Source organism: Haladaptatus marinus (assembly GCF_051194195.1).
In genome coordinates this window covers 1-56822 of sequence record NZ_JBLZNK010000010.1, presented here as the reverse complement: position 1 = coordinate 56822, position 56822 = coordinate 1, and the positions used below count along the sequence as shown (strand labels likewise).

55 protein-coding genes and 2 pseudogenes (1 of these 57 running past the window's edge) are annotated in these 56822 nt (G+C 56.9%); 29 read left to right on the top strand and 28 right to left on the bottom strand.

All coding sequences use genetic code 11. The annotated features are described in order from the left end of the window. The 4 genes from glmS to ACN2TU_RS26365 form a co-directional block, all read right to left on the bottom strand. Positions 1-1533 carry the 5' portion of a glutamine--fructose-6-phosphate transaminase (isomerizing) gene (gene glmS / locus ACN2TU_RS26380; RefSeq protein WP_435159769.1) on the bottom strand. 282 nt of this gene lie to the left of the window's left edge, so only the first 1533 of its 1815 coding nucleotides appear in the window; it begins with the start codon at positions 1531-1533; its stop codon lies beyond the left edge, outside the window. Then, positions 1534-1656, bottom strand: coding sequence for a hypothetical protein (locus ACN2TU_RS26375; protein ID WP_435159768.1), 123 nt, complete (start codon positions 1654-1656; stop codon positions 1534-1536). It lies immediately after the preceding gene. A gap of 245 nt (positions 1657-1901) precedes the next feature. Further along, the gene (locus tag ACN2TU_RS26370; RefSeq protein ID WP_435159767.1) at positions 1902-3275 is read right to left on the bottom strand and encodes a helix-turn-helix transcriptional regulator; all 1374 of its coding nucleotides are present in this window, start codon (positions 3273-3275) and stop codon (positions 1902-1904) included. Between the two features lie 322 nt (positions 3276-3597). Then, positions 3598-4170, bottom strand: coding sequence for a DUF7344 domain-containing protein (locus tag ACN2TU_RS26365; RefSeq protein ID WP_435159766.1), 573 nt, complete (start codon positions 4168-4170; stop codon positions 3598-3600). Positions 4171-4665: 495 nt separating this feature from the next. Here ACN2TU_RS26365 and ACN2TU_RS26360 point away from each other — a divergent pair, with 495 nt between their 5' ends. From ACN2TU_RS26360 to ACN2TU_RS26340, 5 genes are read left to right on the top strand one after another with little or no spacing between them, the layout of a single operon-like run. After that, positions 4666-6036, top strand: a complete 1371-nt coding sequence (locus tag ACN2TU_RS26360; protein ID WP_435159765.1) for a nucleotide sugar dehydrogenase — start codon at positions 4666-4668, stop codon at positions 6034-6036. Position 6037: 1 nt separating this feature from the next. Beyond that, on the top strand, positions 6038-6994 hold the full coding sequence (locus tag ACN2TU_RS26355; RefSeq protein WP_435159764.1) for a glycosyltransferase family 2 protein: 957 nt from the start codon (positions 6038-6040) through the stop codon (positions 6992-6994). Further along, positions 6991-8052: a DUF354 domain-containing protein gene (locus tag ACN2TU_RS26350; RefSeq protein ID WP_435159763.1), complete on the top strand. Its 1062-nt coding sequence runs from the start codon at positions 6991-6993 to the stop codon at positions 8050-8052. The genes ACN2TU_RS26355 and ACN2TU_RS26350 overlap by 4 nt, the downstream gene beginning before the upstream one ends. Before the next feature lie 42 nt (positions 8053-8094). Continuing rightward, on the top strand, positions 8095-10080 hold the full coding sequence (locus tag ACN2TU_RS26345) for a hypothetical protein (protein ID WP_435159762.1): 1986 nt from the start codon (positions 8095-8097) through the stop codon (positions 10078-10080). A gap of 32 nt (positions 10081-10112) precedes the next feature. Continuing rightward, a complete protein-coding gene (locus ACN2TU_RS26340; RefSeq protein ID WP_435159761.1) occupies positions 10113-11030 on the top strand; it encodes an NAD-dependent epimerase/dehydratase family protein in 918 nt (305 codons plus the stop codon). 178 nt (positions 11031-11208) lie between these two features. Here the strand turns inward: ACN2TU_RS26340 and ACN2TU_RS26335 are convergent, their stop codons facing one another. From ACN2TU_RS26335 to ACN2TU_RS26325, 3 genes are all read right to left on the bottom strand, one after another. Continuing rightward, a complete protein-coding gene (locus tag ACN2TU_RS26335; RefSeq protein ID WP_435159760.1) occupies positions 11209-12489 on the bottom strand; it encodes a DUF1616 domain-containing protein in 1281 nt (426 codons plus the stop codon). A gap of 45 nt (positions 12490-12534) precedes the next feature. Then, positions 12535-14253, bottom strand: a complete 1719-nt coding sequence (locus tag ACN2TU_RS26330) for an asparagine synthase-related protein (protein WP_435159759.1) — start codon at positions 14251-14253, stop codon at positions 12535-12537. Between the two features lie 267 nt (positions 14254-14520). Beyond that, the gene (locus ACN2TU_RS26325; RefSeq protein WP_435159758.1) at positions 14521-14670 is read right to left on the bottom strand and encodes a hypothetical protein; all 150 of its coding nucleotides are present in this window, start codon (positions 14668-14670) and stop codon (positions 14521-14523) included. A 307-nt stretch (positions 14671-14977) separates the two neighbouring features. Between ACN2TU_RS26325 and ACN2TU_RS26320 the strand changes: the two genes are divergently transcribed. Further along, complete coding sequence (locus ACN2TU_RS26320) at positions 14978-15784, top strand: FkbM family methyltransferase (protein ID WP_435159757.1); 807 nt, start codon at positions 14978-14980, stop codon at positions 15782-15784. Between the two features lie 43 nt (positions 15785-15827). Here ACN2TU_RS26320 and ACN2TU_RS26315 read toward each other — a convergent pair whose 3' ends face one another. Then, positions 15828-17369 (bottom strand): hypothetical protein, encoded by a 1542-nt coding sequence (locus ACN2TU_RS26315; RefSeq protein WP_435159756.1) that lies wholly within the window; start codon positions 17367-17369, stop codon positions 15828-15830. Positions 17370-17555: 186 nt separating this feature from the next. Here ACN2TU_RS26315 and ACN2TU_RS26310 point away from each other — a divergent pair, with 186 nt between their 5' ends. Beyond that, on the top strand, positions 17556-18869 hold the full coding sequence (locus tag ACN2TU_RS26310; protein ID WP_435159755.1) for a polysaccharide deacetylase family protein: 1314 nt from the start codon (positions 17556-17558) through the stop codon (positions 18867-18869). Positions 18870-18957: 88 nt separating this feature from the next. Here ACN2TU_RS26310 and ACN2TU_RS26305 read toward each other — a convergent pair whose 3' ends face one another. The 4 genes from ACN2TU_RS26305 to ACN2TU_RS26290 all read right to left on the bottom strand — a co-directional run bounded on the left by ACN2TU_RS26305 (position 18958) and on the right by ACN2TU_RS26290 (position 25281). Then, positions 18958-19767, bottom strand: a complete 810-nt coding sequence (locus tag ACN2TU_RS26305) for an FkbM family methyltransferase (protein ID WP_435159754.1) — start codon at positions 19765-19767, stop codon at positions 18958-18960. A gap of 152 nt (positions 19768-19919) precedes the next feature. Beyond that, on the bottom strand, positions 19920-22073 hold the full coding sequence (locus ACN2TU_RS26300) for an oligosaccharide flippase family protein (RefSeq protein WP_435159753.1): 2154 nt from the start codon (positions 22071-22073) through the stop codon (positions 19920-19922). Positions 22074-22209: 136 nt separating this feature from the next. Beyond that, on the bottom strand, positions 22210-23652 hold the full coding sequence (locus ACN2TU_RS26295) for a hypothetical protein (RefSeq protein WP_435159752.1): 1443 nt from the start codon (positions 23650-23652) through the stop codon (positions 22210-22212). Between the two features lie 378 nt (positions 23653-24030). Next, a complete protein-coding gene (locus ACN2TU_RS26290) occupies positions 24031-25281 on the bottom strand; it encodes a glycosyltransferase (protein WP_435159751.1) in 1251 nt (416 codons plus the stop codon). 262 nt (positions 25282-25543) lie between these two features. Between ACN2TU_RS26290 and ACN2TU_RS26285 the strand changes: the two genes are divergently transcribed. The 8 genes and pseudogenes from ACN2TU_RS26285 (at position 25544) to ACN2TU_RS26250 (ending at position 30529) form a co-directional block, all read left to right on the top strand. After that, a complete protein-coding gene (locus ACN2TU_RS26285) occupies positions 25544-26242 on the top strand; it encodes a DUF4129 domain-containing protein (protein WP_435159750.1) in 699 nt (232 codons plus the stop codon). After that, a pseudogene (locus ACN2TU_RS26280) lies at positions 26239-26736 on the top strand (DUF7269 family protein). Before ACN2TU_RS26285 ends, ACN2TU_RS26280 begins: the two are co-directional and overlap by 4 nt. Then, positions 26648-27058: a DUF7519 family protein gene (locus ACN2TU_RS26275; protein WP_435159786.1), complete on the top strand. Its 411-nt coding sequence runs from the start codon at positions 26648-26650 to the stop codon at positions 27056-27058. The pseudogene ACN2TU_RS26280 and the gene ACN2TU_RS26275 overlap by 89 nt, the downstream one beginning before the upstream one ends. Before the next feature lie 45 nt (positions 27059-27103). Further along, positions 27104-28018 (top strand): glycosyltransferase family 2 protein, encoded by a 915-nt coding sequence (locus ACN2TU_RS26270; protein ID WP_435159749.1) that lies wholly within the window; start codon positions 27104-27106, stop codon positions 28016-28018. Next, a complete protein-coding gene (locus tag ACN2TU_RS26265) occupies positions 28015-28200 on the top strand; it encodes a hypothetical protein (protein WP_435159748.1) in 186 nt (61 codons plus the stop codon). The genes ACN2TU_RS26270 and ACN2TU_RS26265 overlap by 4 nt, the downstream gene beginning before the upstream one ends. 181 nt (positions 28201-28381) lie before the next feature. Next, the gene (locus ACN2TU_RS26260) at positions 28382-28969 is read left to right on the top strand and encodes a DUF7344 domain-containing protein (RefSeq protein ID WP_435159747.1); all 588 of its coding nucleotides are present in this window, start codon (positions 28382-28384) and stop codon (positions 28967-28969) included. A 125-nt stretch (positions 28970-29094) separates the two neighbouring features. Beyond that, positions 29095-30171 carry a helix-turn-helix transcriptional regulator gene (locus ACN2TU_RS26255; RefSeq protein WP_435159746.1) on the top strand — a complete coding sequence of 359 codons (1077 nt, stop codon included), beginning with the start codon at positions 29095-29097 and terminating at the stop codon, positions 30169-30171. Between the two features lie 145 nt (positions 30172-30316). After that, the gene (locus ACN2TU_RS26250) at positions 30317-30529 is read left to right on the top strand and encodes a DUF7563 family protein (RefSeq protein ID WP_435159745.1); all 213 of its coding nucleotides are present in this window, start codon (positions 30317-30319) and stop codon (positions 30527-30529) included. A 70-nt stretch (positions 30530-30599) separates the two neighbouring features. Here ACN2TU_RS26250 and glmU read toward each other — a convergent pair whose 3' ends face one another. Together glmU and ACN2TU_RS26240 are read right to left on the bottom strand one after the other, a co-directional pair. Continuing rightward, the gene (gene glmU, locus ACN2TU_RS26245) at positions 30600-31781 is read right to left on the bottom strand and encodes a bifunctional sugar-1-phosphate nucleotidylyltransferase/acetyltransferase (protein WP_435159744.1); all 1182 of its coding nucleotides are present in this window, start codon (positions 31779-31781) and stop codon (positions 30600-30602) included. A gap of 52 nt (positions 31782-31833) precedes the next feature. Beyond that, positions 31834-32202, bottom strand: a complete 369-nt coding sequence (locus ACN2TU_RS26240) for a hypothetical protein (protein ID WP_435159743.1) — start codon at positions 32200-32202, stop codon at positions 31834-31836. 238 nt (positions 32203-32440) lie between these two features. Here ACN2TU_RS26240 and ACN2TU_RS26235 point away from each other — a divergent pair, with 238 nt between their 5' ends. Then, positions 32441-32740 (top strand): hypothetical protein, encoded by a 300-nt coding sequence (locus ACN2TU_RS26235; RefSeq protein WP_435159742.1) that lies wholly within the window; start codon positions 32441-32443, stop codon positions 32738-32740. Positions 32741-32779: 39 nt separating this feature from the next. Here the strand turns inward: ACN2TU_RS26235 and ACN2TU_RS26230 are convergent, their stop codons facing one another. Together ACN2TU_RS26230 and ACN2TU_RS26225 are read right to left on the bottom strand one after the other, a co-directional pair. Further along, on the bottom strand, positions 32780-33076 hold the full coding sequence (locus ACN2TU_RS26230; RefSeq protein WP_435159741.1) for a hypothetical protein: 297 nt from the start codon (positions 33074-33076) through the stop codon (positions 32780-32782). Positions 33077-33276: 200 nt separating this feature from the next. After that, positions 33277-33774 (bottom strand): PH domain-containing protein, encoded by a 498-nt coding sequence (locus tag ACN2TU_RS26225; protein WP_435159740.1) that lies wholly within the window; start codon positions 33772-33774, stop codon positions 33277-33279. A 105-nt stretch (positions 33775-33879) separates the two neighbouring features. On the opposite strand from ACN2TU_RS26225, the gene ACN2TU_RS26220 reads away from it, so the two are divergent. Both ACN2TU_RS26220 and ACN2TU_RS26215 read left to right on the top strand, forming a co-directional pair. Beyond that, complete coding sequence (locus ACN2TU_RS26220) at positions 33880-35556, top strand: NAD+ synthase (RefSeq protein WP_435159739.1); 1677 nt, start codon at positions 33880-33882, stop codon at positions 35554-35556. Between the two features lie 153 nt (positions 35557-35709). Continuing rightward, the gene (locus ACN2TU_RS26215; protein WP_435159738.1) at positions 35710-35910 is read left to right on the top strand and encodes a hypothetical protein; all 201 of its coding nucleotides are present in this window, start codon (positions 35710-35712) and stop codon (positions 35908-35910) included. Between the two features lie 30 nt (positions 35911-35940). Here the strand turns inward: ACN2TU_RS26215 and ACN2TU_RS26210 are convergent, their stop codons facing one another. The 3 genes from ACN2TU_RS26210 to dgoD all read right to left on the bottom strand — a co-directional run bounded on the left by ACN2TU_RS26210 (position 35941) and on the right by dgoD (position 39419). Next, on the bottom strand, positions 35941-37407 hold the full coding sequence (locus ACN2TU_RS26210) for a glycyl aminopeptidase (protein ID WP_435159737.1): 1467 nt from the start codon (positions 37405-37407) through the stop codon (positions 35941-35943). 87 nt (positions 37408-37494) lie between these two features. Beyond that, complete coding sequence (locus ACN2TU_RS26205; RefSeq protein WP_435159735.1) at positions 37495-38268, bottom strand: SDR family NAD(P)-dependent oxidoreductase; 774 nt, start codon at positions 38266-38268, stop codon at positions 37495-37497. Positions 38269-38270: 2 nt separating this feature from the next. Beyond that, positions 38271-39419: a galactonate dehydratase gene (dgoD, locus tag ACN2TU_RS26200; RefSeq protein WP_435159733.1), complete on the bottom strand. Its 1149-nt coding sequence runs from the start codon at positions 39417-39419 to the stop codon at positions 38271-38273. Positions 39420-39529: 110 nt separating this feature from the next. Here dgoD and hisS point away from each other — a divergent pair, with 110 nt between their 5' ends. The 4 genes from hisS to ACN2TU_RS26180 all read left to right on the top strand — a co-directional run bounded on the left by hisS (position 39530) and on the right by ACN2TU_RS26180 (position 42322). Beyond that, positions 39530-40828 (top strand): histidine--tRNA ligase, encoded by a 1299-nt coding sequence (gene hisS / locus ACN2TU_RS26195; RefSeq protein WP_435159731.1) that lies wholly within the window; start codon positions 39530-39532, stop codon positions 40826-40828. 108 nt (positions 40829-40936) lie between these two features. Then, positions 40937-41602: a thiaminase II gene (gene tenA, locus ACN2TU_RS26190; protein ID WP_435159729.1), complete on the top strand. Its 666-nt coding sequence runs from the start codon at positions 40937-40939 to the stop codon at positions 41600-41602. A 257-nt stretch (positions 41603-41859) separates the two neighbouring features. Then, positions 41860-42063: a hypothetical protein gene (locus ACN2TU_RS26185; RefSeq protein WP_435159727.1), complete on the top strand. Its 204-nt coding sequence runs from the start codon at positions 41860-41862 to the stop codon at positions 42061-42063. Beyond that, the gene (locus ACN2TU_RS26180) at positions 42056-42322 is read left to right on the top strand and encodes a DUF7563 family protein (protein ID WP_435159725.1); all 267 of its coding nucleotides are present in this window, start codon (positions 42056-42058) and stop codon (positions 42320-42322) included. The genes ACN2TU_RS26185 and ACN2TU_RS26180 overlap by 8 nt, the downstream gene beginning before the upstream one ends. Positions 42323-42569: 247 nt before the next feature. On the opposite strand, the gene ACN2TU_RS26175 is transcribed toward ACN2TU_RS26180, so the two are convergent. The 3 genes and pseudogenes from ACN2TU_RS26175 to ACN2TU_RS26165 all read right to left on the bottom strand — a co-directional run bounded on the left by ACN2TU_RS26175 (position 42570) and on the right by ACN2TU_RS26165 (position 46188). Next, positions 42570-43991, bottom strand: a complete 1422-nt coding sequence (locus ACN2TU_RS26175; protein WP_435159724.1) for a sensor histidine kinase — start codon at positions 43989-43991, stop codon at positions 42570-42572. Positions 43992-44017: 26 nt separating this feature from the next. Continuing rightward, positions 44018-45482: pseudogene (locus tag ACN2TU_RS26170) on the bottom strand (ATPase domain-containing protein). A gap of 82 nt (positions 45483-45564) precedes the next feature. Next, complete coding sequence (locus ACN2TU_RS26165) at positions 45565-46188, bottom strand: response regulator transcription factor (protein WP_435159722.1); 624 nt, start codon at positions 46186-46188, stop codon at positions 45565-45567. 248 nt (positions 46189-46436) lie between these two features. Here ACN2TU_RS26165 and ACN2TU_RS26160 point away from each other — a divergent pair, with 248 nt between their 5' ends. Continuing rightward, positions 46437-47084 carry a helix-turn-helix domain-containing protein gene (locus ACN2TU_RS26160; protein WP_435159720.1) on the top strand — a complete coding sequence of 216 codons (648 nt, stop codon included), beginning with the start codon at positions 46437-46439 and terminating at the stop codon, positions 47082-47084. A 441-nt stretch (positions 47085-47525) separates the two neighbouring features. Beyond that, positions 47526-48608, top strand: a complete 1083-nt coding sequence (locus ACN2TU_RS26155) for a helix-turn-helix transcriptional regulator (RefSeq protein WP_435159718.1) — start codon at positions 47526-47528, stop codon at positions 48606-48608. 6 nt (positions 48609-48614) lie between these two features. On the opposite strand, the gene ACN2TU_RS26150 is transcribed toward ACN2TU_RS26155, so the two are convergent. Both ACN2TU_RS26150 and ACN2TU_RS26145 read right to left on the bottom strand, forming a co-directional pair. Next, on the bottom strand, positions 48615-48947 hold the full coding sequence (locus ACN2TU_RS26150) for a helix-turn-helix domain-containing protein (protein ID WP_435159716.1): 333 nt from the start codon (positions 48945-48947) through the stop codon (positions 48615-48617). Next, positions 48944-49354, bottom strand: coding sequence for a hypothetical protein (locus ACN2TU_RS26145; protein ID WP_435159714.1), 411 nt, complete (start codon positions 49352-49354; stop codon positions 48944-48946). Before ACN2TU_RS26145 ends, ACN2TU_RS26150 begins: the two co-directional genes overlap by 4 nt. A gap of 708 nt (positions 49355-50062) precedes the next feature. On the opposite strand from ACN2TU_RS26145, the gene ACN2TU_RS26140 reads away from it, so the two are divergent. Further along, on the top strand, positions 50063-50656 hold the full coding sequence (locus ACN2TU_RS26140) for a DUF7344 domain-containing protein (protein WP_435159713.1): 594 nt from the start codon (positions 50063-50065) through the stop codon (positions 50654-50656). 54 nt (positions 50657-50710) lie between these two features. Here the strand turns inward: ACN2TU_RS26140 and ACN2TU_RS26135 are convergent, their stop codons facing one another. Further along, a complete protein-coding gene (locus tag ACN2TU_RS26135) occupies positions 50711-50944 on the bottom strand; it encodes a UPF0058 family protein (RefSeq protein ID WP_435159712.1) in 234 nt (77 codons plus the stop codon). Positions 50945-51168: 224 nt separating this feature from the next. On the opposite strand from ACN2TU_RS26135, the gene ACN2TU_RS26130 reads away from it, so the two are divergent. After that, complete coding sequence (locus ACN2TU_RS26130) at positions 51169-51468, top strand: PadR family transcriptional regulator (protein ID WP_435159710.1); 300 nt, start codon at positions 51169-51171, stop codon at positions 51466-51468. Between the two features lie 599 nt (positions 51469-52067). On the opposite strand, the gene ACN2TU_RS26125 is transcribed toward ACN2TU_RS26130, so the two are convergent. After that, positions 52068-52532, bottom strand: coding sequence for a DUF7344 domain-containing protein (locus ACN2TU_RS26125; protein WP_435159708.1), 465 nt, complete (start codon positions 52530-52532; stop codon positions 52068-52070). A 233-nt stretch (positions 52533-52765) separates the two neighbouring features. On the opposite strand from ACN2TU_RS26125, the gene ACN2TU_RS26120 reads away from it, so the two are divergent. The 3 genes from ACN2TU_RS26120 to ACN2TU_RS26110 all read left to right on the top strand — a co-directional run bounded on the left by ACN2TU_RS26120 (position 52766) and on the right by ACN2TU_RS26110 (position 55345). Next, on the top strand, positions 52766-53155 hold the full coding sequence (locus tag ACN2TU_RS26120) for a hypothetical protein (protein WP_435159707.1): 390 nt from the start codon (positions 52766-52768) through the stop codon (positions 53153-53155). 156 nt (positions 53156-53311) lie between these two features. Further along, complete coding sequence (locus ACN2TU_RS26115) at positions 53312-54268, top strand: transcription initiation factor IIB (protein ID WP_435159705.1); 957 nt, start codon at positions 53312-53314, stop codon at positions 54266-54268. A gap of 720 nt (positions 54269-54988) precedes the next feature. Next, positions 54989-55345: a PadR family transcriptional regulator gene (locus ACN2TU_RS26110; protein WP_435159704.1), complete on the top strand. Its 357-nt coding sequence runs from the start codon at positions 54989-54991 to the stop codon at positions 55343-55345. A 115-nt stretch (positions 55346-55460) separates the two neighbouring features. Here ACN2TU_RS26110 and ACN2TU_RS26105 read toward each other — a convergent pair whose 3' ends face one another. Together ACN2TU_RS26105 and ACN2TU_RS26100 are read right to left on the bottom strand one after the other, a co-directional pair. Then, positions 55461-55904 (bottom strand): DUF8160 family protein, encoded by a 444-nt coding sequence (locus ACN2TU_RS26105; protein WP_435159702.1) that lies wholly within the window; start codon positions 55902-55904, stop codon positions 55461-55463. Continuing rightward, the gene (locus tag ACN2TU_RS26100; RefSeq protein ID WP_435159700.1) at positions 55901-56692 is read right to left on the bottom strand and encodes a ParA family protein; all 792 of its coding nucleotides are present in this window, start codon (positions 56690-56692) and stop codon (positions 55901-55903) included. Before ACN2TU_RS26100 ends, ACN2TU_RS26105 begins: the two co-directional genes overlap by 4 nt. Positions 56693-56822: the final 130 nt, after the last annotated feature.

Here is a 56822-nt window from a genome sequence, read left to right as displayed (position 1 = left end):
ATCTGGCGTTACGAGCGCCAGCGGACCGTGTTTCAGTTCGCCGGAAGCGAACCCTTCTGCGTGTTCGTAGGTGATCTCTTTGAACTTCAGTGCGCCTTCCTTCGCGACGGCGTTGTTCAGCCCTCTGCCGATGAAGAAGAACGACTGGCTTCCGGTGTATCGGCTGGCGATTCGTTTCGCCTCCGTGGACTCGAGCACCTTCTCGACGTTCTGCGGCAGCGCTTCCAGCTCACGGAGGAGTTCTCCTTTGTCCTCCGGCGGGGTTGCGGTCTCGATGTCCTCCGCGAGACGGATAGCGAGCATGGAGAGTGTCACTGCCTGCGAAGAGAATGTCTTCGTCGCGGCGACACCGATTTCCGGTCCGGCCCGAATGAACAGTGCGTCGTCGACTTCGCGGGCCGCCGTCGAACCCATTACGTTCGTTACCGTAACGGCGCGAGCGCCCCGCGATTTGGCTTGTCTGAGCGCGCCGAGCGTGTCCGCCGTCTCACCGCTCTGCGTGACGGCGATAACGAGCGTGTTCTCCGACACTGGGCCGGGATTGGAATCGACGTACTCGCTGGCGCGGAACGCCTGTGCTCGAATTCCTGCTCGGTTGAGCAGTTGTTGGCCGTAGAGGGCGGCGTGGTACGAAGTTCCACAGGCGACGAAGTGAACGTCGTCGATACCACTGAACGTCCCCGCTGGGAAGTCTTCGAGGTTGATTTCGCCGTCCTGCACGCGACCTTCGATGGTGTTGGCGAGGGCGTTCGGTTGGGTGTTGATCTCCTTGAGCATGTAATGCTCGTAGCCACCCTTTCCGGCGTCTTCGGGGTCCCAGTCGATGTGCTCGACGTCGCGGTTGATCATGTTTCCATCGAGGTCAGTCATCGTGACGCCGTTCGGTTCGAGGATGGCGACATCGCCATCTTCGAAGTATACCACTCTGTCGGTGTGGTCAAGGAAGGCTGGCACGTCGCTCGCGAGGTAGTACTCGTCGTTATCCAGACCGAGGATGAGCGGCGAACCTTGCCGCGCCGCGTAGATAGAGTGGACGCCATCCACCATCGCGGCGACTGCATAGCTTCCTTCCAGTTCGCGGATGGTCTTTCGGAACGCGTCCTCGATAGTGGCCTCTTCTTCGAGATGGTGTTCGAAGAGGTGTGGAATAACCTCGGTGTCGGTATCACTCGTAAACTCGTGGCCCTTCGATTCGAGCCATTCCTTGAGTTCGACGTAGTTCTCGATGATACCGTTGTGAACGACGGCGACGTTCTCGGTCTCACTCGTGTGGGGATGCGCGTTCTCGTCGGTCGGTGGGCCGTGGGTGCTCCAGCGAGTGTGACCGATGCCGACGTTCCCCTTTGGAACGTTCCCGACGATGGTGTCTTTCAGCTCCGAAATCTGGCCGGAGCGCTTGTAGACCGAGATTCCGGAGCCATTCTGCACTGCGACTCCGGCCGAGTCGTAGCCTCGGTACTCCAAGTTTTCGAGTCCCGTGACGAGTTTCGTGATAGCATCACCGTCGCCGATACGGGCGATGATTCCACACATCTACGTCTCCTCCGTTTGAACTGCGGACTGCTCGTACTGTGCCTTTGGGACGGTTCGCCTCGCTGCGAAGCGAGCCGTTCCGGAACGAGCCGTCGCACGTTCGTTGACAGTTGGGTGGTTCATATGGGTGTGTCCTATAGCCACGCCGCCTCGATTGCCGAGACGACGGCTGGCTCTTATCACCGACATTTCACCCTAACCCCATTACTATAGACTGATTAAGGGGGGAGCTTAGCAGGGCTGTAAACCAAATGCGTGACCTCTCAGCACTGTTTCATTGTGTTTAAATGTATTTCAAGCATCAAAAAGACGATTCGGTGTCGCACTGAATTTAAGAAAAACCGGATCTCTACCTGTTTCTATTCTTTTCATTCCGACGAACTGCCCATATTTCCGGGTTCTTGTCCATAGAGGATAACGATGTTCTTTCGACCGATGTTTATTTTGCTGACTTGCTGTTTGTCTTCCATTTTGGAGAGTAGTCGACTCACTTTCGACTTCGACCACCCGGTTTTTTGGATGATTTCGCCCTGTGGAAGTCGGCCGCCGTTCTCGCGCAGCAGTTCGAGGACGCGGTCTGCATCGGTCACCACCTCATTGGTTTGTGTCAATTTCGGCTTCTGCTCCTGTCGGTCGGTGCTGTCGAGCAGTTCCGATACCCAGTTCGTCCCGTTGCGCTGGAACAGCACTGCACCGCCGATGAGCAGACTTAGCAGGACGATATACAACCCACCCGCGATGACCGGACTCTTCGGATTCGTCCCGAACTGGTGTTCAAACCCGTCGTCGAGACCGTCATCGTCGGTGTCGCTGTCGTGTGGGTTCGTTCCGACTTCGATTTCTTTCGCGTCGTTCAAACCGTCACCGTCTGTATCCGCTTTCGTTGGGTCGGTTTCGTGTTCTTTTTCCTCTCCATCGTCGAGTCCGTCCCCATCGGTATCGGATTCCGTCGGGTCGGTTTTCGCGCCGAGTTCGTCGGCGTCGTTGATGCCGTCACCGTCGGTGTCGTTGTTGGTCGGGTCAGTTTTCGGGTCGCCGTTTAACTCTGCAACGTCGGTTAGGCCGTCGTCGTCAGTATCCACGGCGCTCGCATTCGTTCTGAGTTCTTGTTCCCTTCCATCGTCCAATCCGTCGGCGTCCGTGTCTGGTCGGTTCGGATTCGTCCCTGCGTTTCTCTCCTCGGCATCCCGGAGTCCGTCGGCGTCGGTGTCGGGGTTCGTGGCGTTCGTCTCGTAATCCACGACTTCAGCGCGGTCTTTGAGCCCGTCCTTGTCAGTGTCCTCACTGGTGACGTTCGTTCCGAGTTCGACTTCCTCTTGATTCGTCAGCTGGTCTCCGTCTTCGTCCCCCGATTTTACCATCGCATAGACGGGAACCGACTTCTCTGAGAGAACCGAACCGCCGTTTTCGACGCTAATGATGGCGGTTTGCTGTCCGTTCACGTTTTGCGGTACGCCACCGAAACTGAAATTGACACGTTGTACCGTGTTTGGCGAGAGCGATACGTCTCGACATGCGACCGTGTTCGTCGTGTTGTTGCTGGGTGCTTTGAAGTTCGTGCAGACCTCGTGGTCACCCGAGCGGTTTCCAGCATAGATGATCACGCTCAAGCTATGTGATTCTGACTGCCAGAGATACGTGACGTTCTCGCCAGTCTCAACGACGCCTGCTCCCTCGTACGTGACGTTTTGAATGACGAGTTGGTTACCCGACGGTGGCGTGGCCACAACCGCGGGCGTCACGGTGGCGAACAGAAGTAAGCACGTGCATACTATTACTGCTATCCTGTTTGTCATGTTCTTTTCGAGGTCGGACTGCCGGTTTTAGAGAGTGAACCGTCCTGTGTTTGGTATCTCAGTGACGAGTATTTTTCCTTTGGGGTTGAATTTCTATTGTATATATCTTTTGGATTTAAACAGGATTGACCGCGATGACTGCGACGAATCAGTTCATCAACTGCACAGATACCCGATATACAACCAATGTTATATTATTGATGCTATGGGATTAGTTGGGAACTAAGACAGTATTCAGTGCCATTTATCAACCCGCTATGCAGCAGAATTACGCGAATCGTTGACCAACAGTCAGTGTCCAAAACATTCCGAGAATGAGGATGCCGAGGGCGCTCTGCGGCACGAGCGCGAAAGGAGCGACGCCCAGGGTCGTTCCTGCAAGAATGGTCGCACCGACACCTGATGCGCCGAGGTAGTATCGCTCCCAGCGGGTCGCTTCGTCTTCGTTTTTGTCTTCCTCGTCAACACTCGACTGCGCCGGTTCGAGGTAGCTGTACAGTGTTTCCGTGTACGAAGTCTTCCGAACCGTCCCGCGACTCTGGTCGTATTCGATAACTCCTTCCTCGTCGAGTTTCGGCAGGTGGGACTGATAGAGTGGAATGTACACGCGCTGGCGCTCGCTGGAGGACAGGGCTTGTACTGTAGTGTTGTTTTCCCACGCGGCGACCTGTTCGGCAATATCGCGCATCGACACTTTCTCGTCCGCATCGTGTAGATATCGCAGGACGTTGCGTCGTCGTTCGTTTTGAAGGAGATGATAAATCTGATCTTCGCTCAAATCTACGGTCGTCTCCGTGGTCGTCTGGGATTGTTCCCCTACCTGTTGTGTCGTCGTGCTCATGTTTTGTGAGTTACGGGGATGGATAATAAAGCAGGAACCTCCTCCCGGATGTTGCAACCAATTTCCCGTATTGTTCTTCCCAGTTTTCTCACCTTTCGTACCGTTGTGCCGAGTTCAACTCTCCGCAGTATGGTGATTTTCCACCCGCATGTATTTTCATACTATATAGAATGTGTACTCCTACCGCTGTTGACAGACACCCGAATACTGTGTAACGACTGTGTCACGTGCGCGTAATAGATATGTTAGATTTCTCCCCATTAGTACGTAGCTCCCGCGTGTGGTTATTTACCACGAAAAAACCCGGCAAAACACGGGTTTTCGGGTGCGAAGGGCTTAGCCACTGTATAATAAAGCCTACAGGGTTTCATGGACTGAAGTGAGGCTCGCGTCCGACCGGACGAAGAGGGCTACACACCTCCGAACACCCTGCTACCGGTCGCTTCGGTGCCGCCAGAACGGCACCGAAGAGCGAACGACGGAGGACCATCACCCATGAACTCGACGATAGGAGACATCGACAGCCAGCCGGAGTATGCCGGAACTGAGGAAAGCGACGTGAAAGACAGTCGAGACGCGACGATTTGTGTTGTCGGTCTTGGTTACGTTGGACTCCCGTTGGCGGTCGGATTCGACCAGGAAGGGTACAACGTCGTCGGCTTCGACATCGACGATGGAAAAGTCGAAACCCTTCGAAGTGGCACCGACACGACGGGCGACCTCGGCGATGACACCATCGCCGGAAGCGAAATCGCGTACACGACCGACCCCGCGGAAATCACCAACGCGGACTACGTGATGATTACGGTTCCGACGCCCGTCGACCAGAACCAGCAACCCAACCTCGACTTCGTCGAGAGCGCCGGGCGAACCGTGGGCGAACACATTTCGCCGGGAACGACGGTCGTCCTCGAATCGACCGTCTACCCGGGTGCGACCCGCGAAGTGCTCGTCCCCGCACTCGAAGCGGCGTCCGGATTGACCTGCGGCGAGGACTTCTACGTCGGCTACTCACCCGAGCGCGCGACGCCGGGCGACCCGGAACACGGACTACGCGACGTGGTCAAAGTCGTCGGCGGCATGAACGACGAGGTTCGCGACGATATCGCAGACCTGTACGAGACGGTCATCGACGCGGGCGTTCACAAGGCCGCGTCGATGGAAGTCGCGGAGGCGAGTAAAGTCGTCGAGAACGTTCAGCGTGACCTGAACATCGCCCTCGTGAACGAGCTGGCGATGGCCTTCGACGGCATGGATATGGACATCGACACGCGCGCGGTGCTCGAAGCCTCGGGCACGAAGTGGAACTTCCACAACTACCGTCCCGGCCTCGTTGGCGGTCACTGCATCCCTGTTGACCCGTACTTCTTCATCCACCGCTCCAAGCAGTCGGGCTACGCACCGAACCTCATCGAACAGAGCCGGAACGTGAACGAGGCGATGCCCGCGCACGTCTCCAACATGATGATAAAGGAACTGAACCGTGCGGGCAAGACGCTCCGCGACAGTCGCGTCCTCGTCCTCGGGCTGACGTACAAGCCAGATGTGGCCGACATCCGCACCTCGAAAGTGGACGGTATCATCCGACAGCTCCACGAGTACGACATCGAGACGATCGGCTACGACCCACACGGGGACAACGACCTGATGCGCGACCAGTTCGACATCTCGGTGCAGGAGGACGAGGAGTTCTCCTTCGAGGGCTTCGACGGCATCATCCTCGCCACGCCCCATCACGAGTTCTACGACCTCGACTTGGAGGCGATTGCGAGCCAGATGAATGAGAGCCCAGCCTTCATCGACGTAACCGGCGCGTTCGACGGTGACAAGGTTTCTTCAGCCGGATTTTCGTATCGGAGGGTGTAGGATGTACGAGGGGCACACGATAGGCGTCGTCGTGCCCGCGTACAACGAAGAAGGGTTCGTCGGCGATGTCCTCGATTCGCTTCCCGACTTCGTAGACCGCGTCTACGCTATAGACGACGCCTCGACCGACGATACATGGGACGAGATTCGCACGCACGCCGCAGTCGAGCGTGCGCCGCGCGCTGGCGTGAGTGACGACACCGACGGCCGGGTCGTCGCTATTCGCCACGAACAGAACCGTGGTGCCGGCGGCGCGATCAAAACCGGCTATCTGGCCGCCCGCGATGACGAAATCGACGTGACGGTCACCATCGATGCAGACGGGCAGATGAACCCTGGGATGATGACGCGCTTCCTCGACCCCATCGTGGCTGGTGAGGCCGATTACACGAAGGGTAACCGACTGTCGAATCCGGACTTTCGAAGCGCGATGCCGCGCTTTCGCCTGCTCGGTAACTGGTTGCTGACCGGGCTGACGAGAGTCGCTAGCGGCTACTGGGACGTAACCGACCCACAGAACGGCTACACCGCCATCTCGCTATCAGCACTGGAAGGCATCGACCTCGAAGGGATGTACGAGTATTACGGCTACTGCAACGACATCCTCGTGAAGCTGAACGTGGCGGGAATGCGGGTCGCAGACGTGGATATGCCCGCGACCTACGGCGAGGAAGAAAGTAGCATCGAGTACGGCGACTACATCCCGAAAGTGTCGCTCATGCTGCTTGGCAACTTCCTTTGGCGACTCGGGTCGCGCTATCGCGCCCACCCACTGGGAATCGCCTACGTGCTCGGTATCCTCGGCGCGCTGGCTGGCGTCGTTCACGGACTCCGAGCGGTCGGCTCCGCCCTCACTGGGTCGGAGAGCGACGACGCACGGAAGTCGCTCACATCACTCACGCTGGGTTTCGTCGGCATCATCGCCGGTATCGTCCTCGACAGGAGGGAAAACCGATGAGATTTTTCGTTACAATTCAGCATCCAGCCCACGTTCACTTCTTCCGCAATACGATTGCGGAACTGGCGGACGATGGCCACGACGTGCACGTCTTCGCTCGTGAAAAGGAGATGGCTGTGGAACTGCTCCAGCGATACGATATCGCACATGAAGTGCTGGCTGGCACCGCGTCCGGACTCTCGCAGTTGGCGCGGGTGCAGGCGACCTACGAGGCACGCCTGCTTCGCAGAGCAGTACAGCTGAAGCCGGACGTAATAACCGCAATCGGCGGCGTCGCGGCGGCACACGTCGCAAAAGTCGTCGGCGCGCGGAGCGTCGTCTTCTACGACACAGAGCATGCGAAACTCATCCAAAACCTCGCGTTCCCGTTCGCTGACTCCGTCTACACGCCCGACTGCTACAAGCGAAGCATCGGGCCGAAGCAGGTACGCTACCCCGGCTATCACGAACTCGCGTATCTGCACCCCGAACGGTTCACACCCGACCCAACCGTCGTTTCCGACCTCGGACTCGACCCCGATGACACGTTCGTCGTCCTCAGACTCATCGAATGGGGCGCGTCCCACGACGTTGGGCAGGGCGGATTCGGCGATGTGCGTGACGTCGTTGAGCAACTCGAGGATGCTGGCGCGGAGGTGCTCATCACCTCCGAACGCTCGCTTCCATCGGAACTCGAATCGCGACGGGCGACAGTCGAACCGCATCGAATGCACGACCTGCTTTCGTACGCCGACCTTTTCGTCGGCGAAGGCGCGACGATGGCTGCCGAGAGCGCCGTCCTTGGCACGCCGGCTATCTACGTCAACACGCTCACGATGGGCTATACGGACGAACTTGACGAGCGGTACGGTCTGCTGTTCAACTATCAAGGCGAGGATCGTCACGCGCTGGCGCTCGACAAAGCGGTCTCGATTCTCGAAGGCGACGAGGATTGGGAGAACCGTCGCGAACGACTGCTGACCGACAAAGTCGACACGACCGATGTAATTTTGCGCGCGGTTACGGGCCGTCCCCGACAAGCGAGCGGACAGGCCCGCAAATCTGGTGCGGAGGTTTAACTAGTATGACGGAATCACGACTCGATAGACGGAGGCGATAGTATGTTTGGACGAGTGTCTGGGTGGCTCCAACAACGACGGTTCGACGTGGATGCCGCGATTATCGGCTTCGTAATCGCGCTGGGACTGTTCCCACTGCGATTTTTCGCCTCCCAGATCTACATTCAGACGATTCCAATCGTCCTCGGACTGGGATGTGGTCTCTATCTCCTCGCGGTTCGGAACGACCACGAGGAGATGGATATGTTCCCGGCCTTTTCGCGGCCGGTGGCGCAGTTACTTCCAAGTATCGTCTTCGTGACGACAGCCGCGATGGTCGCCGTCGCACTGTATTCAGGAGAGCGCTCTCTGCTCTTTCACGCCCTTTCTGGTGTCGCAGGGACGTTCATTTTCCTTCAAATTCTGTTCACCGACGACGACGACTTCCTCCCGAGCCTCCTGCTCACGCAGATACTTGTCCTCGCGTTCGTCATTCGATTCATGGCGGTGTATACCACGCCGTCGTACATCGGTATCGACATCTGGACGCACATGACGCAGTTGGCGCAAGGCGTGCTCAACGAACACTCGTTGGCTGCGATGGACGGGAACAAACACATCGCAGCACCGCTGTACCATCTGCTGGTCGCATCCTCGTCGATGCTGTACGACGTGTCGCTTCGGAACGCGCTGTATCTCTCCGTCGGCGTGGCGATGCCGATGGTAATCCTGTTTGTCTACGGAGCGACGAAACTGTTGATTCCAGTGCGCTGGGCGGTTTTCGCGGCGATGCTGTACTCGATCGGCGACTACGTTATCGAGTGGGGTATCCACGTCATCCCGACGAGTCACGGCCTGCTGTTTTTCCTCGCCATCCTGTACGCACTCCTGCGTATCATGCGGTTGGAGTACAACGCGCGGGACTTCGGTCTCCTCGTGTTCCTCTCCGTGGCCATCATCCTGACACACCAGGTTTCGACGTTCATTATGCTCGTCGTCCTGTTTTCGGGACTGGCCGCGCAGTTCGCCTTGCGACTCAACCTCTTCCGGTCGTCGACGGCACGGAGACCGGGGGTCTACCGCAAGATAGAACCGGTCAACCTTGCGGGACTGTTGGCGTTCGACATCGGCCTCATCACGTTCATGTGGTCGTTCACCCCGTACAACGGGGACTCGTTCCTCGAAACCGTGTTGTCGTACCTCGGGGAGACCTTGCGGTCGAGTGCTGGAATCTTGGAACTCGCCAGCAACAACGCCGCAGGCATCCCGCTCCCGTCGCCGACGTTCACGGAGAAAGTGGCGACGTACATCGACACGATGGGATTCCTCGTGTTGTTCGGGCTCACTATCGTCGGCTGTTTGTACGTCCTGCGGCGCAAGCGCATCTCGCATTCGGTGTTCACCCTGTTGTTCGCCACCGTCGTAATGACCGGATTCACGCTCGGACTGCCGCTGTTCGGTATCCGTAACTTCATCCCGCAACGGTGGTTCGCGTTCCTCTACGCGCCGATGGCCATCCTTGCCGCGATGGGCGTGGCCTACCTCGTCCACAACCTCAACCGGAACGTCGTGGTTGCCGCCTTGCTCGTCGTCGCGCTCATCTATCCGAGCGTGATGGTGATGTCCAGCCACGGAACGCTCGACAGTCCCGTGTTCCCACAAGAACAGGAGCGACTGACCTACACCAATCAGGAGGTGGCAGCCGTCAACACCATCTCGACGATGACCGGGTCGCCGGACTCCTCGAACATCCTTCCGCGACAGGTGCTTCGAACCGACCACCCGTATCAGACGGTGTTCAGCAGAACCGGGGCGTATCCGGCGGACGCGTTCAACATCTCGGTCAACGATGGGCCGACAGACCACCCGATTACCGTCTACCGCACCTACCAGACCACTGGTGCGCCGCAGTACCGCCTCGTTAACGAGACGGAAAATGCGAGCGTCCCCGTCCGCCGAACCGTCCCGAGAAAACAGGTCTGTCGTCCCGATCAGAGCGTGCTCTACACGAACGGTGACGTGACGATGTGTGCCAACCAATCGATATAAACTCTTTTCTCTTGTCAATCGGACGGTAAGTTATGCAAGGACAGCGCGTGCTCGTCACCGATGGTGCCGGTTTTATCGGGTCGAACCTCGCCAACCGCCTCGCCGAAGACAACGATGTCGTAGCGGTGGACGATGGCTATCTGGGGACAGCCGAGAATCTCGATGACGCCGTCGAGTTCCACGACGGAAGCGTTCTCGACGACGACCTCCCGACCGACGTGGATGTCGTGTTCCACCTTGCGGCGCTCTCATCGTACGCGATGCACGAGGAAAACCCAGCGAAGGGTGCCCGGGTCAACGTAGGGGATTTCGTCAACACGGTCGAGCAGGCCCGAAACGACGGCTGTGACACCGTAGTCTACGCTTCGACGTCGTCCATCTACGGCAGTCGAACGGAACCATTGCCCGAGTACATGGATATCAAAGCCCGAACGGGATATGAAGCGTCGAAGCTCGCCCGCGAACGGTACGCCGAATATTTCGCCAACCATTACGATATGAACATGGCTGGAATGCGCTTTTTCTCCGTGTACCAGGGCTACGGCGGTGCGGAAGAGCACAAAGGCGAATTCGACAACATCATCGCGCAGTTCGCCGATGACATCGCGAACGGTCGCTCACCGGAAATCTACGGCGACGGAAAACAGACCCGTGATTTCACGCACGTCTCCGACATCGTCCGTGGATTGGTGCTCGCTGCCGAGAACGAGCTGACGGGCGTCTACAACCTCGGAACGGGTCGAAGCTACGATTTCAACACGATCGTCGAGTACATCAACCGTGAACTGGGAACCGACGTGGAACCCGAATACATCGAGAACCCCATCTCGGAGGACGTGTACGTCCACGACACGAAAGCCGACGTGACCAAGTTCAAGCATGCGACCGGCTGGAAACCCAAAATCAGCTTCAAAGAGGGTGTCCGACGTGTCTGCTCGCAGTACGAGTGAAAACTGAGTTCCGAACCTCGCTCGACATCTTTCGACCTTTCTGTTGCGGGTAACTTTCCGCCTCGACGCGATTGGTGTTTACGACCGGCTCAAATCGTAGCGTCCGGCAGTAGACCGACGAAATCCAGCGACGAACAGTTCCGATATCTGGCTACTGTTCCCGCTTAGTTTGTCCCCATTATGGGAAACCGCCGTCGTCGGTCGTGGTCGTCGTGGTCGTACTACCGGCTTGGGTCGTTTGCGTCGTCCCGGTCGTTGACGTCCCCGATGTGCTGGTCGTCTGCGTCGTACCCGATGGTGTCGAAGTCGTGGTCGTCGTGCTGGTTTCCGGCGGCTGGGTCGTCTGCGTCGTACCCGATGGTGTCGAAGTCGTGGTCGTCGTGCTGGTTTCCGGCGGCTGGGTCGTCTGCTCGCCCTCGTCGCTGTTGTCGTTGCCACCGTTGTCGTTGCCACCGTTGTCGTCGCTGTTGCCGTCTCCGCTTTCGCCTGCACTGTTGTCTCCGTTATCCGAGTTTCCCTCTTGTGGTGGCGGGCTTTGCGATGAAAGCCAAAACCGCATGGAGTGATATGGATTCCCGGATGCATCGCCCTTGTAGAGGAACAGTCGAACCCGAACGTTGTCGCCGGAAATGGACTGGTCGCCTTCGAGTGTCACCTTCTTCGTCCGTCCGGATCGCACCGTTACCTGTTGTTCGTCGAATTTGTTCTGTTCCGTTATGCTCCCGTCCTCGACGCGTTCGAGCACCGCCACGACGGTGTACTTGGTTCGCTCTCCCTCGCGATTGCCGACGTTGACGGTTACTCCGTCACCGAGGTTCGGCTGATATAGCGTGTTCGAGCTGCTGTCGATTTTCTGCCCTTCGACGTAGAACTCGGTGAACTGCTCTCCCTGCGGCGGGTTGAGCATCGCGAAGCCGACCGTGGATGCGACTAGAAGAAAACTGATCACGATGCCGACGTTCAGCACCGTCGTCGTCGTGCTACTCGAATGCCGCCCCGTCGAACCGAACAGGAGCCCCGGTAGACCGGGCGAATACCGTCGTTCTGGAGAAACACGCCATCGACGGGCGAGCGCGATGAGCGTAAAGAACGCGGTGAACGCGAGGATTCCTACCAGAATCGGTCGCAGTCGGATTCCCCACGGCGTGAAGTTTGCAACTGCGGCGACCATGGGAACGACGGCAACGCTCACCGTGACGGCGAGGCCGACTCGTTCAGGGCCACCGACCGCGTACGCAGCACCGTCTTCGTCGTCTCCGAACGCTCGAGCGCCGTTCTGTCCACCTTCCGGAAAGAGTGCTGAGATAAAAACGTATCCTGGCAGAAAGACGACGAGCGGGAGCACGAGCGCGACACGCGTTCGCCCACCGAGTCCAGCATACGCCGCATACCCTCCGATACCGGCCAGTATGAGGGCCAGCACGAGGTCTGCGAACCACCAGCGGCTATTCGTACTCATTGTAATCCAAGTAGCGTGAAACGGGTTTTATTATACGGCTCCTAATCAGTTTTCGGAGCGAATTTCGTCGGCTCCACCGTCCTCAGTCGGCAAATGGAGCACGTCGGTCGGGTTGACCGCGGTTTCCGAACACTGAGCGACCCAGCCGACCATGTCGTTGATGCGGAGTTTGTGCCGCGATGGCAGTTCATGAATCGACTCGTGCTCCGGGAACAGTCGCTGGTCTAAGTTGTACCGGTCGTACACCTGCTGACGGTCGGGCCACGCCGGTTCGAAGTTCTTGACGAACGGGAGCTTTCGCCGTACGAACCGCTCCATTTCCGAGAGGAGCGTGGACATGTACGGTCGGTCGGGTGGCCGGTGACGGAACAACCCTTCGTCCAACTGCCGAATCGCACGGATAAACGTCGCCGTGGTTCGGTACTCCGGCGGCGTCTGAAGGTGCCACTCCAACAACTCCGTATCCGCCGCGATGAACGATTCGAGGTAGTTGTCCGCGAGGTGTGTCCGGAACGGAATCGTCGGCTGGTTGCTGATGCTGAACAGCGAGAGTGCGTTCTGCACGGAGTCAGTGCGACTCCAGCACCGGTCGAACTCATTCGCGATCGCGTCACGGACGAACTCTCCCGCCGCATCCGAATTGTCCGTGTACTGCTCGGCGACGATTCGGCTCTTGTCGGGCAGGTAGCCGAAGTTGTCGAGCGACGCCTCGGTTGGGTCGGGTTCGGTCTCCATCCGCTTCAGCGGCAGCGTCTTGCCGAACAGTTTGAACTCGCTCCGTTTGTGGCCGAAGCCACGCAGGAGGGTGTCGAACAGGAGTCCGTGGTACATCGTATCCACCTCGATGTCGTTGTTGTAGCCTGCGTGGTGGATGTGGATGGATTCCTTGATGCCGTTTGTGTCCCTGACTTTCTGTTCACCGGGCATGATGTAGCGGTCGTTCGTCACCAACGTCGTGTGGTCGACCCCGTACTGTTTGGCCAGTCGTCGAGCGACTTTTACTTCCTGGGCATCGGGCATTCCGACCGTGTAGCAGTGCTCGATTTCGGGGAACTGCGACAACAGCGTCCGCGAGTCGTACCCCGCCGACAGGAGCAGCCCTTTCTTGCCAGGTTGGCGCGAACGCCGCCGAATCGCTCGCTGCATTCGGTCTGCGAGCTCGCTCGCGTAATCCATGTCCTGCTCGTTGTAAACGAACCGGTCGAGTTCGTCGACTTCGTCCGGCGTCAGATAGCCGTCGAAGGACGTGCGATGAAGTTCGTGAAACAGCGTCTTGTTTCCGAGGACGACGCCCATGTGGAGGAACTCGCCGACCGACTGCCTGCGCATCGTCGGATTACTGATCGTTTTAGCGATTTCCGCCGCATCGGAACCGAACACCCGAACACCGGGGTCGTCCGTGTAGAAACACTCCCACGACCGAATCGGGTCGGTGAGAACGACCGTATCGCCCTCGTATTCGATAAACGCGAGATACGACCCGTTGAGCGCCTTGATGGAGTCTTTTCCTTTTTCCGCATACTGTTCAAGCAACCAGCGAGCAGGTTCCGACCAGCCACGCTTGTTGGGGTATGCTTCTCCCCAGATGACACACGAACCGAGCTCTCCGGAATAGGAAGCACTTCGTCCCGGAATTCCTAGTCCGGTGTCTCGAATACCGACCGTTGCAACGTCGCTCGTAACGATATCGTCGAACTCTCTGTCGGAGCGGAACCGCTCGAACTCGTCCCGGTCGCCGAAGACGCCGAATATTTCTTTATTCATCGTTCACACACACCTCACTCGCCACCGATGGGAGGTCGTCCCGTGCCACGGCGGCATCTGGTCGTCCGCCGATTCCGTCTCACATCAGTTGGTCTCGCTCGTGTCACGGTTGGCTCTGTTTCCAGCTATCGTGTCTATGGCGGTTAACTATACACAGTATAACATCAGGAAGATTGTGTTTAGGAACATCTGAAACAGTGCTCGCTTTCCAACAGCACCGGTAATCACCCCGCTTTGCTTCCCTCGGTCGTGTTCTCCGATTTCGTCCTACTGGGACGTTCGTCCGATTACACGCGCTCGTCCAAGCAGGCGTCGTCCGTCTCCCGTCTCACGGTATGTCCGAATCGTCGGGGCCGGGGTTCGCTTGTCTGTTTGGACATGTTTGCCGAGTTTCAGCGTCGATGCGGAGCGCATCATCCGTGTTCCGCGATTTCGAACCGGTTGCGTTTGTCGGCGTTTTCGTGTCGGACAGCGGCCGTCGGGGTTCGAGCGAACGGGTGGATGAGCGTTGCTACTAATCGCTGTTGTAGTTATAAACTATTGACATTTACACCTTTCAGTAACGAACTTCATTTCCCCTATCGACGACCGGTACACTGCGGTCTCGTCCCGGAATTTTATCCTTGCGGGCTTTGTTATGGATCTGCTAAGTCGGTTTCGATTCCCTTGCTCTCGAAGCTTATCCGTGATATATATTTATGGCTCGCCTCCTGAGATTTCTCATATGCTTGATTTGGAGCGCCGGGCCGCTCGAAGCCACCTGTGGAATTTCTGTAAACAGGTCGGTGTCGCGCCAGTGCTCGCGACCATCTACTGGAACGCCAAGCTCGCGCTTCATCTTTGGTCTGCAACTGTGACAGTCGGCGGTCACACCGTCAAGTTCGCCGCAGATACCCGAACTGAGTATCAGCGCGCCACATCACTCGTCGGCGAACGCGCCGTCGTCGAATCGTTGCTCGCCGACGTTAAGGAGTCGGATGTGGTGTACGATATCGGTGCCAATATCGGTACGCACACCTGCTTCGTGGGCAAATCCCTGCGCAGCGGCATGGTCATCGCGTTCGAGCCCATGCCGACAAACGCGGTTCGCCTTCGACACAACCTTTCGGCGAACCTTCCGGCGGATAGGTGGCGTGTCGCCAAACTCGCGCTTTCGAACGAGAACGGCTCTGGAACGCTTGCAGTGGAAAGTCAAAACTACGGCGAGGGAAAACACTCTCTTTCCGCGGACGGCGAGCTCGAAATTGACGTGTCCAGAGGTGAGACGTTGGTTGACGAGAAGACATACCCCGCACCGGATATCCTCAAAATCGACGTCGAGGGCGCAGAACTACGGGTGCTCGAAGGGTTCGGCGAGCGACTTTCTGACGTTCGTATCGTCTACGTAGAACTCCACCACGAGTTGAGCAAGGAGTACGGAACGTCCACCGAGGAAATCGAGGCATATCTTCGCGACCACGGGTTCGATATCGAACGACTCAGCGAACGGTCGGACGCCTACCACATTCGCGCTATCCGGTCGCAGGGCTAATGGGTCGTCGCAATAGCAGGAACCGAGTAAAATCAGGTCGAGATTAGAAGTCGTTGCCCCAACCGTCGTATCCGTCGGAACTACGGTCGTCGATGCCGTTTTCGATGTGGCTCTTCTTGACGTAGATATCTTCTGCGTCGTCCTTGAGCAAGAGACCGACGTTACCACGACGCGACCGAGCGGAGATGCCTTCTATCCACGTTCCGCTGCCACCGTCCTCGATTGGGTGGTCTTCGGAAACGAAGTTGCCTTCGTAAATGAGGACGTTGTTCCCGTAGTTCGACAGCGCACGTCGACCCCATCCACCACCGTGGTCGACGTTTACGCTACGGAACTCGCAGTCATCACGGTTGTTGTGAATGGCACTTCGAGTGCCGTTCGTCGGTGCTTCACCCGTGACGGTAACGTCTTCGAGGTAGACCGGCTGGTCGCCGTCTTTGATTTTGATAGCCGGGCCGCCGCCGCTTTCGTGTTTGACCTGGGTGTGTTTGACGCGGGTCTGTCCCGCGGATGAACGGATGGAAATCGCGGCCGTCGGATTGTCCGTCCGAACCGTGACGGTCGAGTCGATAATGTAACAGTATTCCGCACCGTTCGTGACCCAGATGGCTGGACTTTCCTCGACGTTGGTCTGGAAGTCGACGTTTCGAGCGACGAGAACATTCCCTTCCTCCATGCGGAGCCCTCGCTGACCGATGCCGTGGGGGTCTTGTTGATCGACGATGATGGTCGCGTCTTCGATGTAGCTGCTGTTGCCACCGAGTCGAACGTTCGCACCCGTGCTGTTCTGGAAGCGACCTCCCTCGATTTGGATGGAGCCGGAACCGTTGGCGGCGTAGAGGCCGTTGTCCGGGAAGCTTCCGAGGATGCAGTCACGGAACGTCATCGTTCCTTCGTTGTAATCGTTACAGAGGATTCCCGTCGGTCCACGCCAGAGGGAGTCACTCGGCGTGTCGCCTGACCAATCCGCGCCATTGGGTGCTTCGAATCGTTCGACGAGTCCCTCGCCGTCGGGGTCGGTGATAACGAATCGTCCCGGTCCGAACGTCCCGCTGTCGTGTCGCCCGAGTATTTCGATATCTCGAACGATGAGCCCGTCGTCGACTTCGGCTTCGATGACACGAATACCCGTGTCGTCGGCCGTCTGGTCGACGGTGAAACCTTCGATACGAAGGTCGGTGCCCGGGTCGTATTTTACACCCATTCGGAAAAGACGGTAGTTTCCGTCGCCGTCGTGGTCGAAGTCGTGGTAGTTCGCAGGAACGAGTTCCGCATCGTGGCCGACCATGCCAAAGTTGTTGAAGCCGGTGAAGCGGAACTGCTCGTCCATGTAGTACCGCCCCGGCGGGAAGTAAAGGAGCGTGTCGTCGTCTGCGTGTTCTCGAAGTACGGGTGTGACAGATTCATCCCCATCGTTGTCTGCCCCCACTTCGGTTACGTCGATGACTGTGTCATAGTCGTCTTCGTAATCCGAATGGTTTGCAGCAGCAGAACCCATAACCGCGGACGATGCCGCAATTGCACCAGTTAGCTTGAGATAAGTTCTACGAGTCGTTGCGTTTCGATTTCGCCTGTCTGACGCCATCAAAATTTCCCAACCGACCGAACATATTAATTATCTGCCTTCTAGTTCACTCCCTCCCCGTTTTCCCTCTGTTGGAAACGTTGTAAACGGTCTGTCCTGCGCTATTTTCACACATGTATAATAATTTACATCCGGCTCTTAAGCGCCATATAAGAAAATACCTATGTCTGGTTTGATCAAGTAGCGATGAAACGACAGACACGACGTACGTTCCTGACGACGGTCGGTGCGGCCGGTACTCTCGGTCTCGCTGGTTGTTCGGGTATTATCGACCCCGGTAAGGGTGACACGAAGACTCCCGACGGTACCGATGGCAAGGGAACTACCTCCACGACCACCGACAACGGTGGTGGCGGCAACAACGATGGGGATCAGCAGAGCGGCCCACAGACGTTCGAGAGCTTCGAAAAGCTTGGCCCATGGAGCGCCGTCGACCGACAGGGGACGCTGAAAAAGAGTACGAAACAGAAGTACGAAGGTTCGCAATCGGCCCACGTCGTCGGTAGCAAAAAGACGAAAGAAGGGAAGATCTTCCGTGCGAACTTCGGCAGTCAGCCTGCGGACTTCAGCAACAAGAATATCTCTCTTGCGTTCAAGTGCACTTCGCACGACTACGTGAAGGTCGCCGTCCAGCTGTACGCTCCTGACCGTGGCCACGTCGTGGAGATGAAGCGAACGCTCTACGGACCGAAAGGCAAGTGGGTTCGCGTCAACCTCGGTGTGACGAGCGCTCAGCGGCAAAAGAGCGTTGACCTCTCGAAGGTGTATCAGATGCGCATCATCGGCCGTCCGAACGACCCCAACACGAGCAAGCCGATCGAGTTCTACGTGGACGACCTGAAAACCGTGCCCGCACCCAAGAAGGGAATGGTGATGCTCACCTTCGACGACGGGCTGAAATCACAGTACACGAAGGCGTACAAGATGATGAAGGAGTACGGCTTCCCCGGCGTCGACGCCATCATCACCGACGCCGTCTACGACGACGGATTCCTCACGCAGGGTCAGATGCGCAAGATGGCCGAGGACGGATGGGACATGGTCGCCCACCCGAACACGCAGAAGACGCCGATGGATCAGCGGTCGGCGAAAGAGCAGGAAAAGCTCATGACAGACGCCAAAAGCTGGCTCAAGCAGTACGGGTACGAGGGCCACAAGTACATGGCCGTCCCGAAGAACGTCGTCGGGCCGAACACGTTCGAACTCGCCCAGAAACACTTCGACGCGACGCTATCGTTCGGTGCATCGCCGAACGCGCTTCCGGTCATCAAGAAGGATACCATCGTCTCGCGGATGTACGGCGATAGCGATATGAAGTTGACTAAGCGGTCGATCGACTACGCGGCGAAGTACAAGCAGTTGTCGCCGCTCCTCTTCCACCAAATCGGTGGAGACGGCTTCTCGGAGAAGAAGTTCGAGGAAATCCTGAAGTACATCAAACAGAGCAACGTCGAAGTCGTCACGCTTTCCGATCTGGAAAAGCGCGGAATGCTCATCTGAGCACCACGCCGCGACGCCTGTCTTCTCTTTCTCCCCTTGTCGTCGATGAACCGTCGAGTGGTAGTGCTAACTGCTGTCGGATTCGGAACTACTTTTCCGCCCGGATGAAATACTCCTCGCCACGGTCGTGTATCGTTTCTATCGCGAATCCACAGTTTTCCAGCGCCGTCATGACCGCTTCCTCGTCTGCTCCGTACTGACCGAGGAACGATGGATGAACCTCACAGTACACCACCCGACAGTCCGGCCGTGAGAGCGTCTCCGAAAGACCACGAATCGCGTCGAGTTCGGCTCCTTCGACATCGATCTTTACCACTGTCGGTGGCGGTACTTCTCCTCGCTCGACCAACTCGTCGCCGTTTTTGAGCGTCACATGCTCGGTTCCGGTCTCCGAAAGCTGTGCGACGCCGTCGGTGGAAAACGTCGCTTCACCCGCTTCGTCCGAGAGCGCTTCTCGTCGCACATCGGCCTGCAAGCCGTTCCGTGAGAGGTTCGTTTCGATACAAACGGCCTTCTCCTCTCGCGGTTCGAAGGTGACGACCTGTCCGTCGGAGAGCGCCGCCGCGGCGAGACAGGTGTAGCTCCCGATGTACGCGCCGACGTCGTAGAACACGTCATCTGGTTGCAACCGCGAGAGCAGATCCGCCAGAACGGGGCGCTCGTCGACGAGCGTACTGTAATGGCGGAAGTCGTCCGCGTTCGACGCGTGAAAGGTGGTGCTGACTCCACCCGCACGCTGCGTGTGTGTCCCGCCGCTGGTACGAAAGAGCAACTGCCAGTACATCCGTGAGAGTGTCGATTGCAAGCCGAGACGGTCGATAACGCCTCGGATTGGCGGTGTGGAGAACACGCGTCGCCCGGTTTCTACCACCCCGGTCGTGAATTTCTTCGAAGACATCGCTTCGTGGGAAGTTATCAGGCTGCCGTGATATATCCCGGGGCCGAAACGGGTCATCCGAACGTCGATGTGTCGCGACGAAACGCTCGCTCTGCTCGCAGTTCGTCGTTCAAGCGTCGCAAAAACCGATACACTTCGAACCCCCGCCGACCCTACAGTATCGGAGCCCCAAACAAGCTAACGCCGAACCAGCCGTCGTTGGCCGTGGTAGATTGGGCTATCGTCGTATTCGACTGAGCCGTCGTCCCCTGCTGGGCCGTCGTTGTGTCCGATTGGGTGGTTGTTCCGGACTGCGTCGTCGAGTTCAGTCCAGGTGTGTCGGTAGTCGTGGTGGTTGTCGTCGTGGTCGTTGCTGTAGTCGTGGTGGTTGTCGTCGTGGTCGTTGCTGTAGTCGTCGGTGCCGTCGTGGTCGTCGTGGACGGTGGCGATGTCGTGCTTGTCGTCGTCGGCGGTGGCGTTGTACTCGTCGTGCTCGGCGTCGTCGTCGATGGTGGCTGTGTCGTCTCTTCCGGAGGTGTCGTCGACGGCGGTTTCGTCGTGCTTTCCGTCGGTTTCGTCTCATCCGCGGTCGTCGACGTCGGCATCGAACTGCCGGTCGTTCCTGCGGGTGTCGTACTCGCCGGCTGTGTGGTCATAGTCGGTGCTGGGTCGGAATCGCCGCCGAGTCCGCCGGGTCCGGGGCCGAGGAACGCATACCCGATACCCGAAACGAAGAGCAAGACTCCGACAACGACCATCAGTTTCTGCATCGAATCGGATGACATTGTATCTTCTCTGACGTTCGTTCGAAGTGTTTCGGCACGCGAGCCGAGCGGTTCGGGAAACGACGAAAGGGTGTTGAGAACCTCACAGACTCCCAACGCACCCGTCGCAAAGCAAAAGAACAGGTACACGAGGAATCCGAGCGGCGGGACGATGACGAGCGAGAGCGGCATCTCCATTCCGAAGACGACCGGTCGCACGTCGAGGAAATGTGCGAGGACGAAGATGGGTGGTGCGGAGAGTATCGTCGTCGAAATGACGCGCCCGAGTCGCGCATCCGAGAGTGGGTCGAAACCGATTCGTCGCGCACTCCACAAGTGGAAGACGAACATCGACCCGTACCCCACGCTGGTGGCGATTGCCGCCCCGTGCATTCCGTATTGGGGGATGAGGAGCAGATTGAGGAGGAGGTTGATAACTGCCGCAACGCCCGTCGCGATGATAGGGTATTTCAGGTCGCCCTTCCCCTGCGCGATGGCGAGAATCGGCCGTGCGACCGCGAAGCCGAGCGTCCCCGGGAGGAGGAGTAACAGCGGTGCGATCGCAGGCGTGAAGTCCGAACTGAAGTAAACCGGAACGGCGACGTTCGAGAGAGATGCCAGCCCCAATGCCATGACTCCAGTGAGGAGGAAGGTATAGCGCGTCGTTCGCGCCGACAACTTCGATATTTTCTCGGTCTCGTCATTCGACCACAGCTCCGAAGTGGAGTGGACGAACACCGTCTGGAGCGCCAGTGGAATGAACCAGAGGAACTCCGCGAGTTTGAGCGCGGCACGGTAGTATCCGACCTGTTTGCTCCCCGAGAGCAGCTGGAGCATCAGGATGTCCACGTGGTACAGCGACATGAGCAGGAAGATGAGCACGATGGACAGTGAGTTGAACGTCAGCATCGTCCGTCGCGGGAAATCGCTTGGCGTCGTGCGGAAGATTCCTTTCAGCGAAATCTGCCGCGTGATGATTACGATTCCCGCAACTGCAACCACCGCGCCCGCCGCGATCTTTCCGGCCAGTGCGCCGTTGACGCCGTATCCGAAGTGGACGAGCGGAATCGCCACCGCGATGAACGCCAACTGCTGGAGCACTTTCAGCGGTTCGGAATATCGTTCCAACCCGAATCCCATCAGCGTCCGACGAGCGTACGCCCGGAACTGGTCGGTCACGACGAGAATCGTGAGAATGTAAAAGTACGGCTCGAATCCCGGACCGAATACTTTCTCGACCAGCCCAAACCACGCAGCGAGCGCGAGGACGATGGACCCGACCACCGAGAGCAGCAGTGCCAATCGGAAATAAAAGCCGACGACGTTCTCCTCCCAGCAATCCATGTCACGGTCTTCGGCGAGAAACTTCCGAACCCCGTCGGTGACGCCGGAACTCACGAGAATCATGAATAGCGAGAACACCGAGAGAACGGTGGTATAGATCCCGACTCCTTCCGGTTCGAGGAGACGGTAGAGAATCGGCGTTGTCAGTATCCCGATGATGAGCGTGAGAACTTTCGTTCCCGCGACTGAGAGTACTCCACTTAGAATACTTCGTTGCACATCATCACCACCTGCGTTTTCCTCTTCGGTCTACTTCAAGTGACACTCGTCACTCAGTTCTCACTATAGAGGCTTTATTATACACTGACTAGACCCGTTGCAGGGGGACGACGAGCGAAAAGGGAAAAGAAAGTGACTAGTTGTCGTAGCTGTTACCCCATCCACTCACGCTGGAACTGCTGCGGTTTTGAACGCCGTTGACGAGCGTGTTCTTTTTCAGATAGACGCCGTCACCGCCGTCGTTGAGTCTGAGCGCAGCATCTTTGTCCGTTGATTCCGCCCAGGTGTTATCACCGTTGTTGATGACGGGCGTCATGGAACCGATGTACTGGCCCTCGTAGAGCAACGCATCGCTGTCGTGGAGTTCGAGGGCTCGACGGCGAGAAGAACCGGTTTGTTCGACGTCCTGGTTGCGGAATTGACAGTCACTTCGGCCACAGCGGATCGCTGCACGCGCACTCTTGTGGCCGCCATCCCCTCTAAACACGTTGTCTTCGAGATACACCGGTTCGTTGCCGTCCTGAATCCCAACCGAGAAGCCGCCGACTGCGTCGTGGACGAACTTCGATTCCTTGACGCGCGCCATCCCTGCTTTGTTTTGGACGAGGAGGCCGTGAATTACTTCGTCGCCGGCGGTACGAACGGTCGAGCCTTGGAGAAGGAACAGACCGACGTCCATCACCTTGATGGCACAGCCATTCGGGTCGGAGACCTCTATGTCGCAGTCTATCACGCGGATGTAATCGCTGTTCTCGGCGCGGATGGCGTGTTGGTTCCCTTTGCCGTTACTGTCGTCCACCACGATTCTCGCGTTTTTAACGATGCTATCTTCGTCGCCGATTCGGACGCTCGCGGTCTGGCTGTTTTTGTACACGCCACCGTCCACGATGACTTGTCCGGAACCGTTGGCTGCGTAGAGTCCGTTGTCCGGGAACGCGCCGAGCGAACAGTCTTTGAACGTCATCGTACCCCTGTTCTGGTTACAGAGAATACCGGTCGGGCCACGCCACAGCCTGTCTCCCGGCGTGTTCTCCGACCACGCGCCGTCGTCAGGTGCGTTGAAATTTTCCACGACGCCGCTTCCGTCCGGGTCGGTAATGACGAAGCGTCCTGGCCCCCACGCCCCGCTGTCGTGCTGGCCGTAGACGTTGACGTTTCGAACTTTCAGGTCGTCCTCGACGGCCGTTTCGAGCACACGGACTCCGGTGTCGTCTGCGGTCTGGTCGATGTTGATGTCTTCGAACAGCAGGTCGCGGCCGGGATTGTAGTGGATTCCGAGTCGGAAGAGGCGGTAGTTCCAGTCACCGCCGTCGTCGAAGTCGTGGTAGTTGTCCGGAACGATCGTCACGTTGTACTGACCGACGATGGCGAAGTGTTCGAACCCGGTAAAGCGGAACTGTCGGTTCATCCGGTAGCGCCCCGGCGGGAAGAGTAGCATCGTATCGTCGTCCGCGTACTCCTCCAGGAGGTCGTTGATCGGTTCGTCACCGTTCGGGTCGGCACCCGCGTCCTCGACCATATCCACGACCGTTCCGTACTCGTCCAGATACTGGTGGTGAGCGCTGGCGCGGTCGGCCATCGCTCCCGTGCCTGCCGCGCACAGACCCCCTTCAAGAAGGTTCGGCGCGTCGCCCCGTTGTTCGATTCCGTGTTGTCAGTGTCGATTGAGTCCCGTGTGTCGATTTTGTGAGTTATTCTGCCTCCCAGTGCGTTAGTGATAACCGTCGGGTGAGAGGCACGTCGAGATGACGTGCCGGAAGATCCGCACTTGGTCGGTCCTGACGGTCTACAAAAGAGTATACTAGAACCTTTCGGCCAAAGTCTGTGCCTTAGTATTCCCACCCTTTAAGCCCCAATAGTATGACAACAAGTGCCACAGTAAGGCTATCTCGACTAATTGGTCAGGAAAAAGATACTATGTGACTGTGTATCATGTCGAATGAAATGGGGAACGAGGCTATAGGTCGAGCAGGCCGGCGTAGAGATGGGCGATATCGACGCAGACGCGTTCCCACGTGAACTGCTCCGCGTGTGCTTCGATGGCGTCGCGGTTCCACTCCTTGCGCAGCGCACGTACCACGGCGTCCGCAAGCGCATCGTGGTCTTCCGGGCTGTCGATGAGGAACCCGTGGTCTTCGGAGGTGACGACCTCCTCGCTTCCGCCGTTTATCGTGGAGACGACCGGCGATCCGCAGGCCATCGCTTCCAACTGCACGAGACCGAAACTTTCGCTGTAACTCGGAAGGACGAAGGCGTCACAGGCGCTCATCCAATATTTCAGGTCGTCGTTCGAGACGTAGCCAAGCAGTCGAACGTGGTCTTCGAGCCCCAACTCCTCGATTTTCTCCTCAAGGTCGGAGCGCATGCCGCCGTGGCCGCCGATCGCACAGACCACATCGCCTTCTTCCGCGACGATATCGGGCATGACATCGACGAGATGCTGGAACCCTTTTCGTTTTTTCAGGTGCCCGAGCGCGAACAGCAGTTTCGTTCCGTCGCCGATGCCGAGTTCCGACTTCGCTTCGGCCTGTGGCACTCGGCGAAGTCTCCCTTGGCTGAACCCGTTCGGGATGTAGTAGACCTCGTCGTTGAACTGTCGGAGCGTGTTTTGGTCTTGCCGATTCACGCGGACGATCGCATCGGCGTTCTTCCACGTCCGATTTATTTTCTCGTTCGAGGATTCGAGCTGTTCGACGAACAAATCGTGGTTCTCGTGGACGGTGAGAACCGACGGAATGCCGAGTTCGAGCCCGAGGACGGTGCCGACATAGCCAGCAGTCCACGTCAAATGTGTGTGGATGACATCGAAATCGACGGAGAGGTCGGCGAGGATTTTTTTCACCTTCCGGGCGTGTTGGTCGCCGAGATAGCGGCGATGAAGGTCGATAGGCAGGTAGAGCAGTGGTGTGCTGATGACGGTGAGGTTGTCCGGCTTGTCCTCCCCATTGATTTTCGCGCTCTTGCTGAATGGTTTCGCGTAGTCGATGGGGAGATATTCGGAGATATCTGCAAACCGGTTGTACCGGACGAGGACGTACACTTCGTTGAAATAGTCGGCGAGAACGTCCACCTGTCCCTTGACGAAATGGTTGTAGCTGTGCGAGACGATGAGCAGATTCCTGTCCGCCAGGGCGTTCAGGTCGTGGTTCCGCGGTACGTCCCCCGTGTCCGGCGGTTTTGTGACCTGCGCGTGCGTGTCGCTCGACATACCTAGCGGAAAGTTTCCGTCGATGTTTATTATCGGGTGGCTAAGCCTGTTGGTCGTTCACACGCACATACACTGTTTGAAACTGAGTGGAACAGTGGCCTCCTGGCAGTACTGGTGCGCCTACTGAAGTTTTACGAGGTCTATAATTAACCGATCAAGTGGTGATAGACTATTCATGTTACCGGTGGAACAGGGGTATCCGACTACCGGCCGGACACAGTCCTATGAACACGGATAGACTCCTTACGGCGGGTATTGCGCTGTGTTGTATCTTCCTATCGGCACGTCGGCCTCGACGCTCGGGTCGTCGGTGAACACCAACCCCGACGACGTGGTGAACGTGGATTACAAATCGCTTCCCATCAATCCAAACGATGCGGATGAGCTGAAACGACAGGCACAATCGAAAGGGGAACCCCAGTCGGCGAAGGCGAAGAGCGACCAACAGCAGTCGAAGTCGAGTCAGCAAAAACAGCAAGCGAGCGCGAGCAAACAGCAACAAAAGCAGTCGAAAAAGAGCGTCTCGAAGGAACGGCTGGAGTTCCTCGACCGCCTTATGGAACTGCTTCGGCAACTCCTGCAATGGGTTCTCTGGCTCGTTCCGTTCGTCGCCGTCGCTGGCGGTATCGCCTTCGGCGTTCGGTTTCGTGGGCACCTGTTCGACTCCCCGACCGAGCCGAGCGGTTCGGTTCAGCCACGAACACCGCCGCCGGAGCCGAATCCGTCGAACGAAATCGAGCGGGCGTGGTGGTCGATGGTCGAGCGATTCGGCGTCGAACAGGCACATACCAAGACGCCAGGCGAATGTGCGCGCGAAGCAATCGAGGCGGGCGCGGACAGAAATGCTGCCGAGACGTTGACGCGAACGTTCGAGGAAGTTCGGTACGGCGGTGCCCCGATAACCGATGACCGCCTTGACCGAACTCGAAACCAGTCCGACAAGTTGGAGGTTCAGCCATGAAGGGACGCCGCATCCTATTCGGACTTTCCGGTGCGATCGCAGTCGTGATGGCGATCGCTGGTGGCCCGGGGGCGCTCCCGGTTCGGGCACTGCTGTCGTTCCTCGGAAACGAATATCTGCTCGTCGTCGCTATCGGCGGATTCGGTCTACTCCTCGCGATTCCGGTGCTTGCATCGGGCCGTGACGGGAACCTCGTCCAAGCCGAGATGCCTGCACCCGAAGAGCCGGTGACCGTCCCGTCCGCCGGCTACACGTTCGATGAAACCGTGAACTCGTGGCGGTATCGATAGCCACTCGTCGGTCGAAGCCAGCGAACAGCCGTCAGAGAACGACTGCGAACTGCGGCCATCGAGACGGTCATGCGAGCGGAAAACTGCTCCCGCGAGGAGGCCCGTGGACTGGTGACTGATTCCGGGTCTGGTCGGCGTTCTCGTCCTCTCGCTCGCGCTCGTGCCTGTGCGCGGAACAGGGTCACGAGCGCTCGTGAAAGCTGATACTGGACTCGTCTTCGTCGCCGTCCTCGCGTCCGGCATCTTCAACGCCGTTTCGCTCGGGGCGCTCCTGTTGGCGGGGGTCGCAACCGTCGTTGCCTGGGACGCCAGTGAACACGCGATTAACGTGGGGGAACACCTCGGTCGTGGCGGAGATACGCGGGAAACCGAAGTCGTACACGTCGTCGGAACCGGCCTCGTGGGACTCCTTGCAGTGAAAGCCGCGAAGTTCTCGGGTGGGGTTGGCCCGTCCGGTCTCTCGCTCGGGTCGCTCGTGCTGTTGCTCGTCGCAGTCGTCTTGCTTGCAGTGGCACTCCACGATTAGCAACTCGATAATAAAGCCCCGAGAAACCGGAGTACAGGGCAACGAATGGCCCCGACTGTAAGCGTTATCGTACCGACGTACAATCGGGCACACTCCCTGCCTCGAACCGTCGAAAGCGTCCTTTCGCAGACGCTCGAAGATTTGGAACTCATCATCGTGGACGATGCGTCCGACGATGACACGGCGGACGTCGTCGCGTCGTACGACGACGACCGAATCCGGTTTTTCGAACACGAGGAAAATCAGGGTGCGAGTGCCGCGCGAAACACTGGTATCGAGCACGCAGAGGGGGATTACATGGCGTTTCTCGACTCGGACGACGTGTGGCTCCCGACGAAACTCGAAAAGCAGGTGCTTACCCTCGAACTCCGGTCTGACGACTGGGTTGCCGCCTACTGTAAGGCGGAAACCGTTCACCTGGACGGACAGAATCCGATCGTGAAGTGGGCGACACAGCTCATCTCACGGCGGAACAAGACCGAGGGTGCGGAGGGCGGCAAGGAACTCATCGGACCGATCCTGAGCGACAGTCTCCACACCAGTGCCGGTTCCACTCTGCTCGTGACGAGCGACGTGGCGCGAAAAATAGACGGGTTCGACGAATCGTTCGACCGTTTCCAAGACCCCGAATTCCTCATTCGCGTCCTCAAACACGGCAAACTCGCCTGTGTGGACGAGACACTTCTCCTCCGATACGAAACCGGTTCGCCGTCGGCGGACGCGGTGGCGAAAGCGGACGAGCATTATCGGCGGACGTTCGCCGAAGAAGTCGAACGCCTCGAACGACAGGGCATCGATGTGACCGGCGCACACAATTATATCCTCGCGAGACAATACCTCGACGAAGGACAGTTCCGTACCGGCTTCCGATATCTCCGACGGTCACGGAGGCCCGAAATACGACAGGTTCCGGGACTGTTGATGAATCTGTACTCTGGTGTGAGAGCGAACATCGAATGACAGCACACGAACTCCGATACGCACACTACTACCTCCGTCTGTCAGTTCTCTCGACGCTCCTGTTCAGTTGTACCGTGCTCAACCTTGGTCCGCTCGAACAGCTCACGATGACCCAGTCAACTGGCGTTGTCATCGCGTTGTTTACCATGTTGACACTCGCACAATCGCTAAAGGGAGGTTAGACACTCCCTAACAATTGTAATCTAAACCACTAATATTACAAACAATTATGTATTTTTCCATATTGTTGGTTCGTTCAAATCGTACAATCGCAAGACGTAAACGGAATGCAACGGCTCGCAAGGAAGCGAGAGGGTCGCTTTACTTTATGGTGTGTCCCCGTCTGGCCTGTGTCGAAGACCAATGAGCGCTACGACGCAGACTCTCTCTGACGGACCGTCGTTGCCGAACGGCGAAGTACCGAACGAACTCCCGAAGGACAAAATATTCCATATCCTCCAAACGCAACGTAGACGGCACGCGCTTCGCTACCTCAAAGAACAGGACGGAGCGGTCGAAATGCGCGACCTCGCCGAGCAGGTGGCCGCGTGGGAAAACGACACGACGCTACAAGCGCTCGCCTCGGATGAGCGTCAGCGCGTGTACATCGCCCTCTACCAGTCCCATCTTCCGAAGTTGGACAACGAGGGCATCATCAACTACAACCAGAGTCGTGGTATCGTCGAACGCGGCCCGCTCGCCGACCAGTTCGACCCGTACCTCGAGACGGCGAACACGGACGGTGCCGACGACACGACCGATGTCGAATCCGAAATGGACGACGACCGCTGGTTCAGCTACTACCGCTGGGCGACGGCGGCGAGTGCCGGAACGGTCGCGGCCGCGTGGCTGAACGCACCACTCATCTCCACCACACCTATCCACATTCTCGGAGCGGCTATCGTCGGCCTCTACGCGTTCATCTCTAGCGCTCAGTTCGCGCTCCGATAGGATCATTGCAGAACCTCTCGGAGAAAATGATGTGTTTTAATCAATTCATGTGTAGATACGCTATTTTTGTCTGACACAGAACTATATGGCGAAGGTACTAAACTTCGCCGTACGTACTCGAAAAAATGCATCTCGGATCCGGAAACCGTGGCGGGTGGGCCCTCTATGCCGTTCTCGTCGTCGCCCTCGTCGTTTCCGGTGTCGCTTTGGTTCCGATGTCTGCGGGTGGACAATCCGAATCGGATATCGGACGAATCGTTAGCGTCAACCAAACTGGCACAGCTATCGTTACGACGAACAACGACACGACGTACGTCTGGCAGTCGGAGCAGTACACCGCCAACGTCACGTTCCAGATAAACGGTAAAAAAGACCAGTATGAGGTATGTCTGTACGAAACTCGGAGTAGCGGTAGGTCTGAAAAACTCAAGTGTCGCAGTACAAAAGTGGGGAACGGTTCGACTGCGACCGTTTCCCTCAGCGGTTCCAACGCCTCGGAAACGGGTGAGCGAACCCTTATCTTCCGACTCAAACCGACGTTCGGTCAAGATTCACCAACGCTCGATAGTCGGACGATCGACCAGCGAGTCATCCAAAAAAGCGGGGACGTGGATAACGACGGGCTGGAAAACGAGTTCGAGGTCAATCAGTCGAAAAACGCCGGATGGAACGAAACGGCGTTTCTCGATTGGGACATGGACGATGACGGTAACTCAGACGGGGCCGAGTACGATGACGACCGACTCGACCCGACAAAGGCCGACACTGACACCGACGGCCTCCCCGACGGGCTCGAGCTCGATATCGGGACGAATCCCAACGCCCCGGATTCCGATGGGGACAAAATCGACGACGGAACCGAATACAACGACCCAAACCTCGACCCACGCGACCCGAATGACTCCACGACGACGGAAACGACCTCCGTGGTGAGCGAGCCACAACCGGACGAATCCGACGACATACTCACCGACGAAGGTGTCGTCCTGAAACTCCTTCGGGAAAATCGCGGTCGTATGAAGCAAGTGGATGTTGTCGAGGAGACGGGATGGTCGAAGTCGAAGGTGAGTCGACTGCTCTCACGAATGGAAGAGCGTGGAGATGTCAACCGCCTTCGTGTCGGTCGTGGCAATATCGTCTACCTCGATGGGGCGAAACCGAGCGGAGCGCGCTCTCCACATGAAGGAGATATATATAGTTAATCAGATAGTAAAAAATCGCGCCACGGGGCGGTGAAACGGTTAAAACAGTTTATTTTTACGATATTTTTCCAGTCCGTTTCAGGTGTTTAATTGCTGGATAATAATAGTCGTACCTTGAGAAGGAACTGATACAATGTCGATAGACATGAGCGCAACTCGAAGCGTCGACGACAGCAAAATGGCCGACACCCAGTGCCGTAACTGCGGCACGTTCGTGACGCCCCAGTTTACCCGTGTGTTCGGAAACAACCGAAACGAGGTGTTCGGCTGTTTCGAGTGTATGACTGCCACTGAAGTGAAACGAGGGCGCGCAAACCACCCCGAGAAAGCCGATCGCGCTCGCGAGGAAATGCGGTAGTGGTGGCGAGCGCCTTCTTCTCACATCATTCACGGATGTAAACCGATACCCGAAAAGCGACCGCGTTGTGCTACTTGTCTCGCTTCACGACTTCGCCGGGGAGCGTCGTCGCTCCCGTCGAGAGCTTCAGCCCCGGTGTGAGGCTGGTGTTGATGCCCGTTTTTGCGTCGTCACCGGCAATGACGCCGAATTTCCGGCGCTCGGTCGAAACACGGTCACCCTTCACGGTGAACTTGATGTCTGCGTCGTCGTGACGGAGGTTCGCCACGTTCGTCCCCGCACCGAAGTTCACATCACGTCCGAGGACGCTGTCGCCGACGTACGAGAGGTGGCCAACCGTCGCACCGGGCGAGAGAACGCTGTTTTTCACCTCGACGCTGTGACCGATTTTCGCACCCTCTCCGACGAGCGTGGCCCCGCGAATGTAGGCGTTCGGCCCGATGCTTGAACTGGAACGAATCAACGCAGGCCCTTCGATAACGACGCCCGCCTTCACCGTCGCACCCTCTTCGACGACGACTTCCCCGTCGAGAACGGCTTGATCGCTCACGTCGCCTCGCACGTCGCGTTCGAGTTCGGCGAGTTTCCACTCGTTAGCTTCGAGCAGTTCCCACGGCCGTCCGACATCGAGCCAGCGGTCGACTTCGACTGCGGTTACGTCGTACTCCGAAATGACGCGCTCTACCACGTCCGTGATTTCGAACTCACCACGCTCGCTCTCGCCGACATCGAGCCAATCGCGTGCCTCCTCGGGGAAGACGTAGGAACCGGTGTTGGCGAGGTCGGTCGGCGGGTCGTCCGGCTTTTCGACGATACCCGTTACGCGGTCGCCATCGGTCGAGATGACGCCGTAGTTCGAGGGATCTTCGACCCGGAACGTCCCGACGCTGGGACCGTTGCTCAGGAGTTTCTTCACCGCAGATGGGTTGTAAAGGTTATCGCCGTTGAGAACCGCGAACGGCCCATCGATGTGGTCGCGTGCCGCACGAACCGCGTCCGCGGTGCCACGCTGTTCCTCTTGGACGGCGTATTTGACGGGGATCCCGGCGTACTCTTCACCGAAGTACTCACGAACCGTGTCAGCCTCGTATCCGACGACGAGAACTATTTCATCCGCTCCAGCATCGACGGCGGCGCGTGTCGTATGAGCGACGAGCGGTTCCGCTGCGACCGGCAACATGGGCTTCGGAACCGACCCGGATAGCGGTCGCATTCGTGTCCCTTCGCCCGCCGCAAGAACGATTGCCTGCATGGCAGTACGTTCCGCTAGAAGGAGTATAATTATTCACGAGCTAACCGCCGAACTACACTCGTGGGGAGTTGCGACGATTCGAAAAGATATCGTGGAACGGGTTCGACTGCTCACGGGGCGGAAGTTCTTCCCATACATCGTGGCTCTCGTACGTTCGTCCGAACCCCATGTATTCGCGCGCCAACCACAGCGTGTGATTTTGCGAACCCAAACCGGCAAGGAGGGTACGGGTCAACGCGCCACGTTCGATGAGTGCTTGCCACTCATTACCGACCTGCCGACAGACGACGGTCTCCATCCCGTCCGACCACTCGATACCGCCGTAGACGTTGTGCTGTAGTCGAAACTCATCGATACGGACTGGGATTGCTTCGTAGAACCCATCCGCCTCGTGGACGGCGTGATTGACGACCTGACTCATATTCGCACCTTGCTCGCAGAGCAGTCCCAAATTATCTTGACTTATCATTCCGAATATGCAGTAAAAGAGGTTAGCCTTCGTGTACCTATCTTTTATATAGGGTCTGTTATCACAGCTAAAAATTTACATAAAATGAGTAAATCGAAATACAGCGGCTGAGTACTAGCTGTCCATTAGTGAATAGAACGGTGTGAAACCGTATTCCCCCTTTTTGTCTCCGGGAGGATTACGGCTAGATATGATGAGCGCGACCGAAAGCTGCCATGAGGTCTCCGACTTGGTCGATGCGTTCGTTGGCCTCAAAATCGAAGATCCCCTCCGTATCACCGTTAGCGATGTCAGTATCGACTGCCACGTTCACGACATCGATCGGACGAACGACAGGTTTACGCTTCTCCTAGAGACATTCTCAGGCGATTATCTCCGCGTAGAGACACAGTGGGCACGAGGATGGCTCGACCCGCAGGTAGATCGACTCAAGCCGGTTGCAGAAGAACGGCAGCCGCTCGGCGAACTGCAGGGCATCGAACTGACGTGAAAACAGGGCGGTTGTGTGAGCCGTTCGGGGAAGGGAGTATTATCGTTTGGCGAGACGCGTGATCTCGACCATCAGATCAGAGCCGTCAGCACACCGGAACGTCCAGGCGCGGTCGAACCCGACGTTCGACCGGTGTGCATCGCGAAGGAGAGCCGACAGTTCCGATTTGAACGTTTCCGGACACATCTCGGGCGCGTGCTTGCCGCAGGTCTGCGTGGTGTCTGACTCACCAGCGAGCCGTGTCACCTCAACCATCAGGTCAGGGCTGTCGTCGTCGCGGCGAAAGGTCCACGAACGGTCGAAGGTAACACCGCCACGACCCGCGGCAGCTAGCAAAGTTTTCAACGAGGCTTCGAATTCTTGGGGGACACTCCAGAGAGGGGCGCTATCAGTTTAGCTCATTTTCGCTTTCCTCGATTCGGCCATACCACCGGGGGTAATAAAAACTGAACCTCGTCGTGCATTGTTTCAGACCGTTTCAAACCCCGATATCGCGTTTATCAAGGGTTTTATCCCGCAAATCACGCTTCTGAAATTTAGCGTCGCGTCGAAACACGACCCAACTGTTCAGTTAGCATCTCGTTGACAGATTGTGGGTTGGAAACGTTTTCAAAGACGAGGTCGATCGTTCCCGACCCAGCAGTGTAGACAGACACGTCACCGTAGTCGAATATTCGCTCCGCAAGCGACTGACTACAGGCCGTGTTTTGTACTCGGTCGAGTCGTATCTGTGTGACATTTGTGGAGAATATGCCATTTTTATAATATATCTCTTCGGTCGTGAGAACGTACCACTCACTCCGCCAGCGGAGAAAGGGCGGGACGGCGACGACGAATCCGATCGGAATGAAAACAGCCCCGAGCCAACGTGCAGAACCGAGAAGGTCGCTGCCGGTCACGCCTGCACCGAGCAAGATGAAGAGAACACCGACTGTTACGACCGGAAGAACGCGATAAACGCTTCGATGATCCGCCCAGAGTACCTCTTCGTCGGGCGTGAGGTGAAGCCACGACGCGTCGAAATTTTTCGGCATCGTATGTCACAACGAGGGCGGCGAGCACCTTACACTTTGTCGCAGAACTACGAAGAAAGAGAAACACGATTTTCTCGCTCGAACCCCTACCCCTCACGGGGAATCATGTCGTCACTCCGGGTTGCACTCGCCCAGTTGAACTACACCGTGGGGGACGTTGCTGGAAACGCCGAAACAATCGAGTCGGCCATTCAACGCGCACGCGAAGCGAACGCTGACCTCGTCGTCTTCTCCGAACTCGCGCTCGTCGGCTATCCGCCACAAGATCTCGTGAAACGCGATTCATTCGTGGATGCCCAACTCGGCGCACTCGATAGAATCGCGAAGAAGACGAGGAACATCACCACACTCATCGGCTTCGTGGCGCACAATCCCGACGAGTACGGCAAAGCAGTCCAGAATGCGGTTGCGGTCTGTCGAGATGGCGAAATCGTCGGACAGACCGAAAAACGGTTGCTTCCGACCTACGACGTGTTCGACGAGGACAGGTACTTCGAAGCGGTCGAGCGCCAGCCGGTTCACGCATTGCCCGGTGCGGATGCTATCGGCCTCGGCGTGAGCATCTGTGAAGATGCGTGGAACGAACCCGACATCTGGGAGCGTCCGCAGTACGACGCCGACCCAATAGAAGACCTCGTAACTATGGGTGCCGACATGCTCGTGAATTGTTCGGCGAGTCCCTTCTACGGTGACAAAGGTGTGTTTCGAGAGCGACTGTTCGGCGCACACGCCACCGACCACGGGAAATGGCTCGTTTTCGTGAACCAGGTCGGCGCGAACGACGAACTCGTCTTCGACGGGCGGTCGTTCGTCGTTGCCCCGGATGGAACCATTGCCTGCCGACTCGCGGCGTTCGAGGAGGATTTTGCGGTGTACGACGTTCCCATCGATGCAACCTCGGCGGATGAGCGCGACATCGCCGACGAACCCACCGGTTCGGCCGAAATCCGGGATGCGCTCGCGCTCGGCATTCGCGATTACGGCCACAAATCCGGCTTCGAGAACGTCCTCGTCGGTCTGTCGGGTGGCATCGACTCGGCAGTGACAGCAGCGCTCGCCGTCGATGCCCTCGGGCCGAGACACGTCCTCGGCGTCGCGATGGCGACACGATACACCAGCGACGAGAGCAAAGCGGACGCCCGTACCCTCGCTGCCAACCTCGATATCGATTTCCTCGACGTTCCCATCGAGGACACGTTCGAGTCGTTCGAGACGGAACTCGTGTCCATCCTCGATGCAACGCCGGGCGTCACCGAGGAGAACGTACAAGCGAGAATCCGCGGAACGACGCTGATGGCCATCGCCAACGAGCAGAACAGGCTGCTTCTCGCAACCGGCAACCGGAGCGAACTCGCGGTCGGATATTGTACCCTCTACGGCGACATGTGCGGCGCGCTCGCGCCGCTCGCCGACTGTCCGAAAACGTTCGTCTACGAACTCGCAGAACACATGAACGAACGCGGGGATATCATCCCACGGCGCGTCATCAAAAAGCCACCCTCCGCCGAACTTCGGGCCGACCAAACCGACGAGGACGACCTGCCACCCTACGAAATCCTTGATTCGATTCTGGCGGGCTACGTCGATGAAGGCAAAACTGCCGCCGAGCTGGTCGAATCCGGCTACGACCGCGAGACGGTTCGTCGGGTACTCTCGATGCTTCATCGGTCGGAGTACAAACGATTCCAAGCTGCACCCGTGCTGAAGGTGTCGCCGAAAGCGTTCGGCGTTGGCTGGCGATATCCACTCGCGGCGAAGTACGGAACCGTCCTGCCGGAGTGACAACGGGTCATCGTCGACTATTTTTGGAGGTGCTACGATTTCGCACACCACTTTCACTCTGCTGTGAAAAATGATTTTTGTACCCCTACACAGTAAGTAAAATGCGATACGGAGCGCCCTCCCGTTCTTATCGCCGCTTGTCAGGAGAATATTATGAAAACCACTACCGAATCGGCGGGGGAGGCCCCGTCGGACGATTCGAGAGATGAATCGCACGACGAATCGATGAACCGCTGGCATCGAGTCGGTGAACTGCTGAAACTGTGGGGCAACGCCATCGAAGTGTGGCTGAAAATTGTTGCGGCACTGCTCGCCGGACTGGCGATGCTGCTGAAATCGACGCCCCTCAACTAGCCTCGAAGACGATGGACGCCGAAATCCCGTTCACTCGCCTCGTACTCGCTCCATCAATCCCGAGACGTACTGTGCTATCGTCAACCCGAACACTAGTCCGATGAGTCCCAATCCACCCCATAACACCAGCGTCGACGAGAGGTCACCGGTCATCGCTGGCGGTTTACCGGCATCGGGCATTCCGGAGTTTCCGTTCCCGTTAGACGCCTTCCCGCCATTCGAATCACTAGCATCACCGGAGTTCGACCCCGACTCCCCGTCGATGTCGCTCGCTTGCAGTTCCGGTGTCGCCGATGTGGTGACGTGCTGGTCGAGCCACGAGTTCATCGGCTGTCCGGCGACATCCGCGACGATGTTCCGGAAGTCGGCGTAGGAAACCGTTCCCTCGTGGGCGTTCATTCGGTCGAAGACGTCGAACAGGCTTCGTTTCCCGTCGGTCGCCTTCCGAATCTTCGCGTCCAGCGCCCACAACGTGTACGCACCTCGGTAGTAGGGCACTTCGTGGGTTGCCCACGTGTTCGACTTCGAGAGCACCGATTCGTCGAACCGTTTTTGCGTGAGCGTTCGTGCAACCGCGGACTGTGACGTTCGACCTTGTTTCATCGTCAGGTCGGAGGCGAAGTAGGCGGCGCTGGCTTCGCGGAACCACGTCATCCGTTCGCCGAGTTCGAACGACTGGCGCGTATGAACATACTCGTGTATCCAGAGATTTTGCGGGTTCGAAAGACGCGCATCCTCGTGTACCCAGAGTTCGTCGTGTTTCGGCGACGCGTACCCGCCGCGCCAACTGGGGTCGGGGAGAACGAACCCGAGCACTTCGTCCGGTGACTCCCCGGGTATGCGTTTGCTCGCCGTGGTGAGCGAGTCGAAGATTTGAGCGGGCGAATCGGACGGCGATGCACCCTCGGCGACGATCATCCGAAATCGCTGGCCGTCCGCGCGGTGGGTGTACTCCTCGTACGCACCGACGTAGGTGAACGCCGAACCGAGCACCCCCGAATCGGCGAATTCGACGGTCGCGTCGGGATAGTCGCCCTGAAGCGGGTGTCGGTAGATCCATTCGTCACTCCCTGCCGACAACCACGCGACCGAAAGCTTCGGCGTCGGGGCGAGCAGCCACTCATCGGTGGCTGTGAACTCCCGCTCGGTTCCGTCGTCTACGTCGGCGGTGACCGTTACGGATGGCGATTCGGTTTCACCATTCCAATGGAGTGCATGCTCACCGTCTTGCGTTTGACCGGCAACAAATCCCTCCGAAGACACCACGTTTCCAGTGTAGTTGATGAGCCAGAACGATTTCGCATCGCGCGGATTGTCAAAGACGAGCCGATACTGCACCGTCGTCGAGTCGTCGGCGGTTCGCTCGATAGAAACTGAGACGCCCGGGGGTTTCCCCGTCGATTGTGCCGTCGCAGGTGGTGCGAGGGCACCAGCGATGAGCAAACACACCAGTAACAGCGATACTGTCTTCCCGGAAACCCGACCCCCAAGCGCCATCGAAACTGATGGCGTCCCGAAGTCGTTTTGTTATACGTCGCCTGTATCACGTTCAGGGACGATACCACCGCAGACACGTACCGCCTGTTACTCCTTCCGGTAGGAAGGAAGGGTGTCGTCCTGCATCACGACGCTTCGCCCACCATCGGCGGTGAGATGCGCACCCGTGACGTATCCCGCGTCGTCGCTGGCGAGAAAGGCGACGACGCCTGCGATGTCTTCCGGTGTTCCAAGACGACCGACTGGGTGAATCGACTCGAGGTGTTCGCGATACTCCTCGTCCATGTTCTCGGTCGTACGCTCGATGGCGACCCAACCGGGGTTGACCGTGTTGACGCGAACATCGGGGCCGAAATCGATCGCCATCCCGTGCGTCATTCCGTTGATACCTGCCTTCACCGCGTTGTAGGGGAACATCTCGGGCATCGTCAGGAACGCGTGGTTCGAAGAGACATTGACGATAGCTCCCCCGTCCATTTCGGCGACGGCGTGTTTCGCACAGAGCCAGTAGGCCCGGAAGTCGGTTTCGAGGACGAACTCCCAATCGTCCATCGTCGCCTCGTCCGCCGACGTGTTCGTCTCCACCCCAGCGTTGTTCACCAGCACGTCGAGTCCGCCGTACTCCTCGGCGGTTGCGGTCACGAGAGCTGCGATATCGTCCGGGTCGCGCATGTCCGCTCGAACGAAAACCGCCTCGTCGCCATCTTCGCGGATGCTCGCAACTGTTTCGTGTCCTGCTTCTTCTGTGCGTCCAGTGACGACCACGGAGGCACCTTCGTGGGCAAATCTGCGGGCGACTTCCGCTCCGATACCGCGCGTCGAACCGGTGACGAGTGCCACACTGTTTTGGAGACCTCGCATCGTTACCACTCCGCGACGGTTCCATCGTCGTGGCGCCAAATCGGATTGTGCCAATCGTCGTGCCCTGACCGCTCTTCGAGGGTTTCCACGTCGGGTTCGACACCCAACCCCGGTTCGTCGGGGAGCGCGACGTAGCCGTCCTCGTACTCGAACACGCTCGGGTCGGTCAGGTAGTCGAGCACGTCGCCGCCTTCGTTGTAGTGAATGTCGAGGCTCTGTTCCTGAATCAGGGCGTTCGGCGCGCAGGCGTCCACCTGCAAACAGGACGCCAGCGCGACCGGGCCGAGTGGACAGTGCGGCGCGAGCGCCACGTCGTAGGCTTCGGCCATCGACGCGATTTTGTGAACCTCGGTAATACCTCCCGCGTGCGAGAGGTCTGGTTGGATCACGTCCACGGCACCCGATTCGAACACCTCCTTGAAATCCCAGCGGGAGTACATGCGCTCGCCGGTCGCAATCGGAACCGACGTGTGGGCCGCGAGATCGGGTAAAAGCTCGTTATGCTCGGCCAGCACCGGTTCCTCGATGAAAAACGGGTCGTAGGGTTCGAGCGCGTCGACAAGTCGTTTCGCCATTGACTTCGACACCCGGCCGTGAAAATCGACGCCGATGTCCACTTTCGGGCCGACTTCCTCACGAACCGTGGCCAGTCGCTCGCGTGCCGAATCGACCGCCGCAGGCGTGTCGATTCGACGGAGTTCGGGCGTCGCATTCATTTTGAGGGCGGTAAACCCGGCATCGACCTTCTCGCGCGCGGCGTCGGCGACGCCCGCAGGGCGGTCGCCACCGACCCACTGGTAGACGCGCACCCGGTCGCGAACCGGGCCGCCGAGGAGGTCGTACACCGGCGCACCGAACGATTTGCCGCGGATGTCCCACAGTGCTTGGTCGATACCCGCGATTGCGCTCATCAGGATCGGGCCTCCACGGTAGAACCCACCGCGATAGAGCCGCTGCCAGTGGTCTTCGACCGGCATCGGGTCTTCGCCGAGGAGGTAGTCGTCCAGCAACTCTTCGACCGCACCGCGCACCGTTTTGACGCGACCTTCGACGACCGGTTCACCCCAGCCGACGAGTCCGTCGCTGGTTTCGATGCGGAGGAACAGCCAGCGCGGTGGAACCGCGAACAGGTCGTAGTCGGTGATGTGCATGCGAAGACGTTGTCGGGGGTGGTGGTAGTGGTTCGGGTTGGCGAAAATAGAGCGAACTCGACGGTCAGGAGATAGCCAAACGTAAATCAGTCGCCTCCGATACGCCACACATGGACGAATTCGAGAGCCTGAAAGGCTTTTACGACCGTTACCCGGCGGAGTGGGCGGCGTGGCGCGAAATCGTGGACACCGTCGGGGAGACGGCCCGCGAGTTCGGCTTCCGCGAAATCGACGCGCCGAGCGTCGAACCCACCGACCTCTTTCGGGTGAAGTCGGGTGAGGACATCGTCGAAGAGACGTACAGCTTCGAGGACAAGGGCGGGCGCGAAGTGACGCTCATCCCCGAACAGACCCCGACTCGGGCGCGATTGGTACAACAGCGCAAAGACCTCGGGACGCCCATCAAATGGTTCGATACGTCGAAACGCTGGCGGTACGAAGCAGTGCAAAAGGGTCGCGACCGGGAGTTCTTCCAGACCGACTTCGACATCTTCGGCGTCGAATCCGTGGAGGCGGACGCGGAAATCATCGCTTGTGCTGGCACAATCTTCGAGAAGCTCGGTGTGGCGAATTCGGTCGAATTCAAACTGAACGACCGCCAACTGCTCGATGCGCTGCTCCGTGGAATCGGCGTCGGCGAGAGCAAGGCCGTGATGCGCATCATCGATAAGAAGGAGAAAATCAGCCGCGAGGAGTTTTTGGGCAAACTCGAAGGCGAGGGCGTTGACCGGGCGACTGCCAAAGAAATCGACGAACTCACCGCCATCAGCGGCGAGATGGAGAGTTCGCTGGTCGAACTCTCCGACAAAGCCCCCGAGAGCGAGGCCGCAAATGAGGCAATCGGGCGGATGCACGACCTTTACGATGCGCTTTCGGCCTACGGCGTCGAATCGATGTGTACCTTCGACCTCTCCATCGTTCGCGGAATGGACTACTACACCGGCCTCGTGTTCGAGGCGTTCGCCACCGAAAGCGACCTGCGCGCCTTGTTCGGCGGCGGTCGATACGACGAACTCATCGGGCAGTTCGGAAGCCGCGACGTTCCGGCAATCGGGTTTGCCTTCGGCTACTCCCCGACGATGCAGTTGCTAAAAGAGCTCGGCGAATGGCCCGACGAGGCGGTTTCGACCGATGCCTACGTCCTGGCCGTCTCCGATTCCGTGCGCGAAATCGGACTGGAGTACGCGATGAGACTCCGTCGCAATGGCCTGACGGTCGAAACCGACCTCACCGACCGCAGCGTCGGCGAGCAGTTCGGCTACGCCGACCGCATCAACGCCGAATACACCGTCGTCGTTGGCGAACGAGATCTGAACGAGGGCGTAGTGACGGTACAGAACATGGATTCGGGTGAAGAAAAACAGGTTCCGAAAGACGAGGTCGTCGAGCACGTCCTCGACATGTTGTAAACTGGCTTTTCGATTTTACAGACGAGAGCGGCGAGAACCAGAAATGAGTCAGGGGCAATCGCCGAGTAATACTGCCAAGTCATAAAACTGGAGAATCGACAGATAGCCATGGCATTCAGCGACCAACTGCTGGCGGAAGGCCACGACCTCTGGGAAGCACAGAAAACACACCCATTCGTGGTGGAGTTAGCCGAGGGAACGCTCAATCCAGCGGCGTTTCGCCACTGGGTCGAACAGGATTATCGGTATTTACTCGACTACGCCCGCGTGTTCGCTATTGGAGGCTGTAAAGCACACGACGAGGAGACGATGACCCATCTGCTCGGGATTGCACATTCGATTCTCGCCGACGAACTGGAACTCCATCGGGAGTTCGCCGACGAGTACGGGATTTCTCGAAGCGAACTCGAAGCAGTTACGAAAGCGCCGACATGCGTGGCGTACACGAACTTTCTCCTCCGGACGGCCTACGAGGGGTCGCTTGCCGAACTCGCGGCGGCGATATATCCGTGCGGACAAGGCTATCTCGACATCGCGGCTCACATGGCGATTATCGCCGACGGCGAGCATCGGTACACACCGTTCATCGAGAAGTACACGAGCGACGAGTTCCGGGATTCGGTGGCGTGGATGCGCACGTTCGTTGACCGCTGTGGCGAGACATTCCCCGGCGAGCGTGACGCGATGAAAGAAGCATTCGAAACAAGTACACGCCTCGAAACTGCGTTTTGGGGAATGGCGTACGAGCGGGAAACGTGGGACGAAATGCGATAGCAGCATATCCGAACGGTGAAAGACAGCCAATCCAGGAAAACTAGGAAAACTGAAAAAGCCATCCAAACTAGCAAAATTGTACAAACTGTCAAAGCCACAGCTTCGACTCCTTCTACTCCGATTTACTTTCACCAAGCAGTAACTCCGTTCGAAACGGGAAATGCGCCGTCTGCGGCGGTGGAGCCGTCGAAACGCTTCCTTTACTTTCACTCCGGGTAAGACTCGATGTTTTGAATGGAATGGTTGTAAACCAGCGTATGAGCACCCATGATATCGACACGCCGATGGCGAAGTGGCGATACACGTGTCCCAACGGTCACACCAGTTGGGAACCGACCAACAGCCACTTTTGGTGCCATCAGTGTAGTCGACTCCCCGACATCGACGCGGAGTTCTGGAAACTTCGGGACAGAAAAACTGGCAAGGAACTCACCCGCGAGAAGGTGGTTCTCGATGGCTAAGGCGGAACAGGTCGAGGACAATACCACCGACCACACCTATCGAAGGCGGATGGTCTGGGAGCCACGGTCGGATTCGGGCCGATACGTAAACTGCCAAAATCCGGCGTGTAAAAACGAACACGTTGCACCGAAATTCGTGCGGACGTTCGGGGCCGACGGAGTCGCCTACGCCTGCCCAGAATGCACGCCGTGGGCCGCATTGAAACGTGGGGCCGCCGCAGACCCGAAGGTCACGCGTCGGGTGAGTCGAAAATACTGAAGTCGGTAGTGGAACACGATTTTTCTGGCAGGGGGTCGTCATTGTTTCCAAAAATCAATGTCGAAATTCACCGTCCGTCAGTTCCCGATCGCGCTATTTTCACCCCCACCACGGGTAAGACTAACTACTTTTGTAGTGGCGGCCCTCGGTAGAAGCGCGGGTCGATGACCCGCACGAGAGGTTGGGTTTACGCGACTGCCATCCCCCTGCGCGTACCTCAGATTTTGTTTCCACCCTGAATGGGCGGTTACTCCGCCCGTTCACCGAACTGCATCCCCGTAATTTCGAATCTGGCACCCTCGTTGCTCCCCTCGGTGACGGCGATGTCCCAGCCATGGGCTTCGACGATTTGCTGTGCGATGGAGAGACCGAGACCAGTTCCGTTGTCCGTCGTGTACCCACTTTCGAAGACGGTCTCGCGATATGCCGCCGGAATCCCTGGGCCGTTGTCCTCGACGAACACCCCATCCGAGAGACGTTCGACCCGGACGGTTACGTCTTCGCCGACGTGTTCCACGGCGTTCCGAAACAGATTTTCGAACACCTGACTCAACCGATCGACATCCGCCGAAATTTCGACATCGACATTCTTCAACACCAGTGTCGCCTCGGGCGGAGCAATTCGTGACCATGCATTTTCGATGATGTCGTGGAACGCCGTTCGCTCCGTGTCGTCGATGGCCCCCGGCCTGCGTGCAAGGTCAAGCATCTCGTTTATCATTCGCTCCATCCGGTCGTGTGCCTCGCGCACTTCGTCGAAAGCGTCGTCCGCCTCCTCTAACTCCGCAACTCGGAGGTATCCCTGCGCGATTCCCAATGGATTTCGTAGTTCGTGTGCGAGCATGCTTGCGAACTCATCCAACCGTTCGTTCTGGTGCTGGAGTTCCTGTTTTCTGCGTTTGTGTTCCGTTACGTCCCGGAAGATACCGATTATCCCCGGGTGCTCGGTATCGAACTGCATCCGCGCCGTATTGATTTCCGCATAGCGCGTCTCACCGTCGGGCGTCATATACGTCACCGAGTACGGCGGAAGCTGGTCGTCTTCCTCCTGTCCGTGGATGTCCGCGGTGAGTCGCTCCAACGAGTCGTTGGGGAACGCGTGAATGTCTTCAACACGTTCACCGAGAATGGTCGTACGGTCGAGTCCGGAAACTTGGCAAAACGCGTCGTTGACGGACTGAATCCGGCCATCAGCGTCAAGGACGAACACGGGGTCGGGCGCGGTCTGAAACAACGTTCTGAACCGTTCTTCGCTCTGTTGTTTTTCGCGTTCAATTTCCACGGAGAGCCTTCGACGTTCCAACAGACCGTCGATACGTGCCTGCAACACCGCTTTTTCGATGGGTGTCGTGATGACCTCATCGACTCCCTGCCATACCTCCGGCGTTCGTGCGGGAGACGTTGTGGATGTCACAAGCAGATACGGAAGAAACGTGGGCAGTGCGGACTCTTTCCGATCACCGAGTTCATCACGATGCTGACTGAACGACGTTTCATCGACGATACAGAGGTCGAACGAGGTATCAACGCCGCTCTTCGGAAGGACGACATCGTACTCGGACGAAAGCCAGTCGGCCAACAGTCGACGATTTCGGCGATGGTCGATGAGAAGGAGGATGCTCCCTTTCGAGACCTGTGTATGTCTGCTCATCGACTTATATTCGCTCATCGTTCTTGCTCCTCAGTTATTTATGTTTAGTTTTCGTGCGATGGAACCTGCTCGGAGTCATCCACCAACCGTGCCGACCCGTGCAGGACACCGCGGAGGTCGGTGAGTGGTTCCCCGACCGTGATACCGTGTTCAGTGATACGGAACTCTCGGAGAGTTCGTTCGAAGTCGCTCGTTCGTTTCTTCAGGACGCCGATAGCCTTTCGCATCTTCCCCGGAACCTCCAGATGTTGGAGGAAGACGATGTTGTCCGCGAGATAGCTGACACCGGCGTCAGTACCCGTGAACTCCCCAGTCACCTCATGTACCTGGTCGACGAGGATGACAGTGGTTCCCATATCTTTCAGCGACCGGCAGAGACTGTGGAGGCGCTGAGTGGGATCGCTCTTCCCGCCACGTAACGACAGCCGATAACCTTCGAGACCGTCGATCATGACGATGCTCGTGTCGTTTGATTCGACCTCCCGGCGCACTTTGCGGCCGAATTCGAGCGCGGAAAGGCTGAGTGGTTCGACCTCTTCGATGGCGAGCGAAGACTCCCGTTCCATCGATTCGACCGGGATGCCGATGGAACGGTTGCGCTCACGGAACGTCTCGCAAGTCTCCTCGAACATGTAGATGACCGACCGCTCCCCCCTTCCCACGGCTTCCTCCCAGCGTCGTTTTTCCGACGCCGGATGGGCCGCTGATGATGGAGATGGTTCCGCGTTCGAACCCACCGTTGAGCAGGTCGTCGACTTCGGGAACGCCGGAGGAAAGCGGTTCGGAGACGAACTCACGACCGTACTCGTCGGGCGACAGTTCGGGGTAGACCCCGACACCACCCTGTTCGATACGCATCGCGTGGTCGCCGCGGTGAATCGGCGACCCACGGAATTTTGAGACGTGTATCGTCTGACCGACGAACGCACGATTGAGTTCGATGATGCCATCAGTCAGATACTACAGGTCGTTGTCCGATGACTGCTGAGTATCTTGCGATGTGGACAGAACCGTTGCATCCTGCTCTTTCAGAAAACGCATCGACGAAATCACTTGCCTGCGGAACTGATATTCGTTCGACGTGAGATATCGCAGCCGAGTAATCGGGTCGATGAACACGCGGTCAGGATCTATCGATTCGACACAATCGGTAATCGTCTGTGTAAGCGGTTCCTGTTCGATTTCGGTCGGAGTGAAGATAGCGTACGACTGCTTGTCGGCGAAGACATCCGAGTCTGGACTCAAATCGAGGAAATGTACCTCTGAAAGGTCGATACCGAGTGTTGCTGCGTTCTCCCGAACCGACTCTTCGGATTCTTCCAGATTGACGAACAACACGGATTCACCTGCGTCGATACCCGCGGTGAGATAGTTCATCCCGAGGATCGTCTTTCCCGTTCCGGGGTCACCCCGAACGAGATAATTTCGCTCCGGAATGAGTCCACCGTGTAATATTTCGTCCAATCCGGGCACGCCCGTTGAAATGCGTGTCAGGCGACTCCGCGTCATAGATGTGCTTATTGTGTCATTTTTAGAAGCACAACTCATAGTTTTATCGGATAACCTGAGACTGATACGAGGTTGAAAAGAGTTAGTCCTTGGTTTCGGGGGTGTCGTTCCGTTCCGACGACTGCATCAGTTTCGATCCGGAGGAGTTCCGGTCGTGGAACTCCGCACGCAGGTCGTCGTCGTCCAGACCCATCACGGTATCAGACAGGTCGTTTTGGAGTGATGACAGCCTGGTTTCAAGTTCGGCGTACTCCTGATTTTCGGCGAGTTCGTCCGATTCCTTCCGTTCTTCCAACGCCGCCTTCTTCGAAGACAACGCCAGCATCTCCTGTAACTGCGAATCGTAGGCGGAGCGAGTTTCGAGCGAAGCAACAACGTCGCGGAGTTGCTCCGGGTCGGAAACCGGTTTGCAGATGTAGGCATCGAAGCCGAGTTCGAGGATGTCGAAATCCGGCTCGACTGCGGTCACCATCGCAACGCGACAGTCGATATCGCGCTCACGGATTTCGTCGAGGACTTCCCGGCCGGAGCGGTCTGGCATTCGTCGGTCCAGGAGAACGATATCGACGGAATCGTCTACCTGTTCCAGTGCCTCGGTTCCATTGTACGCCTTTTTGATGTCGTAGGAATCTTCGAGCCACCGAGCATGCAAGTCAGTAATCGCATATTCGTCGTCAACGATGAGAACGGTGGACACGTCAGACATTGGTTACGTAGAGGGTAAGTATTCTCGCCATATCAAATGTAGCGATATGATTCGTGCGTCGGCAGTTCCTTCGAATATAAACCATGAACGAAGCGCCTCTTATTACAACTAATGTAGCGATGCACTGCAATTTGATAAAACTTTTCGATTCTGACGCCGATAAACTGGCAGAAAGCAATCAGACGCGTATCGAAAGCCAACTCATCGATAACTACAATACTATAGACGAGATGTGGATTTGTAGATAGATGAGCGTTCTAACCGAGTTTACGGTTCCAGCGGAGGAGTTTATTCTGCAGGAAACGCTGAAAGCAGTTCCTGACGTTCGAATAGAAATCGAACGAGTTGTTGCGGACAATCAACATGTAACGCCGTATTTTTGGGTGACCGGTGACCGGCTCGACGCATTCGAGCGTGCGCTCGAAGCGGACGGAAGCGTCGAATCGGTCATACAACTCGAAAACCACAGCGACAAGCATTTCTATCGCGTCATATGGTTACAACGGCCGGGAACGCTCACACACGCGGTGTCGAAGGCAAAAGCGACCATTCTCGAAGCGATGAGCGAAGCGCGCGAATGGAATCTGAGACTGCTATTTCCCGACGAGTCGTCGTTGACGAACTTCCACGACTACTGCACAGAGCACTCACTCTCGTTTCGATTGACGCGACTGTATGAATCACGACATCCGGATGCACTCGGCAAGTATGAAGTGACATCGAAACAGCGAGAAGCGCTTCTGCTCGCACTCAAATCGGGGTACTTCAGTGTTCCGCGTGAAATCACCCTGGAATCCGTTGCTAAAGAACTTGACATCTCACCGAACGCCCTCTCGACACGACTGCGTCGCGGGCACGCAAATCTTATCACGAATACGCTTCATCACGAAGATTGACCCTGCATTTGCAAGGCGATGTTTTTTCATAGATGAATGGGTAATAAGCAGTGTTAATGTTCACACACTGCCTTTACAGTAAGTTGCTGTATGGCTTACAACGAACACGAGTTGTCGATCGCAACTCAGGGCAGGCATGAAGAACGATAACCGAATAGGTGTCGATGAGGCAGGCGTGTGCATACTCTCTTGTCTCTCCAAAAGTCTTCAACGCGACCCACATTCAACGGCAGAAAAAATCGGAACGACGAAGAGAGGCGAGTTAAAACGGTCGAAGACGAATAACTCGTCAGTCGGCCGAGTGAGACTCCGTAAACAAGCGACACTATCACATAGGAGATAGAGGGAAACAATACATTGATGTTCGGCGATGCCTCACAGACAACAAAAATCATGCTCCGATATATCAACATATTGTCGCTAATTTGAAATATGACATAAATGAACGTTCGTAAGCTAAAAAAAGACCTTCAAGACGCGTCAAACGTTCTCGTGCTTGCACCTCTGACGCCGGACGGCAACCGAGCGCATATGGAGCTCGTAGCTTCTACGCCGCCAAAGAGTGCAAATCTAGCCGCAGTCACATACACACAGCCACCGAATCAGTGGCTCGCAGATTGGCAGCGGAGCGTCGGCTCTCTGCCATCCGAAACCCGATTTATTCACGCGAGTGGAATGGTACAGTCCACAACCTACGACGAACAGACACCGGACGACGTGACGACAGCGGTCGTCGACCCGACGGATCCGATGGAGATCATCGTCCCGCTAAGCAACCATTTGAAAGCGTGGACGGACGACGAAACACAACCCATCGTATCGGTACAGACGTTAACCGTCCTGCTCGAATACGTCGATTTCGATACCGCGTTTCGATACCTCCACATTCTCACACACCGAATCCAGGCCGCAGGAGCGGTCGGCTACTTCCAGATGGATCCCGATATTCACGACCCGGAGACCATCAACACGCTAAAAACGCTGTTTGACATCGTGGTTGAAATCTCGGAAAGCGGTGCTGAGTGGACCACGACACCCGCCTACACGCCGACGGAAGAAACGACCGACACCGACCAACCGGCGGAAGAGGACGTTGGAGCGAAGCCACCAGCGGATGGACCACTATCGTCGATACGAACAGTGCTTTCCGGGCTGTTCGACCGGAAGAAGGACGACGACGACGACGTTCCGGTAGAGTCGGAAGCAGAACCCGAAACCAACGTCACGAGCGAAACGGTAGACGAGACGGTGGAACCGGAACCACAGGCAGCCGTCGGAAACCTTGCAGACGAGGAGATGCTCACCGACGAGGAGCGAATCCGTTCCCTCCTCATCCAGTACGGTGGACGCATGAAACAGGCAGATATCACGTCGGAAACCTCGTGGTCGAAATCAACGGTAAGTCGAAAGCTCTCGAAGATGGAAGAGAACGACGAAGTAACGCGCGTCCAAATCGGTCGTGGGAATCTCGTCTTCTTAAACGGCTCCGAACCCGAAGCGTCCAAATCGCCCTTCGAAGCTTAATCTTGGTCAACGGCGAACGTGCTGACGATTAACTGACCGGTCGCACGCCGGAGTTGTTGTGAAATTACCGATGTAGAGACATCGAGTTTTTTCGGCGAGTTCTCCCTGTGAAATCCCGCGAGGAATGTTGTAGTAGCCGGATTGGTACGCAGTGAGAACCGTATTCCGTTGATGGCCAGTCAGTCTGGTTTCCGCGATTTCCGCGTTCGGATCCGCATCGTACAACTGCCGTACTTTGAACGTGAGATCGGACTCTAAACACCGCTTCCGAAGTTCGATAAGTGGTTCACGCGACAACAGTTGAACACGGACGACCCACCCGCCGTTTCCGCTCTTCACGTCGAGCGTCCTGACACCGAGTTCCGCGACGGTCGAAAAAACGGCGACATGGACGTTTCGGGTCGAATCCGATACACCCGTTGGTCGGCAGAAGCCGAAAAGAGCGTCGCCTCCCGGACGGTCGGATCCGCTTCGATTTCTCGCTCGAACGCCCTGAAATCGTTACCGACAACGGAGACGAACATGAGCGAAATATCGGTCGACGGCGCCTCCTCCATTCGAATCGAGACCTCCGAAACCGATTCGATAGTCGGAACGAGAATGAGACCATCATGAGCGACGAAAATTTCGGCAAAGAGTGTCCTTGGAGGGTGAGAGAGACTCGAGCGAACCTGATTTTCGGTAGTTACCGATGACTCCTCTGGACTGTCCAGGGAGTCGTCGGGATTAGATGCGCCATGTGCCATTGTCGAGGGAAAGTCCAGATTCGATTATGGATATTCGATTAGCCCGCATTAAAATTTAGGAAAATCCACATGCCTCAAAGTTCAATATACAGCAACCAATATAAGTGGATTTTAAAACTTCACAAAACAAGTAGAGTAAAAAATCAATCAGTGTGCAGTCATTAACAGATAGACGGTTTACTGAAACACGAGGGGAATCAGTGTCATGAGCGCTAACGACCCTCGCGGCCGGATATTGACACACCCCGCCTCCGCGCTGGGCACGCATATCTAGGTGAGCACTCGTGATTACTATAGAGACGTTAACTTCTTGCCCGCACTATGACGCGTTTTCACCACCAGACAGCCTGTTGAGATAGAAACTGCACGTTTTGTTCACGATCGTTGCAACAAACGTTTCGATGCCTGGAATTGGACAATCAAGAGATATCACAGCGATTGTTTCGATGTTTTCGTGTCGACAAGTATAGCCAGAACAGCTGTAGGAACACCGTACTGGAACCTAAATCAGCCGTAAACAGCCCAAAACCAAGATTATAGCATAGTCACAGGAAATGATATAATTTATATATGTTATTTGTGTAGCAAGTAAATATATTTTACACTTTATGGGTGTGCTAAGCAACCTAGCAATCTACCACAACCGTTCGCAACAAAATGGGAGAGCATTATTGGTTTATTACCCATTCTAGCGATAATTCATTTGTCATGAGTGCTGCAGAGGTTCACGCAGAAAGTACTGGGAAGCACGTTGCCGACGACGCAAGCGTCGATATCGAACTATCGAAGGATAAGATATTCCACCTCCTTCAGACACCGCGCCGGCGTCACGTCCTCCGGTACCTGAAAGACCACGAAGGAACCGTCGAGATGCGCGACATCGCCGAACAGGTCGCCGCGTGGGAAAACAACACCACGGTTCAGGCACTTTCGTCGGATCAACGCCAACGCGTGTACATCCCACTGTACCAGTCCCACCTGCCGAAACTCGACGAGGAAGGCATCATCGAATACAATCAGAGCCGTGGAACCGTCAAACGGACGGAAATCGCAAACCAGCTCGACCGATATCTCACTACCGACGAAGACACCGAGAACACGAGTGATGACACCGACGAGGAGATACCGTGGGAAGCGTACTATCTCGGAGTCTCGGTATTCAGTACGATTCTTCTCGCCGGTTCAGCAATCAGCGCACCCGTACTCGCAACGCTCCCGAGCGTCACCATCGGTGGAAGTATCATCGCCATGTTCGCATTGGTAACACTCGCACAACTCGCTTCGGAACGGAGCGAAAAATAACCCGACTTCGTCCTCTGTAGTGGCCCTCCGTGGGTCAACCTCCGTATTCAACCGTCAATGAGCGCGTGGTGTGAGTTTCTTTTCTTCGTCTACCATTACATCAGTAAGTCCATCTGCAAGCTCGAACACCGCACCCATGTGGGCGGTTTTCGAATGATGAATCGATGTGGGGTGGACGCCCGTCTCTTCGTAGTCAGGCAGTTCAATCGATTGGTCGTTCCGAATTTCGTACTGGTTTCGTACCTCCGCGAGTAGCCCGTGCAGGTGAATTAGCTCTTGTTTCTTCATATCATAGGTGATTTGGTGGTTCAATCGTAATATTATCTTGGGCCGGTAGCAGACATATTCCGGCGGGCATTTTCCCGGAAGCGGTGGGAAGAAAGTGACGTAAAATTGTTGAGAACGGTTAGTTATCAGATTAAAAAGTATATCCCAAAGCCGATTGACACCCAATAAGGCGGTCATTATCATGCTCTTAACTAATACCATGTAGACATAACATTGAGCCGAACATGTACGACCTGACTGGCTTCCAGCGGGACCTGTTGTACGTCATCAACGGTTTGACCGAGCCACACGGACTCGCCATCAAAGAGGAACTGGAAGACTACTACGAGAAGGACATCCACCACGGCCGACTCTACCCCAACCTCGATACGCTCGTCGATAAAGGGCTGGTCGAGAAGGGGCAGGTCGATCGTCGGACGAACTACTACACCCTCACTCGCCGTGGTCAGCGGGAGATAGAAGCGCGCAACGAGTGGGAAGCGAAGTACGTCGACGGAAAAGAGACGGCCGAACTCGCCGACTGACGTCGCCGAAGACCGTTCGTCGTGGTTCTTTTTTCGCTATCAGTATGAGAGGATACTATTTGAAAAGCGGAAATGCTAACGCATAGACTTTGGAACCCTCCTCGTCACGTTTTAGCTAGATGGCCATCAGGCTTGAATGAGCGCACATCTATGCCGGGAAATCACGACATGAAAGGACGGGTTGATGCTATCGAACGTTGCGCGTATTGCCGGGATTACGTACCAGTGACGCGCATCGAAATGGAGCTATTCGAAAACGACGCCTATCTCAAAGCGAACGTAGACGTTTGTGAGAACTGTTTGGACGAGCCGAGATAAGCTCACTCAACCTGGTGGCACCATACATCACCGGTGAATAGTCCTCTTACCGCCGATGTCCGTAGTTGACGACGAGCAACTTCGAACGATAGCTGAGAATTCAACGTGGCGAGCCTGCTCTCCATGGACGAACGGATGAATATAGTGACCCATGACTAAACAAACAGTATTATATTTTGAACTTTTTGGTCGGGAAACCCAGTATTATCGAGACAAAATAACATTCTATGACGGGAAGAAAACGATTCTAACGTTATACTACGTTATACCGAAATTGTATGTCAAACAGACACTATCCAAAATGCGGATAAAACGAGAACGATCAGCGCTGCACCGGGAACGAGCGCAAACAGCGGAACGTTGAGCGCCGCGCCCAGGAACAAAAACGTCCCAACACAGGAGATGCTCAGATAATACGTGTCCCATCGCCGAACATCATCTTCGTCAGTCGATTCTTCGTCTACATCGAGATACCGTTCCAGTTGTGCCGCAAACGGGGTCTTCCGAACCGTCCCGCGACTCTGGTCGTATTCGATAACTCCTTCCTCGTCGAGTTTCGGCAGGTGGGACTGATAGAGTGGAATGTACACGTGCTGGCGCTCGCTGGAGGACAGGGCTTGTACTGTAGTGTTGTTTTCCCACGCGGTGACCTGTTCGGCAATATCACGCATCTCGACCGGTTCGTCCTTGTCTCGAAGGAATCGGATTGCGTCTCGGCGACGCTGACTTTGAAGCAGGTGAAACACGTTGTCCGTCGAGAGTGCAGGCTCGACGGTCGATTCTTCGTTCGGAGCCGTGTCCTAACACGGTCGGTAACTCTCTCCGTCGCGCTCCTGACAGTTATAACTACAGTCGGCCATGACATTAAACCAGTAACGCACTCGCAGACCGTTTCAAACTGTTTCGAACAGTGAAAAAATGCGAAACTGCATGGAACAGCATTCCGATTTTATGTAGGGTTTGGCCGTAGAGGTAGTGAATGAGCCAGGCAGACCACATTCCAGCCTGGGCAGCATCTCCCGAGGAGTTCGAAGCTACTCTCGAAGTGCTCGTTTCCACGGCACAAGAGAACGGAGTCGAGCTCAACCGGTCGTGGACGTTTCGTCACAGCGAGTCGGAGCGCGACGACGTGATGGTTGAAATCACGAGCCTCGCGTCGCAACCCGAGCTCGCCGACGCAACGCCGGATCAACCGACCGTTCCCGACGGAACGACGGTGACGGACTTCAAGACTGCCCTCGGAGAACTGCTCACGAAGGGACAAGACGCCGGAATGACTTTCGACCGTTCGTGGACATTCCGAGATACGAACCCGGACTCAGACGACGTGATGGTTGAGGTGTCGCGATTAGCGAAGCAGAGACAGTGACGACGACAGCCGATACTATTCTCCGGTAGCGCTATTTTCACAACGAAGTGACCATCGCGGCCGTCTCTGTGACGATCGTATCGCTAGTTAGGTGTGGTTGTCACTCACGAGGTTCCATCCGGGGGTTTAAATGTTGGCTGTGAGTATAGAATAACGATGAAACGGTCCACTCGCCAACGGGAGCGCCGCGCGGAGCAAACCGAAACCGAGGAGGAGGGGGTCAAAGGCTGTCCCGAGTGCGGGTCGAAGAGCCTCGTCAACAGCGCAGACCAGTCCGAAATCGTCTGTGACGACTGTGGACTGGTCGTCGAAGAAGATCACGTCGACCGCGGGCCGGAGTGGCGCGCGTTCAATCACAGCGAGCGACAGAGCAAATCTCGCGTGGGTGCGCCGACCACGCAGACGATGCACGACAAAGGGCTGACCACGACCATCGACTGGAAAAACCAGGACGCGTATGGTCGGTCGCTATCGTCGGAAAAGCGGAGTCAGATGCATCGTCTGCGAAAGTGGCAAGAACGCATCCGGACGAAAGACGCTGGCGAGCGCAACCTTCAGTTCGCACTCTCCGAAATCGACCGAATGGCATCGGCCCTCGGTGTGCCTCGGTCAGTACGTGAAGTCGCCTCAGTCATCTACCGGCGAGCACTCGCCGAAGACCTGATTCGCGGACGCTCCATCGAGGGCGTCGCAACGAGTACACTGTACGCCGCCTGTCGGCAGGAAGGAATCCCGCGAAGTCTCGAGGAAGTCGCAGAGGTGTCTCGAGTGGATCAGAAAGAGATCGGTCGAACGTATCGCTACATCTCACAGGAACTCGGATTGGAGATGAAACCCGTCGACCCCAAACAGTACGTTCCCCGATTTTGCTCTGATCTCGGAGTCAGCGAAGAAGTTCAGTCGAAAGCGAACGAAATCATCGATACGACAGCCGAGCAGGGACTGCTCTCGGGTAAGTCGCCAACGGGCTACGCCGCCGCCGCGATTTACGCTGCATCGTTGCTGTGCAACGAGAAGAAGACCCAACGCGAAGTCGCCGACGTGGCACAGGTGACCGAAGTCACCATCCGAAACCGATATCAAGAGCAGATAGAGGCACTTGGAATCCACTGAGAGTTTAACTACTTCACAAATTCACCCCAATTTTTACCGGATATCGGTGTCTACAATCAGTTGCAAGACTGGTTGGTTACGTCGCTGTGGAATCCAACCGTGCGGTAGATACACAGCGAATCGTCCAGTGTCAGATTCTGTGGAATCTGACGTCGCGAAAATCCGGTGCGATCTTCGCGGGATGGACGTACAAAATGATAGACTGTGTGTGAACGTCTGGCATTTTCCGCTTGTCCCAAACGTGGCTGTTGGGGGTGAGTCCACACAGTTTCCTGCTCAGACGGACAGGCACGCCACCTGTCCTGTCGCTTGACGTATCACATGCTGTCGAATGAAACGTATCAGTAGTACGTTCGGCGGGCGGAGAACCCGTCGATACGGCGGAAGCGACGTTGGAAGATTTGCAGGACGAACTACACCGCCAATCTCCGCCAGTGACCGAACGAAAGGGGATAGAGACCGCGGAGTAACGAATTCGACGAGTTCAATTTCGCGCCGCACTGTTTTTTCGCCAGATATTTACCAAACGACGGAGAAGGACGCAACGAAAGAGATAGCGGCATCCGAAGATATTATTATTATCACAAATATCACGGGGGAGAGCGCCATTATCTGCGATCAGGTGATGGTTGTTAGATAATATTTGTAACAAAGGACATAAATATTGTCCAAAGTAGGAAGGTTTATATTCACTGTCAGTCAATATCACACCATACTACCATGTCAGAGGCACAAACAGTTACTGATGCGACGACGGCACGCGATCTCACTGCGTTCCAACAGAACGTTCTGATAGTTCTCGCTGAGGAATCTCGCTACGGTCTCGCAATCAAGCGCGAGCTGGAAGACTTCTACGACGAGGAAGTGAACCACGGCCGTCTGTACCCCAACCTCGACACTCTCATCGAGCGTGGGTTGGTCGAAAAGAGCGAACTCGACAAGCGTACCAACGAGTACGCCATCACCGAGGACGGAATCGCCGTCCTGCTCGACTCGTTCGAATGGCGGTTCCAGAAGTTCATCACGAACGACGAGCGTGCAGAGCAAGTTCGTGGCCTGCTCGACGCACAGCAGTAACCCGTTCTAACGGTCTTTGACCGTTTTCACCCGTCGATACAGTCGTTACCAGTGGCGACTATCGGAAAAACGGTATCACCACGCACACGGATCGAACCCGGGGAGAGTTGAGTAGCTACTCCAGTTGCAAGAGGAGCTCTCGAACCTCCTCCCCATCCACTCCATCGAGAGCGTTGAGTCCGGCCTCCACGACCAGCGGATAGAAATGCCGATTTTTCTCCAATTCATCGCCGAACGCGCGTTCGTACGCCAGATTGAGCTCCTTGTACCGGAAATCCAACTCCGTACGCTGGCTCTCGGGGAGGTACATGTAGGTACCGACGCGAGTGTCTTTCACGCTTTCCGGTTCTGATGGTTTTGATGATTTTGATGGTTTTGACGTTTCTCCCGTCTCAGCAGTCTCGGCCAGTTCGGTGGCGTTGGATGGCGCTGATGCCACATCAGAGGTTGGCGGTTCCGCCGATTCCGACGACCCGTCCGGGTCGTCGGAATCGGCCTGCTGGTCGCGCTGGGCGCGACGGCGACGGCGAAGGCGGTCAGCTCTGCTTTCGTCGCTCATGCTGTGACCTCCACGAGGCCGAGTTGCCGACCCAACTCGTCGGCAATAGCGAGAAATTCAGTCGTCATATCGCATTCCTCTTCGAGTTCGAAGACCGAACAGCCAGCAGAAAACGCGCGCTGAAGCGTGACACGCTTTCGAATTTCCCATACCGGAACGTCGGAAAACGCCTCGTCGAACCATGTGAGCATCGCCTCCGCCTCGTTGGTGGTCTCGACGCGGTTAGCCACGACACCGAGGTCGCGAACGTGTGTGTCGTATTCCGCTTCGAGTACCTCCATCTGGTCGAACAGGATTTCCAGCGCACGTTTGCTCGTCGATTCGGCTAGCGCGGGAATGAGAACGTTTCCGGCGGCCAGTAGTGCGTTGTCGGTTAGATTGCCGAGATACGGCGGACAGTCGATGACGATAACGTCGTACTCGGTGTCGATGGCATCGAGCACCTGCCCTAAACGCTCCCGCCCACGCATAGCCATAGTGAGTTCCGGTTCGACGCTGGTCATGTCGATGTTGCTCGGAAGCACATCCATCTCCGGGTGGGAAACGATGAGCGAATTCACCTCCTCCCGCTCCTCGTGGTCGGTCAATGCGTCGAACAGGGTCGGCGGTTGAGCTTCGTATTCCGCTTCCAACCCTAATCCTTCGGTGGCGTTCCCCTGTGGGTCGAGGTCGACGAAGAGCACGTCGTGCCCCTGACAGTTCAGCGCCCCGGCGACGTTGATAGCTACCGTGGTCTTGCCGACCCCACCTTTCTGATTCGAGATGGCGACTTTGGCCGCATCGGACATACGAATCGGCAAAACCGTCCAAACTACATAAAACCGCGTCAGACAATCAAAAACAATCGGGTATGCGGGAGTTTAGAGCCGAATATAGGTGTTTAGCGAATTTGGAGAAATGAGTTTTGACGTACAAACT

Bases quoted from the DNA above. Each gene is read 5' to 3' on its own strand.
- ACN2TU_RS26375 (WP_435159768.1), bottom strand. From the start codon at position 1,656: ATGAACCACCCAACTGTCAACGAACGTGCGACGGCTCGTTCCGGAACG.
- ACN2TU_RS26365 (WP_435159766.1), bottom strand. From the start codon at position 4,170: ATGAGCACGACGACACAACAGGTAGGGGAACAATCCCAGACGACCACG.
- ACN2TU_RS26360 (WP_435159765.1), top strand. From the start codon at position 4,666: ATGAACTCGACGATAGGAGACATCGACAGCCAGCCGGAGTATGCCGGA.
- ACN2TU_RS26355 (WP_435159764.1), top strand. From the start codon at position 6,038: ATGTACGAGGGGCACACGATAGGCGTCGTCGTGCCCGCGTACAACGAA.
- ACN2TU_RS26350 (WP_435159763.1), top strand. From the start codon at position 6,991: ATGAGATTTTTCGTTACAATTCAGCATCCAGCCCACGTTCACTTCTTC.
- ACN2TU_RS26345 (WP_435159762.1), top strand. From the start codon at position 8,095: ATGTTTGGACGAGTGTCTGGGTGGCTCCAACAACGACGGTTCGACGTG.
- ACN2TU_RS26340 (WP_435159761.1), top strand. From the start codon at position 10,113: ATGCAAGGACAGCGCGTGCTCGTCACCGATGGTGCCGGTTTTATCGGG.
- ACN2TU_RS26335 (WP_435159760.1), bottom strand. From the start codon at position 12,489: ATGAGTACGAATAGCCGCTGGTGGTTCGCAGACCTCGTGCTGGCCCTC.
- ACN2TU_RS26330 (WP_435159759.1), bottom strand. From the start codon at position 14,253: ATGAATAAAGAAATATTCGGCGTCTTCGGCGACCGGGACGAGTTCGAG.
- ACN2TU_RS26325 (WP_435159758.1), bottom strand. From the start codon at position 14,670: ATGATGCGCTCCGCATCGACGCTGAAACTCGGCAAACATGTCCAAACA.
- ACN2TU_RS26320 (WP_435159757.1), top strand. From the start codon at position 14,978: ATGCTTGATTTGGAGCGCCGGGCCGCTCGAAGCCACCTGTGGAATTTC.
- ACN2TU_RS26315 (WP_435159756.1), bottom strand. From the start codon at position 17,369: ATGGCGTCAGACAGGCGAAATCGAAACGCAACGACTCGTAGAACTTAT.
- ACN2TU_RS26310 (WP_435159755.1), top strand. From the start codon at position 17,556: ATGAAACGACAGACACGACGTACGTTCCTGACGACGGTCGGTGCGGCC.
- ACN2TU_RS26305 (WP_435159754.1), bottom strand. From the start codon at position 19,767: ATGTCTTCGAAGAAATTCACGACCGGGGTGGTAGAAACCGGGCGACGC.
- ACN2TU_RS26295 (WP_435159752.1), bottom strand. From the start codon at position 23,652: ATGGCCGACCGCGCCAGCGCTCACCACCAGTATCTGGACGAGTACGGA.
- ACN2TU_RS26290 (WP_435159751.1), bottom strand. From the start codon at position 25,281: ATGTCGAGCGACACGCACGCGCAGGTCACAAAACCGCCGGACACGGGG.
- ACN2TU_RS26270 (WP_435159749.1), top strand. From the start codon at position 27,104: ATGGCCCCGACTGTAAGCGTTATCGTACCGACGTACAATCGGGCACAC.
- ACN2TU_RS26265 (WP_435159748.1), top strand. From the start codon at position 28,015: ATGACAGCACACGAACTCCGATACGCACACTACTACCTCCGTCTGTCA.
- ACN2TU_RS26260 (WP_435159747.1), top strand. From the start codon at position 28,382: ATGAGCGCTACGACGCAGACTCTCTCTGACGGACCGTCGTTGCCGAAC.
- ACN2TU_RS26255 (WP_435159746.1), top strand. From the start codon at position 29,095: ATGCATCTCGGATCCGGAAACCGTGGCGGGTGGGCCCTCTATGCCGTT.
- ACN2TU_RS26250 (WP_435159745.1), top strand. From the start codon at position 30,317: ATGAGCGCAACTCGAAGCGTCGACGACAGCAAAATGGCCGACACCCAG.
- glmU (WP_435159744.1), bottom strand. From the start codon at position 31,781: ATGCAGGCAATCGTTCTTGCGGCGGGCGAAGGGACACGAATGCGACCG.
- ACN2TU_RS26240 (WP_435159743.1), bottom strand. From the start codon at position 32,202: ATGAGTCAGGTCGTCAATCACGCCGTCCACGAGGCGGATGGGTTCTAC.
- ACN2TU_RS26235 (WP_435159742.1), top strand. From the start codon at position 32,441: ATGATGAGCGCGACCGAAAGCTGCCATGAGGTCTCCGACTTGGTCGAT.
- ACN2TU_RS26225 (WP_435159740.1), bottom strand. From the start codon at position 33,774: ATGCCGAAAAATTTCGACGCGTCGTGGCTTCACCTCACGCCCGACGAA.
- ACN2TU_RS26220 (WP_435159739.1), top strand. From the start codon at position 33,880: ATGTCGTCACTCCGGGTTGCACTCGCCCAGTTGAACTACACCGTGGGG.
- ACN2TU_RS26215 (WP_435159738.1), top strand. From the start codon at position 35,710: ATGAAAACCACTACCGAATCGGCGGGGGAGGCCCCGTCGGACGATTCG.
- ACN2TU_RS26210 (WP_435159737.1), bottom strand. From the start codon at position 37,407: ATGGCGCTTGGGGGTCGGGTTTCCGGGAAGACAGTATCGCTGTTACTG.
- ACN2TU_RS26205 (WP_435159735.1), bottom strand. From the start codon at position 38,268: ATGCGAGGTCTCCAAAACAGTGTGGCACTCGTCACCGGTTCGACGCGC.
- dgoD (WP_435159733.1), bottom strand. From the start codon at position 39,419: ATGCACATCACCGACTACGACCTGTTCGCGGTTCCACCGCGCTGGCTG.
- hisS (WP_435159731.1), top strand. From the start codon at position 39,530: ATGGACGAATTCGAGAGCCTGAAAGGCTTTTACGACCGTTACCCGGCG.
- tenA (WP_435159729.1), top strand. From the start codon at position 40,937: ATGGCATTCAGCGACCAACTGCTGGCGGAAGGCCACGACCTCTGGGAA.
- ACN2TU_RS26185 (WP_435159727.1), top strand. From the start codon at position 41,860: ATGAGCACCCATGATATCGACACGCCGATGGCGAAGTGGCGATACACG.
- ACN2TU_RS26180 (WP_435159725.1), top strand. From the start codon at position 42,056: ATGGCTAAGGCGGAACAGGTCGAGGACAATACCACCGACCACACCTAT.
- ACN2TU_RS26175 (WP_435159724.1), bottom strand. From the start codon at position 43,991: ATGAGCGAATATAAGTCGATGAGCAGACATACACAGGTCTCGAAAGGG.
- ACN2TU_RS26165 (WP_435159722.1), bottom strand. From the start codon at position 46,188: ATGTCTGACGTGTCCACCGTTCTCATCGTTGACGACGAATATGCGATT.
- ACN2TU_RS26160 (WP_435159720.1), top strand. From the start codon at position 46,437: ATGAGCGTTCTAACCGAGTTTACGGTTCCAGCGGAGGAGTTTATTCTG.
- ACN2TU_RS26155 (WP_435159718.1), top strand. From the start codon at position 47,526: ATGAACGTTCGTAAGCTAAAAAAAGACCTTCAAGACGCGTCAAACGTT.
- ACN2TU_RS26145 (WP_435159714.1), bottom strand. From the start codon at position 49,354: ATGGCACATGGCGCATCTAATCCCGACGACTCCCTGGACAGTCCAGAG.
- ACN2TU_RS26140 (WP_435159713.1), top strand. From the start codon at position 50,063: ATGAGTGCTGCAGAGGTTCACGCAGAAAGTACTGGGAAGCACGTTGCC.
- ACN2TU_RS26135 (WP_435159712.1), bottom strand. From the start codon at position 50,944: ATGAAGAAACAAGAGCTAATTCACCTGCACGGGCTACTCGCGGAGGTA.
- ACN2TU_RS26130 (WP_435159710.1), top strand. From the start codon at position 51,169: ATGTACGACCTGACTGGCTTCCAGCGGGACCTGTTGTACGTCATCAAC.
- ACN2TU_RS26120 (WP_435159707.1), top strand. From the start codon at position 52,766: ATGAGCCAGGCAGACCACATTCCAGCCTGGGCAGCATCTCCCGAGGAG.
- ACN2TU_RS26115 (WP_435159705.1), top strand. From the start codon at position 53,312: ATGAAACGGTCCACTCGCCAACGGGAGCGCCGCGCGGAGCAAACCGAA.
- ACN2TU_RS26110 (WP_435159704.1), top strand. From the start codon at position 54,989: ATGTCAGAGGCACAAACAGTTACTGATGCGACGACGGCACGCGATCTC.
- ACN2TU_RS26105 (WP_435159702.1), bottom strand. From the start codon at position 55,904: ATGAGCGACGAAAGCAGAGCTGACCGCCTTCGCCGTCGCCGTCGCGCC.
- ACN2TU_RS26100 (WP_435159700.1), bottom strand. From the start codon at position 56,692: ATGTCCGATGCGGCCAAAGTCGCCATCTCGAATCAGAAAGGTGGGGTC.